The sequence below is a fragment of the Mesorhizobium sp. B264B1B genome, from assembly GCF_020165765.1.
GTDB lineage: Bacteria > Pseudomonadota > Alphaproteobacteria > Rhizobiales > Rhizobiaceae > Mesorhizobium.
In genome coordinates this window covers 223,716-278,352 of the sequence record NZ_JAIUIS010000008.1, presented here as the reverse complement: position 1 = coordinate 278,352, position 54,637 = coordinate 223,716, and the positions used below count along the sequence as shown (strand labels likewise).

The 54,637-nt window shown below is 63.7% G+C and carries 63 protein-coding genes, 1 other RNA gene and 1 pseudogene (2 of these 65 only partly in view); 37 read left to right on the top strand and 28 right to left on the bottom strand.

Annotated features, from left to right (window positions below; translation table 11 throughout):
* From LB547_RS18820 to LB547_RS18785, 8 genes are all read left to right on the top strand, one after another.
* Positions 1-233, top strand: partial view of a murein hydrolase activator EnvC family protein gene (locus LB547_RS18820; protein WP_140662830.1) — the 3' portion only. It extends 1,147 nt beyond the left edge of the window; 233 of the gene's 1,380 nt are visible here — the last part of the coding sequence; the start codon falls outside the window, past its left edge; its stop codon occupies positions 231-233.
* A gap of 1 nt (position 234) precedes the next feature.
* Positions 235-1,566: a S41 family peptidase gene (locus tag LB547_RS18815; protein ID WP_181165202.1), complete on the top strand. Its 1,332-nt coding sequence runs from the start codon at positions 235-237 to the stop codon at positions 1,564-1,566.
* 198 nt (positions 1,567-1,764) lie between these two features.
* Positions 1,765-2,940, top strand: coding sequence for a divergent polysaccharide deacetylase family protein (locus tag LB547_RS18810; protein WP_140525019.1), 1,176 nt, complete (start codon positions 1,765-1,767; stop codon positions 2,938-2,940).
* Positions 2,941-2,970: 30 nt separating this feature from the next.
* A complete protein-coding gene (locus LB547_RS18805; RefSeq protein ID WP_140517610.1) occupies positions 2,971-3,492 on the top strand; it encodes an RNA pyrophosphohydrolase in 522 nt (173 codons plus the stop codon).
* A 92-nt stretch (positions 3,493-3,584) separates the two neighbouring features.
* Positions 3,585-4,724 (top strand): alanine racemase, encoded by a 1,140-nt coding sequence (gene alr, locus LB547_RS18800; RefSeq protein ID WP_140628077.1) that lies wholly within the window; start codon positions 3,585-3,587, stop codon positions 4,722-4,724.
* 275 nt (positions 4,725-4,999) lie between these two features.
* On the top strand, positions 5,000-5,422 hold the full coding sequence (gene rnk / locus LB547_RS18795) for a nucleoside diphosphate kinase regulator (RefSeq protein WP_140729410.1): 423 nt from the start codon (positions 5,000-5,002) through the stop codon (positions 5,420-5,422).
* 14 nt (positions 5,423-5,436) lie between these two features.
* Positions 5,437-5,979: a nucleoside-diphosphate kinase gene (locus LB547_RS18790; RefSeq protein ID WP_140759228.1), complete on the top strand. Its 543-nt coding sequence runs from the start codon at positions 5,437-5,439 to the stop codon at positions 5,977-5,979.
* Positions 5,980-6,102: 123 nt separating this feature from the next.
* Complete coding sequence (locus tag LB547_RS18785) at positions 6,103-7,359, top strand: D-amino acid dehydrogenase (RefSeq protein ID WP_140493047.1); 1,257 nt, start codon at positions 6,103-6,105, stop codon at positions 7,357-7,359.
* 59 nt (positions 7,360-7,418) lie between these two features.
* Here the strand turns inward: LB547_RS18785 and LB547_RS32365 are convergent, their stop codons facing one another.
* Together LB547_RS32365 and LB547_RS18780 are read right to left on the bottom strand one after the other, a co-directional pair.
* A complete protein-coding gene (locus tag LB547_RS32365; RefSeq protein WP_263483336.1) occupies positions 7,419-7,553 on the bottom strand; it encodes a hypothetical protein in 135 nt (44 codons plus the stop codon).
* 44 nt (positions 7,554-7,597) lie between these two features.
* On the bottom strand, positions 7,598-8,479 hold the full coding sequence (locus LB547_RS18780) for a LysR family transcriptional regulator (protein ID WP_140517524.1): 882 nt from the start codon (positions 8,477-8,479) through the stop codon (positions 7,598-7,600).
* A 221-nt stretch (positions 8,480-8,700) separates the two neighbouring features.
* Between LB547_RS18780 and LB547_RS18775 the strand changes: the two genes are divergently transcribed.
* On the top strand, positions 8,701-10,197 hold the full coding sequence (locus LB547_RS18775; RefSeq protein WP_140560776.1) for a CoA-acylating methylmalonate-semialdehyde dehydrogenase: 1,497 nt from the start codon (positions 8,701-8,703) through the stop codon (positions 10,195-10,197).
* A gap of 242 nt (positions 10,198-10,439) precedes the next feature.
* Positions 10,440-10,739 carry a hypothetical protein gene (locus LB547_RS18770; protein ID WP_140517526.1) on the top strand — a complete coding sequence of 100 codons (300 nt, stop codon included), beginning with the start codon at positions 10,440-10,442 and terminating at the stop codon, positions 10,737-10,739.
* 85 nt (positions 10,740-10,824) lie between these two features.
* Here the strand turns inward: LB547_RS18770 and LB547_RS18765 are convergent, their stop codons facing one another.
* Positions 10,825-11,475, bottom strand: coding sequence for a GntR family transcriptional regulator (locus LB547_RS18765; protein ID WP_224655912.1), 651 nt, complete (start codon positions 11,473-11,475; stop codon positions 10,825-10,827).
* A gap of 110 nt (positions 11,476-11,585) precedes the next feature.
* Here LB547_RS18765 and LB547_RS18760 point away from each other — a divergent pair, with 110 nt between their 5' ends.
* From LB547_RS18760 to LB547_RS18700, 13 genes are all read left to right on the top strand, one after another.
* Positions 11,586-12,479, top strand: a complete 894-nt coding sequence (locus LB547_RS18760) for a dihydrodipicolinate synthase family protein (RefSeq protein ID WP_140517527.1) — start codon at positions 11,586-11,588, stop codon at positions 12,477-12,479.
* A gap of 48 nt (positions 12,480-12,527) precedes the next feature.
* Positions 12,528-13,820, top strand: a complete 1,293-nt coding sequence (locus tag LB547_RS18755; RefSeq protein ID WP_181172085.1) for an NAD(P)/FAD-dependent oxidoreductase — start codon at positions 12,528-12,530, stop codon at positions 13,818-13,820.
* Positions 13,821-13,836: 16 nt separating this feature from the next.
* Complete coding sequence (locus tag LB547_RS18750; RefSeq protein ID WP_140525023.1) at positions 13,837-14,838, top strand: 4-hydroxyproline epimerase; 1,002 nt, start codon at positions 13,837-13,839, stop codon at positions 14,836-14,838.
* A gap of 335 nt (positions 14,839-15,173) precedes the next feature.
* Complete coding sequence (locus LB547_RS18745; RefSeq protein WP_140493067.1) at positions 15,174-16,076, top strand: branched-chain amino acid ABC transporter permease; 903 nt, start codon at positions 15,174-15,176, stop codon at positions 16,074-16,076.
* A gap of 52 nt (positions 16,077-16,128) precedes the next feature.
* Positions 16,129-17,679, top strand: coding sequence for a high-affinity branched-chain amino acid ABC transporter permease LivM (livM, locus tag LB547_RS18740; RefSeq protein WP_404928016.1), 1,551 nt, complete (start codon positions 16,129-16,131; stop codon positions 17,677-17,679).
* Positions 17,679-19,181 carry an ATP-binding cassette domain-containing protein gene (locus tag LB547_RS18735; RefSeq protein WP_140580111.1) on the top strand — a complete coding sequence of 501 codons (1,503 nt, stop codon included), beginning with the start codon at positions 17,679-17,681 and terminating at the stop codon, positions 19,179-19,181. The genes livM and LB547_RS18735 overlap by 1 nt, the downstream gene beginning before the upstream one ends.
* Positions 19,181-19,909: an ABC transporter ATP-binding protein gene (locus LB547_RS18730; RefSeq protein ID WP_140493077.1), complete on the top strand. Its 729-nt coding sequence runs from the start codon at positions 19,181-19,183 to the stop codon at positions 19,907-19,909. The genes LB547_RS18735 and LB547_RS18730 overlap by 1 nt, the downstream gene beginning before the upstream one ends.
* A gap of 17 nt (positions 19,910-19,926) precedes the next feature.
* Positions 19,927-20,274 carry a DUF6867 family protein gene (locus tag LB547_RS18725; RefSeq protein WP_140493080.1) on the top strand — a complete coding sequence of 116 codons (348 nt, stop codon included), beginning with the start codon at positions 19,927-19,929 and terminating at the stop codon, positions 20,272-20,274.
* Positions 20,275-20,411: 137 nt separating this feature from the next.
* A complete protein-coding gene (locus LB547_RS18720) occupies positions 20,412-21,530 on the top strand; it encodes a branched-chain amino acid ABC transporter substrate-binding protein (protein WP_140493083.1) in 1,119 nt (372 codons plus the stop codon).
* A 274-nt stretch (positions 21,531-21,804) separates the two neighbouring features.
* Positions 21,805-25,263 (top strand): pyruvate carboxylase, encoded by a 3,459-nt coding sequence (gene pyc, locus LB547_RS18715; RefSeq protein ID WP_140759230.1) that lies wholly within the window; start codon positions 21,805-21,807, stop codon positions 25,261-25,263.
* A gap of 167 nt (positions 25,264-25,430) precedes the next feature.
* Entirely contained in the window at positions 25,431-25,691 is a 261-nt protein-coding gene (locus tag LB547_RS18710; protein WP_140493089.1) for a DUF2312 domain-containing protein, read from the top strand.
* A 32-nt stretch (positions 25,692-25,723) separates the two neighbouring features.
* Positions 25,724-26,164 carry a hypothetical protein gene (locus LB547_RS18705; protein WP_140493092.1) on the top strand — a complete coding sequence of 147 codons (441 nt, stop codon included), beginning with the start codon at positions 25,724-25,726 and terminating at the stop codon, positions 26,162-26,164.
* 7 nt (positions 26,165-26,171) lie between these two features.
* Positions 26,172-26,483: a hypothetical protein gene (locus LB547_RS18700; protein WP_224655908.1), complete on the top strand. Its 312-nt coding sequence runs from the start codon at positions 26,172-26,174 to the stop codon at positions 26,481-26,483.
* Between the two features lie 63 nt (positions 26,484-26,546).
* Here LB547_RS18700 and msrB read toward each other — a convergent pair whose 3' ends face one another.
* From msrB to LB547_RS18675, 5 genes are all read right to left on the bottom strand, one after another.
* Entirely contained in the window at positions 26,547-26,951 is a 405-nt protein-coding gene (msrB, locus tag LB547_RS18695; RefSeq protein WP_140493098.1) for a peptide-methionine (R)-S-oxide reductase MsrB, read from the bottom strand.
* A 113-nt stretch (positions 26,952-27,064) separates the two neighbouring features.
* A complete protein-coding gene (locus LB547_RS18690) occupies positions 27,065-27,862 on the bottom strand; it encodes an MBL fold metallo-hydrolase (RefSeq protein WP_140649968.1) in 798 nt (265 codons plus the stop codon).
* 24 nt (positions 27,863-27,886) lie between these two features.
* Positions 27,887-29,077, bottom strand: a complete 1,191-nt coding sequence (locus LB547_RS18685; RefSeq protein WP_140676263.1) for a vWA domain-containing protein — start codon at positions 29,075-29,077, stop codon at positions 27,887-27,889.
* Between the two features lie 7 nt (positions 29,078-29,084).
* Positions 29,085-29,531 carry a GNAT family N-acetyltransferase gene (locus LB547_RS18680; RefSeq protein WP_140525030.1) on the bottom strand — a complete coding sequence of 149 codons (447 nt, stop codon included), beginning with the start codon at positions 29,529-29,531 and terminating at the stop codon, positions 29,085-29,087.
* A 65-nt stretch (positions 29,532-29,596) separates the two neighbouring features.
* The gene (locus LB547_RS18675) at positions 29,597-30,460 is read right to left on the bottom strand and encodes a LysR family transcriptional regulator (RefSeq protein ID WP_140554904.1); all 864 of its coding nucleotides are present in this window, start codon (positions 30,458-30,460) and stop codon (positions 29,597-29,599) included.
* A gap of 143 nt (positions 30,461-30,603) precedes the next feature.
* On the opposite strand from LB547_RS18675, the gene LB547_RS18670 reads away from it, so the two are divergent.
* On the top strand, positions 30,604-32,166 hold the full coding sequence (locus LB547_RS18670) for an MFS transporter (RefSeq protein WP_224655907.1): 1,563 nt from the start codon (positions 30,604-30,606) through the stop codon (positions 32,164-32,166).
* Between the two features lie 40 nt (positions 32,167-32,206).
* On the opposite strand, the gene LB547_RS18665 is transcribed toward LB547_RS18670, so the two are convergent.
* Positions 32,207-33,046, bottom strand: coding sequence for an AAA family ATPase (locus LB547_RS18665; RefSeq protein ID WP_140759234.1), 840 nt, complete (start codon positions 33,044-33,046; stop codon positions 32,207-32,209).
* Positions 33,047-33,205: 159 nt separating this feature from the next.
* Here LB547_RS18665 and ssrS point away from each other — a divergent pair.
* From ssrS to LB547_RS18635, 6 genes are all read left to right on the top strand, one after another.
* Positions 33,206-33,361: non-coding RNA, 6S RNA (gene ssrS, locus LB547_RS18660), on the top strand.
* Positions 33,362-33,456: 95 nt separating this feature from the next.
* Positions 33,457-34,044 carry a 5-formyltetrahydrofolate cyclo-ligase gene (locus LB547_RS18655; protein WP_140517540.1) on the top strand — a complete coding sequence of 196 codons (588 nt, stop codon included), beginning with the start codon at positions 33,457-33,459 and terminating at the stop codon, positions 34,042-34,044.
* Positions 34,045-34,105: 61 nt separating this feature from the next.
* A complete protein-coding gene (locus LB547_RS18650; RefSeq protein ID WP_140493122.1) occupies positions 34,106-34,930 on the top strand; it encodes a YmdB family metallophosphoesterase in 825 nt (274 codons plus the stop codon).
* A gap of 70 nt (positions 34,931-35,000) precedes the next feature.
* On the top strand, positions 35,001-35,768 hold the full coding sequence (locus LB547_RS18645; RefSeq protein ID WP_140517541.1) for a TerC family protein: 768 nt from the start codon (positions 35,001-35,003) through the stop codon (positions 35,766-35,768).
* Between the two features lie 80 nt (positions 35,769-35,848).
* Positions 35,849-36,136, top strand: a complete 288-nt coding sequence (locus LB547_RS18640; protein WP_140759236.1) for a BrnT family toxin — start codon at positions 35,849-35,851, stop codon at positions 36,134-36,136.
* Positions 36,117-36,401, top strand: coding sequence for a BrnA antitoxin family protein (locus tag LB547_RS18635; RefSeq protein WP_140759238.1), 285 nt, complete (start codon positions 36,117-36,119; stop codon positions 36,399-36,401). The genes LB547_RS18640 and LB547_RS18635 overlap by 20 nt, the downstream gene beginning before the upstream one ends.
* A gap of 6 nt (positions 36,402-36,407) precedes the next feature.
* Here the strand turns inward: LB547_RS18635 and LB547_RS18630 are convergent, their stop codons facing one another.
* The 4 genes and pseudogenes from LB547_RS18630 to LB547_RS18615 all read right to left on the bottom strand — a co-directional run bounded on the left by LB547_RS18630 (position 36,408) and on the right by LB547_RS18615 (position 37,982).
* A complete protein-coding gene (locus LB547_RS18630) occupies positions 36,408-36,875 on the bottom strand; it encodes an SRPBCC family protein (RefSeq protein ID WP_140759240.1) in 468 nt (155 codons plus the stop codon).
* Positions 36,876-36,901: 26 nt separating this feature from the next.
* Positions 36,902-37,081, bottom strand: a pseudogene (locus LB547_RS18625) (hypothetical protein); the annotation flags it as partial.
* 11 nt (positions 37,082-37,092) lie between these two features.
* Positions 37,093-37,482, bottom strand: a complete 390-nt coding sequence (locus tag LB547_RS18620; protein ID WP_318013585.1) for a VOC family protein — start codon at positions 37,480-37,482, stop codon at positions 37,093-37,095.
* A 17-nt stretch (positions 37,483-37,499) separates the two neighbouring features.
* Positions 37,500-37,982 (bottom strand): SRPBCC domain-containing protein, encoded by a 483-nt coding sequence (locus LB547_RS18615; RefSeq protein WP_140493137.1) that lies wholly within the window; start codon positions 37,980-37,982, stop codon positions 37,500-37,502.
* A 51-nt stretch (positions 37,983-38,033) separates the two neighbouring features.
* Between LB547_RS18615 and LB547_RS18610 the strand changes: the two genes are divergently transcribed.
* From LB547_RS18610 to LB547_RS18600, 3 genes are all read left to right on the top strand, one after another.
* Complete coding sequence (locus LB547_RS18610; protein WP_140566820.1) at positions 38,034-38,357, top strand: ArsR/SmtB family transcription factor; 324 nt, start codon at positions 38,034-38,036, stop codon at positions 38,355-38,357.
* Between the two features lie 211 nt (positions 38,358-38,568).
* The gene (locus LB547_RS18605; RefSeq protein ID WP_140493143.1) at positions 38,569-39,318 is read left to right on the top strand and encodes a YebC/PmpR family DNA-binding transcriptional regulator; all 750 of its coding nucleotides are present in this window, start codon (positions 38,569-38,571) and stop codon (positions 39,316-39,318) included.
* Positions 39,319-39,330: 12 nt separating this feature from the next.
* Positions 39,331-39,627 (top strand): SelT/SelW/SelH family protein, encoded by a 297-nt coding sequence (locus tag LB547_RS18600; protein ID WP_140493146.1) that lies wholly within the window; start codon positions 39,331-39,333, stop codon positions 39,625-39,627.
* A 21-nt stretch (positions 39,628-39,648) separates the two neighbouring features.
* Here the strand turns inward: LB547_RS18600 and LB547_RS18595 are convergent, their stop codons facing one another.
* Both LB547_RS18595 and LB547_RS18590 read right to left on the bottom strand, forming a co-directional pair.
* Positions 39,649-39,810, bottom strand: coding sequence for a hypothetical protein (locus LB547_RS18595; RefSeq protein WP_181168316.1), 162 nt, complete (start codon positions 39,808-39,810; stop codon positions 39,649-39,651).
* 63 nt (positions 39,811-39,873) lie between these two features.
* The gene (locus tag LB547_RS18590) at positions 39,874-40,353 is read right to left on the bottom strand and encodes a DUF1772 domain-containing protein (protein ID WP_181167604.1); all 480 of its coding nucleotides are present in this window, start codon (positions 40,351-40,353) and stop codon (positions 39,874-39,876) included.
* A 221-nt stretch (positions 40,354-40,574) separates the two neighbouring features.
* Here LB547_RS18590 and LB547_RS18585 point away from each other — a divergent pair, with 221 nt between their 5' ends.
* A complete protein-coding gene (locus LB547_RS18585; protein WP_140759242.1) occupies positions 40,575-41,210 on the top strand; it encodes a TetR/AcrR family transcriptional regulator in 636 nt (211 codons plus the stop codon).
* 207 nt (positions 41,211-41,417) lie between these two features.
* Here the strand turns inward: LB547_RS18585 and rpmE are convergent, their stop codons facing one another.
* Positions 41,418-41,639, bottom strand: a complete 222-nt coding sequence (gene rpmE, locus LB547_RS18580) for a 50S ribosomal protein L31 (protein ID WP_006327661.1) — start codon at positions 41,637-41,639, stop codon at positions 41,418-41,420.
* A 208-nt stretch (positions 41,640-41,847) separates the two neighbouring features.
* On the opposite strand from rpmE, the gene LB547_RS18575 reads away from it, so the two are divergent.
* Complete coding sequence (locus LB547_RS18575; RefSeq protein ID WP_140493152.1) at positions 41,848-43,647, top strand: ABC transporter transmembrane domain-containing protein; 1,800 nt, start codon at positions 41,848-41,850, stop codon at positions 43,645-43,647.
* 18 nt (positions 43,648-43,665) lie between these two features.
* Here the strand turns inward: LB547_RS18575 and LB547_RS18570 are convergent, their stop codons facing one another.
* The gene (locus tag LB547_RS18570) at positions 43,666-45,153 is read right to left on the bottom strand and encodes a carboxypeptidase M32 (protein ID WP_140525040.1); all 1,488 of its coding nucleotides are present in this window, start codon (positions 45,151-45,153) and stop codon (positions 43,666-43,668) included.
* A 142-nt stretch (positions 45,154-45,295) separates the two neighbouring features.
* On the opposite strand from LB547_RS18570, the gene LB547_RS18565 reads away from it, so the two are divergent.
* A complete protein-coding gene (locus tag LB547_RS18565) occupies positions 45,296-45,649 on the top strand; it encodes a DUF1304 domain-containing protein (RefSeq protein ID WP_140759244.1) in 354 nt (117 codons plus the stop codon).
* A 77-nt stretch (positions 45,650-45,726) separates the two neighbouring features.
* Here LB547_RS18565 and LB547_RS18560 read toward each other — a convergent pair whose 3' ends face one another.
* The 11 genes from LB547_RS18560 to LB547_RS18510 all read right to left on the bottom strand — a co-directional run bounded on the left by LB547_RS18560 (position 45,727) and on the right by LB547_RS18510 (position 54,200).
* Complete coding sequence (locus LB547_RS18560; RefSeq protein WP_140493161.1) at positions 45,727-46,152, bottom strand: hypothetical protein; 426 nt, start codon at positions 46,150-46,152, stop codon at positions 45,727-45,729.
* A 250-nt stretch (positions 46,153-46,402) separates the two neighbouring features.
* Entirely contained in the window at positions 46,403-47,434 is a 1,032-nt protein-coding gene (locus LB547_RS18555; protein ID WP_140493164.1) for a peptidoglycan -binding protein, read from the bottom strand.
* A 1-nt stretch (position 47,435) separates the two neighbouring features.
* Positions 47,436-48,461, bottom strand: a complete 1,026-nt coding sequence (locus LB547_RS18550; protein WP_140493167.1) for a MotA/TolQ/ExbB proton channel family protein — start codon at positions 48,459-48,461, stop codon at positions 47,436-47,438.
* 105 nt (positions 48,462-48,566) lie between these two features.
* The gene (gene trhA, locus LB547_RS18545; protein WP_140493526.1) at positions 48,567-49,253 is read right to left on the bottom strand and encodes a PAQR family membrane homeostasis protein TrhA; all 687 of its coding nucleotides are present in this window, start codon (positions 49,251-49,253) and stop codon (positions 48,567-48,569) included.
* Positions 49,254-49,377: 124 nt separating this feature from the next.
* Complete coding sequence (locus tag LB547_RS18540; RefSeq protein ID WP_140493170.1) at positions 49,378-50,178, bottom strand: inositol monophosphatase family protein; 801 nt, start codon at positions 50,176-50,178, stop codon at positions 49,378-49,380.
* Between the two features lie 87 nt (positions 50,179-50,265).
* Positions 50,266-50,832: an elongation factor P gene (efp, locus tag LB547_RS18535; RefSeq protein ID WP_140493174.1), complete on the bottom strand. Its 567-nt coding sequence runs from the start codon at positions 50,830-50,832 to the stop codon at positions 50,266-50,268.
* Positions 50,833-50,944: 112 nt separating this feature from the next.
* Positions 50,945-51,262: a UBP-type zinc finger domain-containing protein gene (locus LB547_RS18530; RefSeq protein WP_140525042.1), complete on the bottom strand. Its 318-nt coding sequence runs from the start codon at positions 51,260-51,262 to the stop codon at positions 50,945-50,947.
* Between the two features lies 1 nt (position 51,263).
* Positions 51,264-51,437, bottom strand: a complete 174-nt coding sequence (locus LB547_RS18525; RefSeq protein WP_181165380.1) for a hypothetical protein — start codon at positions 51,435-51,437, stop codon at positions 51,264-51,266.
* A 36-nt stretch (positions 51,438-51,473) separates the two neighbouring features.
* Complete coding sequence (locus LB547_RS18520) at positions 51,474-52,514, bottom strand: tetratricopeptide repeat protein (protein ID WP_140517548.1); 1,041 nt, start codon at positions 52,512-52,514, stop codon at positions 51,474-51,476.
* Position 52,515: 1 nt separating this feature from the next.
* Positions 52,516-53,163: a thiamine phosphate synthase gene (locus tag LB547_RS18515; RefSeq protein WP_140566831.1), complete on the bottom strand. Its 648-nt coding sequence runs from the start codon at positions 53,161-53,163 to the stop codon at positions 52,516-52,518.
* 131 nt (positions 53,164-53,294) lie between these two features.
* Entirely contained in the window at positions 53,295-54,200 is a 906-nt protein-coding gene (locus LB547_RS18510) for a DMT family transporter (RefSeq protein ID WP_140676675.1), read from the bottom strand.
* Positions 54,201-54,331: 131 nt separating this feature from the next.
* Between LB547_RS18510 and LB547_RS18505 the strand changes: the two genes are divergently transcribed.
* Positions 54,332-54,637: the 5' portion of an Lrp/AsnC family transcriptional regulator gene (locus LB547_RS18505; RefSeq protein WP_140566836.1), read on the top strand. 135 nt of this gene lie beyond the right edge of the window; the window shows 306 of its 441 coding nt (coding positions 1-306); the start codon lies at positions 54,332-54,334; its stop codon lies off the right edge, out of view.

Below are 54,637 nucleotides of genomic sequence, written 5' to 3'. Positions count from 1 at the left end.
CCGGCGACGGTTATCATGTCGTCCTGGCGGGGATGAGCAGAATCAGCGTCGCAACCGGCCAATCAGTGCTCGCAGGAGAGCCGGTCGGTGCGATGGGAGAGGCCCGGGTGGCAAGCACCTCGGCTTCGAAGAATGGAAATGCCACGCCGGAGCTCTATGTCGAGTTCCGCAAGGATGGAAAACCCGTCGATCCGGCCCCATGGTGGGCGGACCGTTTTTCTGGAAGGACGTGAAATGATGCGGAAACTGTCGCTTCTGTTTGCCGGTGCGCTGATGGGCGCGTCCGCCATGAGCCTGGTCTATGGCGCGCCCGGCTCGGCAGCGAACGCTGCGGGGTCGGAGACCTACAAGCAACTGGCGATCTTCGGCGATATCTTCGAGCGGGTGCGGGCGCAGTATGTGACGCCGCCCGACGACAAGTCGCTGGTCGAGAACGCCATCAACGGCATGCTTGCCTCGCTCGACCCCCACTCCTCCTACATGAACGCCGAGCAGGCGCAGGACATGCGCGTACAGACCAAGGGTGAGTTCGGCGGCCTCGGCATCGAGGTCACCATGGAGAACGATCTGGTCAAGGTGATCACGCCGATCGACGATACGCCGGCCGCCAAGGCGGGCGTGCTGGCCGGCGATTACATCGCCAAGATCGACGGTGAGGAGGTTCGTGGCCTGACGCTGAACGACGCGGTCGACAAGATGCGCGGCCTGGTCAACACGCCGATCAAGCTCACCATCCTGCGCCAGGGCGCCGACAAGCCGATCGAGCTGACGGTGGTGCGCGACATCATCAAGGTCAAGGCGGTCAAGTTCCGGGTCGAAAACGACATCGGCTACATGAAGATCACCTCCTTCACCGAAAAGACCTATGACGACCTCGAGAATGCCATCGACACCATCAAGAAGCAGGTGCCGAACGACAAGCTCAAGGGCTATGTGCTCGATCTGCGCCTCAATCCCGGCGGTCTGCTCGATCAGGCGGTAAGCGTATCGGACGCCTTCCTCAACCGTGGCGAGATCGTTTCGACGCGCGGCCGCGATCCCAAGGACGTTACCCGCTTCGACGCCAAGTCCAAGCAGGTCGACGATATCGGCGGCAAGCCGCTGATCGTGCTGGTCAATGGCGGATCGGCCAGTGCGTCCGAAATCGTCGCTGGCGCGCTGCAGGACCTGCGCCGCGCCACGGTGGTCGGAACGCAGTCCTTCGGCAAGGGTTCGGTGCAGACCATCATCCCGCTTGGCGAGAACGGCGCGCTCAGGCTGACGACGGCGCTCTATTACACGCCGTCCGGCAAGTCGATCCAGGGCAAGGGCATCACGCCCGACATCAAGGTCGACCAGCCGCTGCCGCCGGAACTGCAGGGCAGGGACCTGACGCGCGGCGAATCCGACCTCAAGGGCCACATCAAGGGTGCCGACGAGAGCTCGACCGGTTCGGGCTCGGCAGCCTATGTGCCGCCGGATCCGAAGAACGACCTCCAGCTCATCTATGCCGAGCAGCTTCTGCGCGGCCAGAAGACCGATCCGTCCTTCCCGCCCAATCCGCAGAAGGCTGTCCTCAACCAGTAACAGGTGGCGGCCAACAACGGGTCTGGCCGCCCGATGGAAGCAATGCGATGCTGCCGGGACCGAAAGGTTCCGGCAGTTTGATTCGGGGGTAACGCGAATCCCTCGATACAGGGCGCCAGGGGTGCGCCGGGGTTGAAGAATTCGCGCATGTCTCTTCGAAAGGTTCCATGTTCGAAGCCATGCGGACGGGGACAGGGCTTGGCTGATATCGGCAAGGACATCGAACGACCGCTCGGACTGACTGTCCGTCCGCCGCGCGCCGCCGGCAAGGTCAGCGTGGGTGCGCTCGTGGCTGCGTTCGTCGTGCTGGCCGTTGTCGGCGTCTCCGGCGCGATCGCGCTCAGGGACAAGCCGTTTCGCAAGCCGCAGGAAGTCGCGGTTTCGACGCCGAAAGTGGTGCCGGAGCCGACCGCTGCGCCGTCCGCTTTGGCGCCGGTCACGACGCCAAAGGCGGAAATGCCGGCCAAGGCTGGGGGCCCGCAGATCATCCATGTGCAGACAGAGGAAGGCGATGGTCCGCCCAAGGCGGCAATCGTCATCCGCGATCCGTCGACCATCGGCCAAAACCTGAAGATCGCGCATATTCCCGACAGGGCGCTGATCGAGGCCGGCGATGCCGGCCCCTTGCCGGTGCGCGCCGCAGACGGCCGGCGGCCCTTCGATGTCTACGCGCGGCCGTGGTCAGGCGCGCGCGGCGCCCGCGTGGCGATCGTCATCGGCGGGCTCGCGGTCTCACAGACCGGCACCCAGGCGGCCATCGCCAAGCTGCCGGCGGAAGTGACGCTGGCGTTCGCGCCGCAAGGCAACAGCATCGGCCGCTGGATGCAGGCCGCCCGGCAGAGCGGCCACGAGATCGTCATGCAGGTGCCGCTCGAACCGTTCGACTATCCCAATGTCAACCCCGGGCGCAACACGCTGACGGTGGCGGCGAGCGCGGAAGAGAACCTGAAGAACCTGCGCTGGGCACTGTCGCGGACGACGAACTATACCGGTGTCATGAACTATATGGGCGCGCGGTTTTCCGCCGACCCGGCGGCAATGGAACCCTTCATGGCCGAGCTCGGCAAACGCGGGCTCGCCTATATCGACGACGGCTCGTCGGCGCGTAGCCTGGCGCCGGATCTGGCGCTGAAGGACGGCGTGCCCTTCGTCTCCGGCGACACGGCGATCGACGCCGTGCAGGATCGCGGCGCCATCCTGAAGAAACTGGACAGCCTGGAGGCGACCGCCCGTGCCAAGGGAACCGCGGTCGGCATCGGCTCCGCTTTCGACCTGACGGTCGACACGGTGTCGTCATGGGCGGCCGAGGCCAAGAAACGCGGCATCGAGATCGTGCCGATTTCAGCGGTGGCGATCGATCCGCAAAAGGGCTAGCCACCGGGAAACAGCTTAAAAGACTGAATGATGCCGAAGACGAAGAAGGTCGACCGCGAGACGCTGCCCTACCGTCCCTGTGTCGGGCTGATGATCCTCAACGCCGAGGGCCTGGTCTGGGTCGGCCATCGCATAGCCGAGCCGGACAGCGAATTCGCCGGCACCACGCAGCTCTGGCAGATGCCGCAAGGCGGCATCGACAAGGGCGAGGAGCCCCTGCAGGCGGCGGAGCGGGAGCTCTATGAGGAGACCGGCATGCGCAGCGTCTCGCTGCTCGCCGAGGCGCCGGACTGGATCAACTATGATCTGCCGGACAACCTGGTCGGCGTCGCCTTCAAGGGGCGCTATCGGGGTCAGACGCAGCGATGGTTCGCCTTCCGCTTCCATGGCGATACCAGCGAGATCCAGATCAATCCGCCGCCCGGCGGCCACACCGCCGAATTCGACAAATGGTCGTGGCGGCCGATGCAGGAGCTGCCCGACCTGATCGTGCCGTTCAAGCGCAAGGTCTATGAAGACGTGGTGACGGCGTTCCGTCACCTTGTGCCATAGCTGGACGGGCCGAGGCCGCGGTTCAAACGCCAGCGGTTGCCGCGCCGGTTCGACCGTCTTATTGATGTCCATCCGCCACAAGAAGGGCCGCCATGCACGACGCCCCCAAAAGATCGCTGCCCGAGGAAGCCGACGCCACAAGCGAGGCTGCTGCCGGGGCCATCCTCACCATCGACCTTGGCGCGATCCGCGAAAATTACCGGCGGCTGAAGGCGCGGCTGGGCGGCGTGCGCTGCGCGGGCGTGGTCAAGGCCGACGGCTACGGTCTCGGCGCCGCGCAAGTGGCATCGGCGCTGATGAAGGAAGGCTGCGACATCTTCTTCGTCGCGCTGCTGTCCGAAGGCATCGCGCTGCGCAAGGCGGTGGGGGCCGGACCGGACATCTACGTGCTGAACGGGCTGCCGCCGGGTTCCGAGCCGGAAGCGGTGGCGGCTGGCTTGTGCGCTGTCATCAACAGTGGCGCACAGTTGCAAGCCTGGCGCGCAGCGACACACCGCGCCGGGCGTCGGCTCCCGGCTGCCGTCCAGGTCGACAGCGGCATGTCGCGGCTTGGAATGGCGCCAGCCGAGGTCGAGGCGGTGGCCGGGGATGTCGGCGCTTTCGATGGCATCGACGTCAGATATGTGATGAGCCACCTGGCCTGCGCCGATGAACCGCGCCACCCGGCCAATGAACAGCAGAGGCTGGCATTCGCGCGGTTGCGTGCCATGCTACCCGTGGCGCCGGCCTCGCTCGCCAACTCCTCCGGCATCTTTCTAGGCCCGCTTTATCATTGCGATCTCGCCCGGCCCGGTGCCGCCCTCTACGGCATCAACCCGACGCCTGGCCAAGCCAACCCGATGCTGCCCGTGGTCGGGCTGCAGGCCAAGGTGGCGCAGACGCGCAGTGTCCAAAAGGGCACTGGCGTCGGCTATGGCCACAGCTACCATGCGCAGGGCCCGCTCAGCCTGGCGACGATTTCATTCGGCTATGCGGACGGCTGGCTGCGCCGCTCCGCTTCGGCCGCATGGTTCGAGGCGGTGCGCCTGCCTTTCCTCGGGCGCGTGTCGATGGACTCGATCATTCTCGACATTTCCGCCTTGCCGCCCGGCCGGCTCGGAGAGGGCGACCTGGTGGAGTTGCTAGGGCCCTCACAGAGCGTCGACGATGCTGCCGACCATGCCGGCACCATCGGGTATGAAATCCTGGCCAGCCTCGGAACGCGTTTTCACCGGCGCTATCTGGGCGGTTGAGCGGTTTGGCCGCGCTTGACAAGCGGGCGCCATTCGGCAAGCTTTGGCACATGAGCAAGCTCGCTTATATCAAAACATTCTTCAGGGTCTGCCCGATCGCGGGATCGTAGCCCCGGCGCGGCCGCCTTCCGGCGTCCGTCCGTACCGGGGCATCCATCCATCCACAATCGCCATCAAGCCGAACAGCCCTTCGCGGCTGCCGGCCTTTCATCACGCCGCCGCCAGCGCGCCGGCAGGCGCGCATCCGCTCGATGCGCCGGTCCATGAGGTTTGCCATGCAACACGCGAAAGAACTGCGTCCAAACAGCCATCTTCTGATCAGCGACGCCGACCATGACAGGCTGACGGGCCTGGCCAGGGCTTTGCTCGATCGCGCGCCCGAGACGGCCGAGGAGCTGCTTTCGGAAATGGACAGGGCCGTCGTCACGAACGCGGCGGCGATGCCGGCCGGTGTGGTGCGAATGGGTTCGACGGTGATCGTGCGCGGCGAAAGCGGCGACGCCCAGCGCATCATGCTGGTCTACCCGGGTGAGGCCGACATAGCCGAGAACCGGATCTCGGTGCTGACGCCGATGGGAACCGCGCTCATTGGCGCGAGCGTCGGGCAGACGGTTTGCTGGAACGGTCGTGGCGGCCGGGAACTGTCAGTGACCGTCGAGGCCGTCGATGCGCCGGCTTCCGGCCCGCGACGAGCTTGATGGCGGAGGCGGTGATGACGAGCACGAATTGCTGCCTGACGACGAAGGACTTCGCCGTCCTCGAAGTCATGCTGGAGCGCCGGCGGGCATTCGCGGATCCGATCGTGCGCATGCTCGAACACAAGCTTTCAGGCGCCGATGTCGTGCCGATCGATTCGGTCGGCCCCGACATCGTTACCCTGAACAGCAGGGTGGTGTTCGGCGTCGATGCCGGTCCCGCCGAAACGCGAACCCTGGTGCAGCACGAGGTGCGCGGGCCGGTCGGCTCCAGCCTTTCGGTCGCAACGAGGCGCGGGCTCTGCATGCTTGGCATGGCGCAAGGCCAGACGGCAACGGTCGAACACGCCGACGGCAGGCGGGAGGCGATCCTGATCAAGGCCGTGCTCTACCAGCCCGAAGCTGCCCGGCGCACGGTCAGGCAGAAAGACCAAGCTGACGAGCGGAGACCGCACGGGCTCAGGCTCGTCTACAGTGCCGCAGCCGATTGGCGGCCTCTTGGCGAGACGGCCGGAATGCGGCAGACAGAAGAAGACGACCCCGGTCCCTCGGCGGCGTGAATGGGCAACAGCGCGTGGTCTCGAAAATCGACATCGATTTTCGCTCGGGATCATGCGCAAATCGAAAATACGGCCGCATCCACGGGCGTCCTGAGGACGCTCGGCGCGGCAAGGAGTGAATGAATGAAAATCATGGTGCTGGGCAGTGGCGTGATCGGGGTGACCACGGCCTATTATCTCGCCGAGGCTGGCCACGAGGTGACCGTGATCGACCGCCAGAAAGGGCCGGGACTGGAAACCAGCTTCGCCAATGCCGGCGAGATTTCGCCCGGCTATGCCTCGCCTTGGGCCGGGCCCGGTATCCCCCTCAAGGCGATCAAATGGCTGCTGATGAAGCATGGTCCGCTGGTGGTGCGGCCGGCCTTCGATCCACATATGTGGACGTGGCTGGTCAAAATGCTGCGCAACTGCACCGCCGAACGCTACGCGGTCAACAAATCGCGCATGGTGCCGCTGGCCGAATACAGCCGCGACACGCTGAAGGCGCTGCGCGAGGCAACCGGCATAGCCTATGACGAGCGGACGCAGGGCACGCTGCAGCTGTTTCGCACGCAAAAGCAGCTCGACGGCACATCAGGCGATGTCGAGGTGCTGAAGAGATATGGCGTGCCCTACGAAATCCTCGACCAGGACGGCTGCATCGCGGCGGAACCGGCTCTGGCCGCGGTGCGCGAAAAATTCGTCGGCGGCCTGAGGCTGCCGGGCGACGAGACCGGTGACTGCAAGATGTTCACCGACAGGCTGGCCGAGCTTTGCGTGGCACGCGGGGTCAAATTCGAATACGACACGACGATATGGCGCGTCATCCGCAGCCGCAACCGCGTCAACAATATGAGCACCAGCAAGGGCTGGCTGACCGCCGACGCCTATGTGATGGCGCTGGGCAGTTATTCGTCGGACTTCATGCGCCGGATGAAGCGGCCGATCCCGGTCTATCCGGTCAAGGGCTATTCGATCACGGTGCCGATCAAGGATGCCGCCGCCGCGCCGGTGTCGACGGTGATGGACGAAACCTACAAGGTCGCGATCACGAGGCTCGGCGACCGCATCCGCGTCGGCGGCACGGCCGAGATTTCCGGGTTCGACCTCCGGCTGCACGAATCGCGACGGCGCACGCTCGAACACTCGGTCGGCGACCTGTTCCCGGGAGCCGGCGCCATGCGGGAGGCGACGTTCTGGTGCGGCCTGCGGCCGATGACGCCGGACGGGCCGCCGCTGATCGGGCGCACGGAGCTTTCCAACCTCTACCTCAACACCGGCCATGGAACGCTCGGCTGGACCATGGCCTGCGGCTCGGCCAAGGTGCTGGCCGACATCATCTCGAACAAAGTGCCCGATATCGACGCCCGCGCGCTGGCGCAGGAGCGCTATCTGAAATAGACGCCGCCCGCTCGCCATCGGCGGGCGCGGCCGGGGGATATCGCGTCAGAACGCCTGTTTCACCAACCCTCGTCGAACAGCAGCCGGTAGGCCCACGGGATCGTCACATCGGTGGCGACCGGGTTGGAGTGGGCGAGATACTCGTCATAAATCGGCTTCATCCTGGCGTAGAAGGCGGGGTCGAGCACCATCATGCCGTTCTCCGTGTCGTGGAAGAAGCTGCGATGGCCGACATGCGTCAGACGAAAAGATTTCTCTCCCGCTCCACCGCCTTTGTGATGAAGGAGGCAACGATCTGGACGCGGCGCAGCGGCCTGACCGATTCGTGATAGACCAGCCAGTAGGCACGGCGGATGGGCGCCACCACGTCGACGGCCACCAGTTCCGGCATCGAGCGGGCGACGAAAGTGTGCAGGATGCCGATGCCGGCGCCCGACCGCACCGCTTCGGCCTGCCCGAGCGCGGAGGAAATGGCGAAGCTGGTGCGCCAGTCCGCGCTGAATTCGGCGGCGTAGTCGAGCGATGGGCTGACGATGAGGTCCGGCACATAGCCGATCAATGTGTGCCGTCCCAGCTCGGCAGCGGTCTGGGGCAGGCCGTGGGCTTCAGCATAGGCACGTGAGGCAAACAGGCCGAGCGAGTAGTCGACCAGCTTGCCCGCTACCAGCCGGCCCTCGGTCGGGCGCTCGACGGTGATGGCAATGTCGGCCTCGCGGCGAGACAGGGAGAAGGAGCGCGGCACCGGTACGAGCTGAATCGTCAATTCACGGTGCAGGGCGGTCAGTGCGCCGAGGCGCCGGGCGAGGAACGCGACGCCAAACCCGTCCGGCGCGCCGATCCGCACCGTGCCCGAAACGTCGTCGCCTTCGCCTGATATTGTCGAGCGGGCGGCGATCATGTCGCCCTCCATGCGCTCGGCAATGTCGAGGAAGCGCTCGCCGGCGGGCGTCAGCTCGCTGCCGGTGGTCAGCCGGCGAAAGAGTTTCGTGCGCAGCGCGTCTTCAAGTGCGGCGATGCGGCGCGAGACGGTGGCGTGATTGAGTTCCAGGCGCCTCGCCGCGCCAAGGATTTGCCCGGCGCGCGCCACGGCGAGAAAGATGCGGACGTCATCCCAGTTCATGGGGATGGTCCGGATGACAATTTTCAATGTCGCGTTCTGTGGTGAAGGAACTCAACCTGCCAATCCTTGGCGTCGTCTTCGTGATCCTTCCCATTTGCGAGAATTGATGCTCTCCCGTCAACCGTTGTCTATTTTCCGCACAACGGTTGCGTTCTCCCTCGCGTTGCCATCGGCGTGCCAAAGGCGGACAATGCACCATCACAAACCCAGGGAGAGACATCATGATCGAATACGGTCATTTCATCGGCGGCAAGCGTGTCGCCGGCACCAGCGGTCGCAAGCAGGACGTGATGCAGCCGATGGACGGCTCTGTGCGCGGCACGGTGGCGCTGGCCTCGCAGGCGGAACTGCGCGCGGCGGTCGAGAGCGCCAAGGCGGCGCAGCCGAAATGGGCCGCGACCAACCCGCAGCGCCGCGTGCGCGTCCTTATGAAGTTCCTTGAACTGGTCGCCCGCGACTATGACGAACTGGCCGACATCCTGGCGCGCGAGCACGGCAAGACGATCGCCGATGCCAGGGGCGACATCCAGCGCGGCCTCGAAGTGGTCGAGGTCTGCATCGGCGCGCCGCACATGATGAAGGGTGAATTCACCGACGGTGCCGGCCCCGGCATCGACGTCTATTCGATGCGCCAGCCGCTCGGCGTCGTCGCCGGCATCACGCCGTTTAACTTTCCGGCGATGATCCCGCTGTGGAAGATCGCGCCGGCGATCGCCTGCGGCAACGCCTTCATCCTGAAGCCTTCCGAGCGCGACCCGGGCGTGCCGATCCGCATCGCCGAGCTGTTCATCGAGGCGGGCCTGCCTGCCGGTATCCTCAACGTCGTCAACGGCGACAAGGAAGTCGTCGACGCCATCCTTGACGACCCCGATATCAAGGCTATCGGCTTCGTCGGCTCGACGCCGATCGCTCATTACATCTATTCGCGCGGCACTGCGTCGGGAAAACGCGTGCAGTGCTTCGGCGGCGCTAAGAACCACATGATCATCATGCCCGACGCCGACATGGACCAGACCGTCGATGCACTGATCGGCGCGGGCTACGGATCGGCCGGCGAGCGCTGCATGGCGATCTCGGTGGCGGTCCCTGTCGGCAACGACACCGCCAACCGGCTGATGGAAAAACTGGTGCCGCGCGTCGAAAGCCTGAAGGTCGGCCCCTCGACGGATTCCGCCGCCGATTTTGGCCCGCTGGTCACCGCTCAGGCGCTGGAGCGGGTGAAGGGCTATGTCGATATCGGCGTCAAGGAAGGCGCCAAGCTGGTCGTCGACGGTCGCGGCTTCAAGATGCAGGGCTACGAGAACGGCTACTATATGGGCGGCTGCCTGTTCGACAACGTCACGTCGGACATGCGCATCTACAAGGAAGAGATCTTCGGGCCGGTGCTGTCGGTGGTGCGCGCGCCGACCTACGAGAACGCCATCAAGCTCGCCAATGACCACGAGATGGGCAATGGCGTCGCCATCTACACGCGCGACGGCGACGCCGCGCGAGACTTTGCTTCCAGGGTGCAGGTCGGCATGGTCGGCGTCAACGTGCCGATCCCGGTGCCGATCGCCTACTACACGTTCGGTGGCTGGAAGGCGTCGTCCTTCGGCGATCTCAACCAGCACGGTCCGGACGCGTTCCGCTTCTACACCAAGACCAAGACGGTCACCTCGCGCTGGCCGTCCGGCATCAAGGACGGGGCCGAGTTCGTCATCCCGACGATGAACTAGCCGGACGCTTGTCCGCTTGCGCGTCCTTCGGCTGCGGCCGCGCGGGCCGGCAGGACCACCCAAAAATCTACGGCCCGAGTCCCCTGGCTCGGGCCGTTTATTTTGCAAACGCTAATGTGATGGAACCGGCGAGGGCGCCAGGACTTAGAGCTACGATCCTGCCCTGGAGGAGGCATGGCAGGCAACCAGAGCGCCGACGGCTGACCGTTAGCATCGCATCGTCGGGCGCAAGGAGGTGTCCGATGGCACAACGTCTTATGTCCATGCTGCTATGCGCCGCGGCGGCGCTATCGATAGGGCCGGCGAATGCAGCCGGGCAATGTGCGGCACGCGCCGACATCGTCAAGGCGCTCGGCGAGAATTTCCACGAAAGCGAGGCCGGGCGTGGCCTGATCAATCCCAACGTGGTGCTTGAGGTATTCGTTTCCGAACAGGGCAGTTGGACCGTCCTCGCCTCCGACACCAAGGGCCAGAGTTGCATCCTGTCCGTGGGCGAGGGCTGGGACAGCCCGACGATCAAGGCGGCCTTGCCAGGAGCCTGAGGCGCATCGCGTCTAAGCGGTTCAGGCGACGCGTAGGCTTGGGCATGCACTGTCCTGAACCGGGGTCGGTGTCTGGCGGTATGCTTCAACGTGTGGCGGCCGCCTCGGCATGGGCGCGCAGCAATGCCATCAGCCGCTTGGCATCCTTCGCGGCGGCTTCCTCGTCACCGTGGACAATCGAGCGGATCAGCGCGACGTGATGCTCGGCCGATTCCGCCAGGCCGGTATCGGCCTTGTAGCGGAACCAGAAGCGGCGGCTGTGGGTCTGCAGCGGGGCAGCCAGCCTGGCCGCGAACGGGTTGTCGGCAGCCCGCGCCAGCGCCTCGTCCAGCGTCTTGTCGGCCTGGATGAAGGCAAGCACGTTGCCGGAGATGACAGCCTTCTGCATGGCAAGCGCGGCATCGTGGAAGAGGTCGGCTGCGTCGCGGGTGACGAAGCGCGCCGCGGAGCGGGCCAGCACCACCTCGACGCCGCGGCGCGCGTCGAGGACGCGCAGCCAGTCGCCGGGGTGCAGCGGCGCGATGGCGATGCCTGCGCGCGGCCGCACGTCGAGCAGTCCTTCCCAGGCCAGCCTCTGGATCGCCTCGCGCACCGGCGTACGGCCGAGCGCCAGCTTCTCGATCAGGCCGCCTTCAGTGACGAAACTCGCCGGCGCCAGTTCGAGCGTGACAATCATATGCTCGAGCATGCGGTAGGCCTTGGTCGCAGCTGGCTCGAACGCAGCGCTCCTCTGCATGGATATCAAAGGCGGTCTCCTGATATATTTTGCATATATCATAGGAGAATCCGTGTTGACAGCGGCTTTCTTAATAGATATACGGCTGATATATCAGAGGAGCGATGACCATGTGGACCGGAGTTTTCCCAGCCGTCACGACTAAATTCACCACGGACGACCGCCTCGACCATGCCGAGATGGAGCGCTGCTTCGGCTTGCAGATGGAGGCCGGCTGCGACGGCATCATCGTCTGCGGATCGCTCGGCGAAGGGCCGATGCTGTCCCATGACGAAAAGATTGAAGTGCTGAAAACCGCGCAGAAGGTGGCTGGCAAGAAACCGGTGCTGCTGACGGTGAACGAGGCCGGGACACGCGAGGCCGCCAGCATCGCCCGCCGCGCCGCCAAGGAAGGCGCCAACGGCCTGATGGTGGTGCCCAGCCCGATCTACCATACCAATGCGGAAGAGACGGTGGCGGCGCTGCGCGCCGTCGCGGAGGCCGGCGACTTGCCGGTCATGATCTATTCCAACCGGCTCGCCTACCGCGTGGATGTCACCGTCGACCAGATGGAGGAGCTGGCGTCGGACGAGCGCTTCGTCGCCATCAAGGAATCCTCCGACGACATCAGGCGCTCGACCGAGATCATCAATCGCCTGGGCAGCCGCTACGACCTGTTTACCGGCGTCGACAATCTCGCTTTCGAGGCGCTGTCGGTGGGCGCCATCGGCTGGGTGGCCGGTCTCGTCACCGCCTTCCCGCGCGAGACGGTGGCGATCTACCAGCTGATGCAGCGGGGCCGCCGCGAAGAGGCGCTCGCCATCTATCGCTGGTTCCGGCCGCTGCTTGATCTCGACGTCTCGACCTATCTGGTGCAGAACATCAAGCTTGCCGAGGTGTTCGCCATTCAAACCAACGACCGCGTCCGCATGCCGCGCCAGCCGCTGTCGGGCGAGCGCCGCAAGGCGGTCGAGAAGATCGTCAAGGACGCACTGGCGGTGCGGCCGACACTACCGGCGTTCTGAGGCTTTCTTCCGAGAGGCGGCGCCGAGGTGACAGGAAGTTCCAAATCGATGGAAGCGCGGCGGCGCCCCGCCCTGCGGGCGTCTTCTCCCCGTGAACAGGGAGAAGAAATAGATATCGCCATCGTCGGCGGCGGCATCATCGGCATCTGCGCGGCGGCGTTTCTTGCCGAGGCGGGGCGAAACGTCACGGTCTACGACCGCACCGGCATCTGCGAGGAGACGAGCTCCGGCAATGCCGCCGCCTTCGCCTTTTCCGACGTGCTGCCACTGGCGCACAAGGGCATGCTCCGGCAATTGCCGAAATGGCTGGCCGATCCGCTCGGCCCACTCGCCATCCCGCCCGCCTACCTGCCGAAGCTGCTGCCCTGGCTGATCCGCTTCTGGCGTGCCGGCTCGGCGAAGCACTACGAGGCTGGCCTGGCGGCGCAGGCCGCAATGATGGCGCTCGCCGAGGCCGAATGGATGGGCCTGCTCGACCGCTCCGGCACGAGGCGGATGCTGCGCGAGGATGGCTCGCTTGAACTCTACGAAAGCGAAGCCGAATTCCAGGCCTCGCTGTCCGGCTGGGCGGCGCGCCAGCGCTTCGGTATCGGCTTCCGCCATGTCGGCGGCGAGGAGCTGGCGGAGCTGCAGCCCGGCCTGTCGCCGCGTTTCGGCAAGGGCACGTTCGTGCCGGGCTGGAAGACGGTCGCCGATCCAAAACTGCTCGGCAAGGCGATCTGGGACTATGCGCAATCCAAGGGCGCGCGGTTCGAGAAGGCCCGCATCGCCGGCGTCGCCGCGGACGGGAACGGCGCGACGTTGACGCTGGCCGACGGCACGACGCGGCAAGCCCGGCAACTGGTCGTCACCGCCGGCGCCTGGTCGCATCTGCTGGCGCGGCAGCTCGGCGACCGCATTCCGCTCGAAACCGAGCGCGGCTACAACACGACGTTGCCAAAGACCGCCTTCGAGGTGAAGCGGATGCTGATCTTCTCCGGCCAAGGCTTCGTGATCACGCCGCTCGACACGGGCCTGCGCATCGGCGGCGCGGTCGAGCTCGGCGGCATCGAGCGGCCGCCCAACTACGCGCGCTCGAAGGCGCTGCTGCGCAAGGCGCAAGACTTCCTGCCGGGCCTCGATCCTTCGGGCGGACGCGAATGGATGGGGTTTCGTCCCTCGCTGCCGGATTCATTGCCTGTCGTGGGCCGCGCATCGGGAAGCCGGCCGGTGGTCTACGCTTTCGGCCACGGCCATCTTGGCCTGACTCAGGCTGCTGCGACGGGACGGTTGATCCGCGAGCTTGTCCTGGGGCAGACTCCGCCGATCGACGTGGCCCCCTTCAGTCCACAACGGTTTTGATTTTTCGAGGAGCGTCATGGCCAGGAAATCCTTCTTCTGCATCGACGGCCACACCTGCGGCAACCCGGTGCGACTGGTCGCCGGCGGCGGCCCGCTGCTCCAGGGTTCGACGATGATGGAGCGGCGCGCGCATTTCCTGGCCGAATATGACTGGATCCGCACCGGCCTGATGTTCGAGCCGCGCGGCCACGATGTCATGTCCGGCTCGATCCTCTACCCGCCGACGCGCGAGGATTGCGACATCGCCATCCTGTTCATCGAGACCTCGGGCTGCCTGCCAATGTGCGGCCACGGCACCATCGGCACGGTGACGATGGCCATCGAGCACGGGCTGATCAAGCCGAAGACGCCCGGCGTGCTCAGGCTCGACACACCGGCCGGCCTGGTCATCGCCGAATACAAACAGGTCGGCGAATATGTCGAGGAGGTGCGCATCACCAACGTGCCCTCCTTCCTCCATGCCGAGGGGTTGACGGTCGAATGCCCCGGGCTCGGCGAGATCGTCGTCGACGTCGCCTATGGCGGCAATTTCTACGCCATCGTCGAGCCGCAGAAAAACTATCGCGACATGGCTGATCATTCCGCGGGCGACCTCATCGCCTGGAGCCCGGTGGTGCGGCAGCGGCTCAACGAGAAATACTCATTCGTGCATCCGGAGAATCCGGGCATCAACCGGCTGTCGCACATGCTGTGGACCGGCGAGCCGACGGTGGCGGGTGCGGACGCGCGCAATGCGGTCTTCTACGGCGACAAGGCGATCGACCGCTCACCGTGCGGCACGGGCACCTCGGCGCGCATGGCGCAGCTCCATGCCAAGGGCAAGCTCAAGGCCGGCGATGCGTTCGTCCATGAATCGATCATCGGCTCGCTGTTCAAGGGCAAGGTTGAAAAAGACGTCACGGTCGCAGGCAAGCCGGCGATCATTCCCTCGATCGGCGGCTGGGCGCGCATGACCGGGCTCAACACGATCTTCATCGATGACCGCGATCCGTTCGCGCACGGCTTCGTCGTCAAATAGGCGATTCATCACGCTGCGGAAGGTCGGGAAGGACAAAAAGGATTGCTGTCACGAGCGCAACGAATCGTCTCATCAACTTATTTTGACGGCGATTTCTTCGAAATGGAGCGCATGATGACGCTTAATCGTCAAAGACATTGCGTTATGCCAATGATAGGGTCCGCGATAGTCCAGGGGGCGGGTGCGAAAAAACGGGCAATCGAACGGCGTGCAGTCGGAAACACGCATGACGATCAAAAAATGACGTTGCAATCCCGTCTCGAAACCTTACGACTAGGGGAAATACGAAAAGGAATGCGTCTGCATGGGCGACATTCCAGGGGAGCCATGTACACATGCAGTATTTTGTCCAGCAGCTTATCAATGGGCTGACGCTGGGATCGATCTATGGGCTGATCGCGATCGGCTACACGATGGTCTACGGCATCATCGGCATGATCAACTTTGCTCATGGCGATATCTTCATGGTGGGCGCTTTCACGGCGCTGATCGTTTTCCTCATCCTGGGCGCCCTGTTCTATTCGGTTCCCGTGGTCATCGCGCTGTTGGTGATGATGATCGTGGCGATGCTGCTGACCAGCCTCTACAACTGGACGATCGAGAAGGTGGCCTACCGGCCGCTGCGCGGCTCGTTCCGGCTGGCGCCGCTGATCACCGCCATCGGCATGTCGATCGCGCTGTCGAATTTCGTGCAGGTGACGCAAGGCCCGCGCAACAAGCCGATCCCGCCGATGGTGTCGAAGGTCTACAACATCGAGGGTATCAGCGTGTCGCTGAAGCAGATCATCATCGTCGTCGTCACCGCGTTGCTCTTGGTGTTGTTCTGGTACCTGGTCAACAAGACCTCGCTTGGCCGGGCGCAGCGCGCCTGCGAGCAGGACCGCAAGATGGCGGCGCTGCTCGGCATCGATGTCGACCGCACCATCTCGATCACCTTCATCATGGGCGCGGCACTTGCCGCCGTCGCCGGCACGCTGTTCCTGATGTATTACGGCGTCATCGCCTTCTCGGACGGCTTCGTGCCCGGCGTGAAGGCATTCACCGCAGCGGTGCTGGGCGGCATCGGTTCGTTGCCGGGCGCGGTGCTGGGCGGTCTTTTGATCGGCTTCATCGAGAGCATGTGGTCGGCCTATTTCTCGATCGACTACAAGGATGTCGCCGCCTTCTCGATCCTGGCTATCGTGCTGATCTTCCTGCCTTCCGGCATTCTCGGCCGGCCAGAAGTCGAAAAGGTCTGAGATCATGGCCGTCACCGTATCTCCCGAGCGCGACACCGTCGCAGCCACGCCCATGCAGCGCGCCTTGCGCGAGGCCTTCTATGCCGGTGCCATCGCGCTCGGCCTGTTCGTGCTGTTCATCGGGCTCAAGACCGACCAGAACATCTCAAACGAGCTGATCCTGGTGCAGCGCTGGGGCCTGCTCGCCGCAGTGGTTATCGCCACGGCCGTCGGCCGCTTCCTCTATGTCGCCTACGGCCAGCCCTTTTTGGCCAACCAGAAGATCGCCGACGTCGCCACCGGTTTGCTGCCGGCCAGTGTGGCGTCGCGCTTCTTCCTCTTTCCAGCCTTCATCGTGGCCGTCATCGTCGCGGCGCTGCTGTTCGTCTTCAGCAGGTCTCTCGCCGGCTGGGTAGGGGCGGAGCCGGCCGGCTATCTGCAATTCCTGCGCGCCCTTGCGGTCATCTACGCGCTGGCCTGCGTGATCTACTATTTCCGCGGCTTCATCCATGCCAACTTCACAAAACTCGGCATCGCCGCACTGGTGCTCTATCCGATCATTGTCGTGGGCATGCTGTCGCTGATGTCGTGGTCGCTCGTCGGCGGGCTGCAAGGGTCGCTGAAATGGGTCGATAATTTCGGCATCCAGATCCTGATCTATGTCATGCTGGCCTGGGGGCTGAACATCGTCGTCGGTCTGGCCGGCCTGCTCGACCTCGGCTATGTCGCCTTCTATGCCGTCGGCGCCTATGCCTATGCGCTGCTCGGCACGCATTACGGCCTCTCCTTCTGGATCCTCCTGCCGGCCGCAGGCGCCATGGCCGCCTTCTGGGGCGTGCTGCTCGGCTTTCCGGTGCTGCGCCTGCGCGGCGACTACCTGGCCATCGTGACGCTTGCCTTCGGCGAGATCATCCGGCTGGTGATCATCAACTGGCGCGAGGTGACCAATGGCTCGGCCGGCATTTCCGGCATCCCGAAGGTCACCTTCTTCGGCCTGATGAGCTTCAACGTCTCGGATCCGAACTACATCGGCAAGGTGCTGAACATCGCCACATCGAGCGCCTATTACAAGATCTTCCTCTATTACCTCATCCTGGGGCTGGCGCTGCTCACCGCCTTCGTCACGGTCAGGCTGAGGCGCATGCCAGTCGGCCGCGCCTGGGAAGCCTTGCGCGAGGACGAGATCGCCTGCCGCTCACTCGGCATCAACACCACGACCACCAAGCTGACCGCCTTTGCCACCGGCGCCATGTTCGGCGGTTTTGCCGGCTCGTTCTTCGCCGCCCGGCAAGGCTTCGTCAGCCCCGAATCCTTCGTCTTCCTGGAATCGGCCATCATCCTGGCCATCGTCGTGCTTGGCGGCATGGGATCACTGGTCGGCATTGCCGTCGCGGCTCTGGTCATGATCGGCGGCACGGAGGTGTTGCGCGAACTCGACTTCCTCAAGCAGGTCTTCGGACCCGACTTCACGCCGGAACTCTACCGTATGCTGCTGTTCGGCATGGCCATGGTGATCGTCATGCTGTGGAAGCCGCGCGGCTTTGTCGGCAGCCGTGAGCCGACCGCCTTCCTCAAGGTGCGAAGGGCTGTCTCCAGTTCCTTCACCAAGGAGGGGCACGGCTGATGAACGCGAACCCCTCCATGAACGACGCCATCCTGAACGTCGAACACCTGTCGATGAAGTTCGGCGGCCTGGTCGCGATCGGCGACCTGTCCTTCACCGCCAGGCGCGGCGAGATCACCGCGCTGATCGGGCCCAACGGCGCCGGCAAGACCACCGTGTTCAACTGCATCACCGGCTTCTACAAGCCGTCGGAAGGCATGATCACTCTCACCCGGCAGGACGGCTCGATCTACCTGCTCGAACGGCTGCCCAACCATGAGATCCCGGCGCGCGCCAAGGTGGCGCGCACCTTCCAGAACATCCGCCTGTTCTCGGGCATGACGGTGCTCGAGAACCTGCTCGTTGCCCAGCACAACAAGCTGATGAAGGCTTCGGGCTATACGGTGCTCGGCCTGTTCGGCTTCAGCGGTTACCGCAAGGCCTCGGCCGAATCCGTCGAACTTGCCAAGCACTGGCTTGAGAAAGCCGATCTGGTCGACCGCGCCGACGATCCGGCCGGCGACCTGCCCTATGGCGCGCAGCGGCGCCTCGAGATCGCGCGCGCCATGTGCACCGGCCCGGAGCTTTTGTGCCTCGACGAGCCCGCCGCCGGTCTCAATCCAAAGGAATCGGCCGCGCTCAACGACCTGCTGATGGACATCAAGAACAACACCGGCACCTCGATCCTGCTGATCGAGCACGACATGTCGGTGGTCATGCAGATCTCCGATCACGTCGTGGTGCTGGAATACGGCCGCAAGATCTCCGACGGCAATCCGCAGTCGGTGCGCACCGATCCGCGCGTCATCGCCGCCTATCTCGGCGTCGACGATGAGGAGGTCGAGACCGTGCTGACCGAAGTCGGCGACGAGGACGTCATCGAGCAACTCGATACCGGTCCCGATGCCGCGCATGGTCCGGGAACATCGTCGTCCTATCTCGCCGGCCCGGTGAGCGACACGGTCGGCCACAGCGAAGGCGAGCGCATCACGGTGTCGAAGGGCGCCTCGAAGGCGGCGCAGGTCGATGCGCGGGCGGCGAGCGTTGCGGCCAAGGCTGTCGCGCCAGCACCTGCTTCGCGGACCAAGCCGGTGGCGAAGCCGGCCACCAAGGCGAGTGTCAAGACAGGGGCCAAGACGCCGGCCGCGAAGGCCGCGGGCATCTCGAACCGCCTGGCGGCGCCCCGCGGCGGCAAAGCCGACAATCTCACCCGCATCAAGGGGATCGGCGCGGTCAACGAGAAGAAGCTCAACGAACACGGCATCTTCCACTTCGACCAGATCGGCGCTTGGAAGAAGGCCGATGTCGAGGCCGTCGAAGCGTATCTCGCCTTTGACGGACGCATCGCCCGCGAAGAATGGGTCAAGCAGGCCAGGCTGCTTAGCCAGGGCAAGGACACGGAATTCTCGCGCCGCGTCGACGCCGGCAAGGTGGCGACGAGCCATGCTTCCGGTAAGCAGGCAGCAAAGCCCGCGACAGGAGCGGGCAAGCCCGTTCGGGCCAAGCGCGGAGGGGGCAAGTGATGGCCGGGAAGACGCTGCTCGATATCAAGGGCGTGCAGACCTATTACGGCAACATCCGTGCGCTGAACGGCGTCGACGTCACCGTCAACGAGGGCGAGATCGTGGCGCTGATCGGCGCCAACGGCGCCGGCAAATCGACGCTGATGATGACCATTTTTGGAGCGCCGCGCGCCCGCGCGGGCACCATCACCTTCGCCGGCGCCGACATCACCCAATTGCCAACGCACGAGATCGCGCGCTTGCGCATTGCCCAGTCGCCGGAAGGCCGGCGCATCTTCCCGCGCATGACGGTGATGGAAAATCTGCAGATGGGCGCCAGCCTCGACAACCTCAAGCACTATGACGAGGACGTCGAGAAGGTGTTCGCACTGTTCCCGCGCCTGAAGGAGCGCATCGCCCAGCGCGGCGGCACGCTGTCGGGCGGCGAGCAGCAGATGCTGTCGATCGGGCGCGCGCTGATGGCGCGGCCGAAGCTGCTTCTGCTCGACGAGCCGTCGCTCGGTCTTGCGCCGCTGATCGTCAAACAGATCTTCGATGCCATTCGCGAGCTGAACCGCACGCAGGGGCTGACCGTGTTCCTGGTCGAGCAGAACGCCTTCGGCGCGCTGAAGCTGGCGACGCGCGGCTATGTCATGGTCAACGGCAATGTGACCATGAGCGGCACCGGCAAGGAACTGCTCGCCAACCCGGAAGTGCGCGCCGCCTATCTCGAAGGCGGCCATCACTGAGTTCAGGAGTCCTTACCATGCAAGGCATTCTCTACGAGGAACCGTCCATCTGGCAGTTCTTCTTCGTCACCTGCCTGCTCGGCGGCTGGGCGGCATGGATGACCGGCAAGGCCAGTGCCCAGACCTGGCGCAGCTTCGTCCAGCTGTTCGCTTATCTGCTGGGTCTCGGCATCGGCATCCGCTTCATCCATCACGCGCTGTTCAACGGCACGATGTTCTCGCTGCATTACTATGTCGTCGACACCATCGTACTGATGATCCTCGGCTTCGTCGGCTATCAATACACACGAACCAACCAGATGGTGACGCAGTATAATTGGCTATACGAAAGAGCTTCAATCTTGAGCTGGAAACCGAAAGGTTGACGTTCATCATTAACGCCGTTTCGGGGATGAATCGGCGTGACAAGTGCCTGAAAATCGGCAAACTATGCTTTCTGCGATAAGGGTGGGCATCGCATGAAAGCTTCATCCACGCCCACTCCGTTAATGGGAGCGTTTAAATGAAAAAATCACTTTTGTCCGCCGTCGCCCTGACCGCGCTGATCGCGTTCAGCGGCAATGCGTGGGCTGATCTAATGGTCGGCGTTGCTGGCCCGATCACGGGTCCGAATGCCGCCTTCGGCGCACAGTTGCAGAAGGGCGCGGAGCAGGCGGTCGCCGACATCAATGCGGCGGGCGGCATCAACGGCGAGCAGATCAAGCTCGAAGTCGGCGACGACGTCTCCGATCCGAAGCAAGGCATCTCGGTCGCCAACAAGTTCGTCGGCGACGGCGTCAAGTTCGTGGTCGGCCACTTCAACTCGGGCGTCTCCATTCCGGCGTCGGAAGTCTACGCGGAAAACGGCATCGTCGAGATCACGCCTGCCGCGACCAACCCCCAGTTCACCGAGCGCGGCCTGTGGAACGTGTTCCGCACCTGCGGACGCGATGACCAGCAGGGCGGCATCGCCGGCGGTTATCTGGCGGCTAATTTCAAGGACGCCAAGATCGCCGTCGTGCACGACAAGACCACCTACGGCCAGGGCCTTGCCGACGAGACCAAGAAGGCTATGAACGCCAAGGGCGTGAAGGAAGTCATGTATGAAGGCGTCAATGTCGGCGACAAGGACTTCTCGGCGCTGATCGCCAAGATGAAGGAAGCCGGCGTCTCCATCATCTACTGGGGCGGCCTGCACACTGAAGCCGGCCTGATCATCCGCCAGGCGGCCGACCAGGGCCTCAAGGCGACGCTGGTTTCCGGCGACGGCATCGTGTCGAACGAACTGGCTTCGATCGCTGGCGACGCGGTCGCGGGCACACTCAACACGTTCGGCCCGGACCCTCGCCTGATCCCGGCCAACAAGGAACTGGTCGAGAAGTTCCGCGCGCAGGGCTTCGAGCCGGAGGCCTACACGCTCTACGCCTACGCGGCCATGCAGGCGATCGCCGAGGCAGCCACCTCTGCCAAGTCCAACGACCCGCAGGAAGTTGCCAAGGCGCTGCATGAGAAGGGTCCGTTCAAGACCGTGCTCGGCGACCTCTCCTACGACGCCAAGGGTGACCCGACGCTGCCCGGCTACGTCATGTACGAGTGGAAGAAGGGCGACGACGGCAAGTACACCTACGTCCAGAAGATGTAAGCCTGTCCGAATTGACTTCACGGAATGCCCGGCGCCTCGCGCCGGGCATTTTCTTTTGCGGAAGCAGCGATCGCGCGTTTATTGTCTGGCAAAGATCCTCGTTTTGAGGACAGCGGCGGCTTTCCACTGATGTTCAGCCGTTTGGGGCCACGCTCAAGGCGAAGACTCGGGTTTAAATCGGTTTAAACGCGCGTCAAATTTTGTTTGCACTGCAGCATTTTCACGCTAATCATGGCGCCGCTTGCTCTTCCCTTCCGCTGCTGGAGCCCAGTCCTTGGCCATCACGAAGATCCTCGTCGCCAACCGGTCCGAAATCGCCATCCGCGTGTTTCGCGCGGCCAATGAACTCGGCCTCAAAACGGTGGCGATCTGGGCCGAGGAGGACAAATATTCGTTGCATCGCTTCAAGGCCGACGAGAGCTACCAGGTCGGGCGCGGGCCGCACCTCAACAAGGACATGGGGCCGATCGAAAGCTATCTCTCGATCGAGGAGGTGATCCGCGTCGCCAGGCTGTCGGGCGCCGATGCGATCCACCCCGGCTATGGACTGCTTTCGGAAAGCCCCGAATTCGCCGAGGCCTGTGCCGAAGCCGGGATCACCTTCATCGGACCCAAGCCGGAGACGATGCGCCGGCTTGGCAACAAGGTCGCGGCGCGCAATCTGGCCATCGAGGTCGGCGTGCCTGTCATTCCCGCCACCGATCCGTTGCCGGACGACATGGAGGCGGTCAAGAAACTTGCCGCGGAGATCGGCTATCCCCTGATGCTGAAGGCTTCGTGGGGCGGCGGCGGCCGCGGCATGCGCGCCATCCGTGCCGAGGCCGATCTCGCCCGCGAGGTCACCGAGGGCAAGCGCGAGGCGAAAGCCGCCTTCGGCAAGGACGAGGTCTATCTCGAAAAGCTGATCGAGCGCGCCCGCCATGTCGAAGTGCAGATCCTGGGCGATACCAGTGGCAATGCGGTGCATCTGTTCGAGCGCGACTGCTCGATCCAGCGCCGCAACCAGAAGGTCGTCGAGCGGGCGCCCGCGCCCTATCTCAGCGAGGAGCTGCGCCAGGAGCTGTGCGGCCATGCGCTGAAGATCGCGCGCGAAACCAGCTATATCGGCGCCGGCACGGTCGAGTTCCTGCAGGACGCCGACACCGGCAAGTTCTATTTCATCGAGGTCAATCCGCGCATCCAGGTCGAGCACACCGTCACCGAACAGGTGACGGGCATCGACATCGTCAAGGCGCAGATCCACATTCTCGACGGCTTCGCCATCGGCGCGCCGGAATCGGGCGTTCCGGCACAAAAGGACATCAGGCTGAACGGCCACGCGCTGCAGTGCCGCATCACCACCGAGGATCCCGAGCACAATTTCATCCCGGACTATGGCCGCATCACTGCCTATCGCGGCGCCACCGGCTTCGGTATCCGCCTCGATGGCGGCACCGCCTATTCGGGCGCGGTTATTACCCGCTTCTATGACCCGTTGCTGGAAAAGGTGACCGCATGGGCGCCGACGCCGGCCGAGACCATCGCACGCATGAACCGGGCGCTGCGCGAATTCCGCATCCGCGGCGTGGCCACAAACCTGACTTTCCTCGAAGCGATCATCAATCACCCGAACTTCGCCGACAATTCCTACACGACCAAGTTCATCGACACGACGCCGGAGCTGTTCGAGCAGGTCAAGCGCCAGGACCGCGCCACGAAGCTGCTCAACTATCTTGCCGACGTCAGCGTCAACGGCCATCCCGAGACGCGCGGCCGGCCGCAGCCGAAAGCCGATGCCGCCGCACCCGTGGTGCCCTACCTCAACGGCAATGTGCCCGGCGGCAGCAAGCAGAAGCTTGACGTGCTCGGTCCGGAAAAATTCGCCGCCTGGATGCGCACGCAAAAAGAGGTGCTGGTCACCGACACGACGATGCGCGACGGCCATCAATCCCTGCTGGCGACGCGTGTGCGCACGCACGACATCGCCGGCATAGCGGGCACCTATGCGCGTGCCCTGCCGCAGTTGCTTTCGCTTGAATGCTGGGGCGGCGCCACTTTCGACGTCGCCATGCGCTTTCTCACCGAGGATCCCTGGGAGCGGCTCTCGCTGGTACGCGAGGCGGCGCCCAACCTCCTGCTGCAGATGCTTCTGCGGGGCGCCAACGGCGTCGGCTACACCAACTATCCCGACAATGTCGTGCAGCATTTCGTCAAACAGGCGGCATCAGGCGGCATCGACCTGTTCCGGGTGTTCGACTGCCTGAACTGGGTCGAGAACATGCGCGTCGCCATGGACGCGGTCGGCGCCGAGGGCAAGCTGATCGAGGCCGCGATCTGCTACACCGGCGATATTCTCGATCCCACGCGGGCGAAGTACGACCTGAAATATTATGTCGGGCTGGCGAAAGAGCTCGAGGCGGCCGGCGCCCATATCATAGCGGTCAAGGACATGGCCGGGCTGTTGAAGCCGAGCGCCGCGCGCGTGCTGTTCAAGGCGCTGCGCGAAGCGACAGACCTGCCCATCCATTTCCACACACACGATACATCGGGGCTCTCAGCGGCAACGGTTCTGGCGGCGGTAGAGAGCGGCGTCGACGCCATCGACGCGGCGATGGATGCGTTCTCCGGCAATACCTCGCAGCCCTGCCTCGGCTCTATCGTCGAGGCGCTGAAGGGCACCGAGCGCGATCCCGGGCTCGACCCGCAATGGATCCGGAGGATCTCCTTCTATTGGGAAGCGGTGCGCAACCAGTATGCCGCCTTCGAAAGCGACCTCAAGGGGCCGGCGTCCGAAGTTTACCTGCACGAGATGCCGGGCGGACAGTTCACGAACCTCAAGGAACAGGCGCGTTCGCTTGGGCTGGAGACGCGCTGGCACGAGGTGGCGCAGACCTATCACGACGTCAATCTGATGTTCGGCGACATCGTCAAGGTGACCCCGTCGTCCAAGGTGGTCGGCGACATGGCGCTGATGATGGTCAGCCAGGATCTCACCGTCGCCGACGTCGAGAACCCGGCGAGGGACATCGCCTTCCCGGACTCGGTCGTCTCGATGCTGCGCGGCGATCTCGGCCAGTCGCCTGGCGGCTGGCCGCAGGCGCTGCAGAAGAAAGTGCTGAAGGGCGACAGGCCGATCACGGCGCGGCCGGGCTCGCTGCTGAAGCCGGCAGACCTCAAGGCCAGCCGCAAGGAGATCGAACGGAAGCTCGAGCGCAAGCTCAGCGAATACGAGTTCGCTTCCTGGCTGATGTATCCGAAGGTCTTCTCGGACTTCGCGGCCGCGCAGGAAACCTACGGTCCCGTCAGCGTGCTGCCGACGCCGACCTATTTCTACGGCATGAAGCCCGAAGACGAGGTGTTCGTCGACATCGAGAAGGGCAAGACGCTGGTCGTGCGCTGCCAGGCGATCGGCGACGTGGACGACAAGGGCATGGTCACCGTGTTCTTCGAACTCAACGGCCAGCCGCGCCGCGTCAAGGTGCCCGACCGGGCGCATGGCGCGTCCGCCGCCAAGGCAAGGCGCAAGGCCGAACCCGGCAACGAGGCGCATGTCGGAGCGCCGATGCCGGGCGTCGTCTCGGCGCTCGCGGTGGCCGCCGGCCAGGCCGTCAAGGCCGGCGACGTGCTGCTCTCCATCGAAGCGATGAAGATGGAAACGGCGCTGCATGCCGAGCGTGACGGCACGGTCGCCGAGGTGCTGGTCAAGGCCGGCGACCAGATCGATGCCAAGGACCTGCTGATCGCCTTCAATTGAGAGCTCGCAAGAGAGAGGCACAGACTGTCGGCTTCTGTCGGCAGCCCTGACGGCCTGTTCGATAACCGCTTGACCCGCGGTCCCTGGTCGGGCATCGAACCGCAGAAATTTGCGGCGGCACGGTTCCCCCGAGTCGCGGCGAAGCACCGATTTTTTTGGAGAAAAACATGGCCGACGATATCACAGAGACCAGCCAGACTGTTGCCGCCGGCCAGTTGCGTGCCTTCATCGAGCGCATCGAGCGGCTCGAGGAGGAAAAGAAGACCATTTCCGACGACATCAAGGAAGTGTTCGCCGAGGCCAAGGGCACCGGCTTCGACACCAAGGCGATGCGCGCGATCATCCGGCTGCGCAAGAAGGACCAGGCCGAGCGCCAGGAGGAGGAGTCCATCCTGGACCTCTACAAGGCCGCCCTCGGCATGGTGTAAGGCGAGGCATCTCGTGACGTCCGGGGTCGGCGATGAGTGAGTTCGACTTCGGTGGCCGAAGGGCCTCGGAGTTCCGCCAACGCGGCTTCTGGACGCTGTTTGCCGAGCGTCACCCGGAAGAAAGAACCCGGCTGGCGAGGCGAGGGCCCTGGTTCTGGCAGCGCGGGCTGCCGGAATTCGCGCTGGTGCTCTCCATGTATGTGGCGCCCAGCGAGAATGTGGTCGGCGTCTTCTTCGGCCGTAACGAGAAGCTTGGCGCAACCGACGTCTGGGTGCGCCTCAAGCCGTTTCAGCCGGCGATCGAGGAACGGCTGAAGCTCAGGCCGGAGCAGAGCGCACAAAACCTCGGCATCAATTCACAGTGGCGGGTCAACTGCTTTGCCGAGGACAATTGGCCGGCCATGACCGACTGGCTGGTGACCGAATGCTCGCGTTTCGAGCGCGCCGTCATCGATGTTCTGGGGCAGGGATAGGTATCCGGTGTTGCCGGGAGTCGCCAGATCCTTCTTTCGCTCACGCTGGCTCGGCCAGGTGCGGCTCGACCGGCTGTTCTGGCGCGATATGGTGCTCGTCGGCACGGCGATCAACGTTGCATCGTCCGTGGCGGCGCTCATTTTGCTGGGATTGAAGATGCCGCTCGGTCTTGTGCTGGCGGTGCATTTCGCGCCGGTGCCCTACAACATCTTCCTGACTTCGGCCGTCTGGCGGACGGCGGAGCGAACCGGTGGCGCCAAGGCCTCCCTTGCTATGCTGGGTTCGGCGCTCTGGCTGATCGCAACAGTCGTCGTCTGACAATGCTGCACGAAAAAGGGCGGCCGAGGCCGCCCTTCGCAGGAAGCGTTGGCGAGGCCGCGCTCAGGCCGCCGGCTCGAATCTCAGCGCCACACCGTTGATGCAGTAGCGCAGCCCGGTCGGCGGCGGGCCGTCCTCGAAGACGTGGCCGAGATGGCTGCCGCAGCGAGCGCAATGGCATTCCGTGCGGACCATGCCGTAGCTGCGGTCGGTCGTGGTCTCGATGGAACCGGGAACGGGGTCGTTGAAGCTCGGCCAGCCGGTGCCGCTCTCGAACTTCAGCTTGGATTCGAACAGCGGCTGGTCGCAGCCGACGCAAAAGAAGGTGCCGGCGCGCTTTTCGTGAAGCAGCGCACAGCTGCCCGGGCGTTCGGTGCCATGGTTGCGCATGACGGCATATTGCTCAGGCGTCAGCCGGGCGCGCCATTCGGCGTCGGTGCGGGTGACGGGATAGGCGTGGGTGTCCATGCAGAAAACTCCTCGGCCTTGACGGCTCATTGTTGATTGCAATCTCTATTCGCAACAAGATAGGCGTTTGTTACGAGATTTGCCCGCATTTTCGAGCGTGCCGTCTGCAATCCTCACGCGATCGCCGTGAGATAGCGCGCAACGGAGGCCGCCAGCGCCTGTTTCGCGCCACCGATAACGTTCTGATTCCACCACGCGCCGTAGATGTCATCGAATGTGAAAGGCTCCAGCGCGGCCGCGATGCGGCGCACGGCGGCCGCATTGAGCGGGATGTAGTTGGGATAGCTGTACATGAAGCTGACGTGGCGGCGGGTCGGCGTCACCTGCAAGATATCGCCGGCCAGGAGAGCATTGCCGCCTTCGCGCTTCCAGTGCAGCACCTGGCCGCCAGCAAAGTGGCCGCCGCAGCGGATGAGCGTTAACGCCGGGTTCAGGTCCAGTGTCTCGCCTTGCCAGCTGACGATCGAGGGGTGCGGCCGCATGATCCACTGCCGGTCGTCGTCATGGAGATAGATCGGCACGCCGCCAAACGCCTCGCTCCATTCGACCATCACCGAATAGTAGTGGCAGTGCGAGATGGCGATCGCGGCGAGACCGCCCCGGCGCTTGATCTCGGCCACCGCCTCGTCGGTCACAAGCGAGATGCAGTCCCACAGCACATTGCCGTGCGGCGTCTGCGCCAGCAGCGCTCGCTGACCGATGGCGAAGCGCGGCTCGATGCCGAAGGCGAGCACGCCGGCATCATCCTTCATCACGATCCGATGCCCGGCGGCGAGCTCTTCCGGTGTGATCCAGGCCTGGCCTTCCCAGCGCACATATTGCCGCTCGTCCTCGCAGATCGGACAATGCCGAGGCGGCGCTTCGCTCTGCGCGAACTGGACGCCGCATTGCAGGCACAGGAAACAGGTCATGGAACCTCCCGTCATTGTCCCGGCTTAGTGCTTGCGCGACAATTGCCTGGTGGCGCCTTCCAACCCGGCCAGCGTCAGCGGAAACATGCGGCCGCCGAACATGTCGCGGATCATAGCGATCGAATGGGTGAAACCCCAGTTCTTCTGGCTCTCGGGGTTCAGCCATACCGCATTCGGCCACTGCCGCAGCAGACGGCCGAGCCAGACGGCGCCCGCCTCCGGGTTCCAGTGCTCGACCGAGCCACCGGGATGCGCGATCTCGTAAGGGCTCATCGAGGCATCGCCGACCACGATCACCTTGTAGTCAGGCCCATATTTGTGGAGGAGGTCGAAGGTCGGGATCGTCTCGGCATGGCGACGGCGATTGTCCTTCCACACGCCCTCGTAGAGGCAGTTGTGGAAATAAAAATATTCGAGCTGGCGGAATTCGGCGCGGGCGGCCGAGAACAATTCCTCGACGCTTCTGATGTGATCGTCCATCGAGCCGCCGACATCGAAGAACATCAAAAGCTTCACCGCGTTGCGCCGCTCTGGCCGCGTCTTGACGTCGAGATAACCGTGCTCGGCGGTGGCGTGGATGGTGCCGGGCAGGTCGAACTCCTCCTCGGCGCCTTCACGCACCCAGCGGCGCAGCCGCTTCAGCGCGATCTTGATGTTGCGGGTGCCGAGCTCGACGGCGTCGTCGAAATTCCTGAACTCGCGCCTGTCCCAGACCTTCACGGCCCGGCGGTTGCGGCTCTCATGCTGGCCGATGCGCACGCCTTCGGGATTGTAGCCATAGGCACCGAAAGGCGAGGTGCCGCCAGTGCCGATCCATTTCGAGCCGCCTTGGTGGCGGCCTTTCTGCTCCTCGAGCCGCTGCTTCAGCGTCTCCATCAGCTTCTCGAAACCGCCGAGCGCCGCGACCAGCTTTTTCTCTTCCTCGGTCAGGTGCTTTTCGGCCAGCCGGCGCAGCCATTCCTCGGGGATATCAGCGACGTTGACGGCATTCGGACCGCTGAGCGCCTCCACACCCTTGAAGACATGCGCGAACACCTGGTCGAAGCGGTCGATATGGCACTCGTCCTTCACCAGCGCGGCGCGAGCGAGGTAGTAAAAACCTTCGACGTCATAGTCGACCAGCCCGGCTTCCAACCCCTCCAGCAGCAACAGGTATTCCCGCAAAGAGACGGGAACGCGTGCAGCCTTCAGTTCGAGGAAGAAGGGGATGAACATTTTCTGTCTATAAGAGGTCGTACTCGATGAAGCCGGTGCGGCGCGCGACATGGTCATAGAGCTTGCGCGCCGTGGCGTTGGTTTCGTGCGTCATCCAGTAGACATTCCTGACGCCGATCTTGCCGGCTTCCTGCTTCACGGCTTCGATCAGCGCAGCGCCAATCCCCTTGCCGCGCACTTCGGGGTCGGCGAACAGATCTTGCAAGTAGCAGTTGTTTTTCTCGGACCAGCAAGAGCGATGGTACAGGTAATGGGTGAGGCCGACAGCCTTGCCGTCGAGGACGGCGATAAAGCCCTTAGGTTCGAACTCGCCTTGCGTGAACAGGCGCTTCCAGGTGACCTCGTAGACCTCTTGCGGCAGCTTCGTCTCGTAGAAAGCAAGGTAAGCGGTCCAAAGCCTGCGCCAGTCGGCGTGGTCGGATTCTGCGAGCGGGCGGATAGTGATCTCGGCCATTTCGTTCCCTCTGAGGTCTGGAACCCAATCCATACCAACAGAATCGGGATCAGGAACACCCTTCCCTATCCCGCCGGCGAACTATACTCGCGAAAAGCGGTCGCGAGCATGTGCAGCGCCTCTCGTGCCCTTGGCGCCAAGCTGTGCGAATGCAAAACGATCTCGGAAGGGGGAATTGGCGGCAGGCCGAGTTTGCGGCCCACCTCGACCAGGCCGGGCGGCGCGACACGGTAGGCGAGCGCAGCGACGGCGAAGCCGGCCGACACCGCGATATTGACGGCTGCGCCGCCGCCGCCCACGAAAGCCTCGTTCCAGGCAATGCCTGCCTTATCCAGTGCCTCGACAGCTCTCACGCGGTCAGGGCAATTGCATACGGTGCTTAGCAGCGCCAGGCGCAATGGCGTTCCCGGCCGCCATTCGAAGGCCGGGGCGGCGAACCAGCCATATTGAGTGCGCGACAAGGCTTCGCCGCGGCGGCTGTCGTCTTCCTGATGGACAATCACCGCATCGAGCTCACCGCGATCGAAAGCCTCCTCCAGCATGGAGCTCGTATCGATCCTGATGTTGAGCGCGAGCGACGGATCATGGGCATGCAACTGGGCTATCAATATGGACAGCTCAGGCCCGGCGACGTGATCGACAAAGCCGAGAGCAAGCCGACACGGCGCGTCGGAAAATTCCGTAACGGCTCGTTCGTGGGCGGCAAGGAATTCACGCGCCGCCGGGAGAAAAGCCGCTCCCCTTGCCGAGAGGGCCACGCGGCGCGGCGTTCGTTCGATCAGACGCGCGCCGAGCTTCTCTTCCAGCCGACGCAGCTTGACGCTGATCGTCGCCTGGGTGCTGCCCAGCGCGGCAGCCGCACGCGTGAAGCTCTGCAGGTCGGCCACCATGACGAAGGTCCGCACGGCATCGACGTCAAGACTGGGCATCTCTAATCATTCCGTTTTGTCATTTCTGAAATAGAAACGCATAGTCTTTTTTCATGATGGGGGGTCATTTAAGTCATGTCGACCGCTGTGTGAAGAGCGACGCTCGCAGCCACTTCCGAATGCTCCGACTGAAAGTGACCGACATGACGTTTCCAATCGACCGAAACACCGTTGCTCTTGCGGGGGTCTGCCTCGCCTCGCTGCTGTTCGGCCTCGAAATCTCCAGCGTCCCGGTGATCCTGCCGAAACTGGAAACCGTGCTTGGCGCTGATTTCAAGGATCTGCAATGGATCATGAATGCCTACACCATTGCCTGCACCACGGTGTTGATGGCGACGGGGACATTGGCCGACCGTCTCGGCCGCAAACGCGTGATGGTGGGCACCACCGTCGCCTTTGGCCTCGCCTCCCTGCTATGCGGTCTCGCAACGAGCGCTTCGCTCCTTATCATCGCGCGTTTTCTGCAAGGCCTGGCGGGCGGAGCGATGTTTACCTGCAGCGTGGCGGTGTTGTCTCACCAGTTTCAAGACGGCAGTGAACGCGGCAAGGCCTTCGTCGCCTGGAGCGTCGTCTCGGGCATCGGGCTTGGCTTCGGCCCCGCCATTGGCGGATTGATTGTGACGCTGTCGAGTTGGCAATGGGTGTTCCTCATCCATGTGCCGCTTGCCGTTCTTGCCCTGGCCTTCATCGGCGCCGGTGTCACCGAATCGCGCGATCGCAACGCGCAGAAGCTTGACCGGGCCGGCATACTGACACTGTCGTTCGCGGTGTTCGGCTTCTCCTATCTGATCACGCAAGGGGCCGATCTGGGCGCTGGCGCGCGCACCGGCGTGGCAAGCGCGGCCGTGCTGGCCTTCGTCGCGTTCCTCGTAGCCGAGAAGATCAATCCCTATCCGATGTTCGATTTCTCCGTTTTCCGCATCCGCCAATTCTCGGGAGCGATCATGGGCGGCATCGGCATGAATTTCAGCTACTGGCCGTTCATCATCTATCTGCCGATCTATTTTTCGGGGGTCCTCGGTTACGACAGCACCACGACCGGGCTGTTGCTGCTCGTCTACACGCTACCCTTCATGCTGATGCCGTCGATCGCCGAGCGCCTTCGGGCACGCTATCAGGCGCGGGTGGCGATCCCGCTCGGCTTGTTGACATTGGGGGTCGGTTTCATCGCCATGTGGATAGGGTCCGGGCTCGAGGGCAACTGGCTGACCATGCTGCCCGGCACGCTGATCGCCGGCATCGGCATCGGCCTGACCAATTCGCCGACCACCAACACCACGACCGGCTCGGTGCCACCCGATCGTGCCGGCATGGCGTCCGGCATCGATATCAGTGCGCGGCTGATCACGCTTGCCATCAACATCGCGGTGCTGGGACTGCTGCTGACGCAGGGGATCGTTTCTTATCTGCGCAACGCATTCGGCACGGCTGTCGACCCGAACGAACTGCGCGCCCTGGCGGAGAAGATCGCAGCCGGCAATCTCGACGGCCTGGCGCAATACTCGCCCAAGCTTGCGACCCTCAACCCGACGGGCGCCATCGTTCATGCCGCCCTGGTCAACGGTTTTGGCTGGGTCATGCTCTATAGCGGGATCGGCGTTCTGGCTCTTGCCGTCATCAGCTTTGCTATCTTCGGTCCAAAACATGTCGCGCCGCAGCAGCGAAGCGGGCGTCCTGCGCAGGGTGCTGGCGAGGTGCGCTCCTAGCAATGCCTTGCGGCTCGGCCTCAGGACGCCGAGCCGCTCGTCACCCTTGCCGTCTCGCCATGAAGGCCAGCCGTTCGAACAGATGCACGTCCTGCTCGTTCTTCAGCAGTGCGCCATGCAGCTTGGGCAGCGCGTTCTTCGGGTCGGCGCGCAGATCCTTGGGCGCGATGTCGTCGGCGACCAGCAGCCTTATCCAGTCGAGCGCCTCGGAGGTCGACGGCTTCTTCTTCAGCCCCGGCACGTCGCGGATTTCGTAGAACTGAGTGAGCGCCGCCCGCACCAGATTCTGCTTGATGCCGGGATAGTGCACATCGACTATCCTGTGCAGCGTCTCGACGTCGGGAAAGCGGATGTAGTGGAAGAAGCAGCGGCGTAGGAAGGCGTCCGGCAGCTCCTTCTCGTTGTTGGAGGTGATGATGACGATCGGCCTCACCGCGGCGCGGATCGTCTCGCCGGTCTCGTAGACGAAGAACTCCATCCGGTCGAGTTCCTGCAAGAGGTCGTTGGGAAATTCGATATCGGCCTTGTCGATCTCGTCGATTAGGAGGACGACTTTCTTGCCGGCGGCGAAGGCTTCCCACAATTTGCCGCGCTTGATGTAGTTCTTGATATCGTTGAACCTGGTATCGCCAAGCTGACTGTCGCGCAGCCGCGACACGGCATCGTACTCGTAGAGGCCTTGCTGCGCCCGCGTCGTCGATTTGACGTGCCATTCGATGAGTTCCAGCCCGAGTGCCGCCGCCACTTGCCTGGCAAGCTCCGTCTTGCCGGTGCCGGGCTCACCTTTGACCAGCAAGGGCCGTTCCAGCGCGATCGCCGCGTTGACCGCCACCATCAGATCCTTGTCGGCGACGTAGGCCGCAGTGCCTTCGAAACGCATTTTTGCTCCTTGGTTCAGTACGGACGACCGTAAGGAGACGGCTTGGCCCATGCAAGGGTGGGTTGGCGGCGGCGAAATGTGAAGCCGGCAGGGAAAGAGCGCCAACTCTCTGGCGCCAAGTCTCTGGCGCTTGGGAGGGCATCGGCCTATATTGGGGCTGACGGTCTGCGCTTCCCGGCAGGAGACACTTTTCCCCGGGGCCTTAACGATCCTTAGGGAGCTGTCCCTGGGAAGACCCGTGGGTTTTCTCACACGGCGCCCACCTACTTTGTAGGCACCCGGGATCGACTTCTCCACCGGTCGTGTGGATCGTCACTTATTCGCCACATCCACGTATTTCGTGGATCATGCGATGGAAAACGTCGCTCCCAAAACGTCCATTCAGGTCTGGCTTTTTCTAGCGTCTGCGCATGGCATCCTCAAAAGACCTGAAAAAACAGCTTCGCAAGGAAGCGCTTGGCCGCCGCGACGCGCTCGATGAATTCTGGCGGGTGGAAGTCGCGCTCGATATGGCCGAAACCGCGCGCGACCAGCTTGCCATCGAGCCAGGTCAAATCGTGTCCGGCTTCTGGCCAATGCGCTCGGAAGTCGATGTCCGGCCGCTGATGTTCGCCTTGCGCGAAAAGGGCGCACGGCTCTGCCTTCCGGCGATCCTCGACAAGACGACCATCGTCTTTCGCGAATTGGTACGCGGCGCGCCGATGATCGATATGGGATTTGGCACCGTCGGGCCGCATGAGGAGGCCGAAGTTCTTGACCCCTCCGTCATGCTGGTGCCGCTCGCCGGCTTCGACGCGCGCGGCCACCGCATCGGTTACGGCGCGGGCTATTATGACCGTGCGATCGCCAAGCTTGTCGACAAGGGGCATGCGCCCCGGCTGATCGGCATTGCTTTCGACTGCCAGGAAGTGACGATGGTTCCCAATGAGGACCATGACGTCATCATCCCGGAAATACTGACCGAGAGCGGGTTGCGCCGGTTCGAGCCAGAATTGTAGATAGTTCTTTGGAACGCATGATCTTTGCCGAAAGTCATGCCACTTTTCGGGGTCAAGCGTGATGAGACTTCTCTTCCTCGGCGACATGGTCGGCAAGACAGGCCGCACGGCGGTGTGGGAGCAATTGCCGGGCCTGATCTCGGACTTCAAGCTCGATTTCGTCATCGTCAACGGCGAAAACGCGGCCGGCGGCTTCGGCATCACCGAGGAGATTTTTCGCGAGACCATCGCGGCCGGCGCCGATGTCGTCACCACCGGCAACCATGTCTGGGACCAGCGCGATGCGCTCGCCTTCGCGCCGCGCGAAGAGCGCTTCCTGCGCCCCTCCAATTTTCCCAAGGGTACGCCAGGGCGCGGCTCGGGCGTCTACATCGCCAGGAGCGGCGCGCGCGTGCTGGTCGCCAACATCATGGGCCGGGTGTTCATGCATCCCGAGCTCGACGATCCCTTCCAGGCTGGCGAGCGCGAGCTTGCCGCCTGTCCGCTCGGCGAGCAGGCGGATGCCGTGGTCATCGACTTCCACGCCGAGGCGACCTCCGAAAAAATGTGCTTCGCGCATTTCGTCGACGGTCGCGCCAGCCTCGTGGTCGGCACTCACACCCACCAGCCGACCGCCGATCACCATATCCTCAATGGCGGCACCGGCTATATTTCCGACGCGGGCATGTGCGGCGATTATGATTCGTCGCTCGGCATGGACAAGGAGGAGCCGCTCAACCGGTTCCTGTCGAAAGTGCCGAAGGGGCGTTTCGAGGCGGCGACCGGACCCGCGACCTTGTGCGGCGTCGGCGTTGATATTTCCGACCGCACGGGGCTGACCGAGAAGATCGCGCCGTTTCGCCGCGGGCCGCGGCTCGAGGAAACGGCGCCGTCCTTCTGGACGTGACATTGATATAGGGGCTCTCAATACCTAACTGCCGGCGACACTGCTCTAGATCGTAGAGGGGACGACCTCCATGCAGCTTATCGAGTTCCTGGCGCCGCACTTCGCCTTCGTGTCCGATCCCACCGCCTGGGTCGCGCTGTTGACCCTGGTGGTGCTCGAGATCGTGCTCGGCATCGACAACCTGATCTTTATCTCGATCCTGACCAACAAGCTGCCGGAAGCACAGCGAGCCCGCGCCCGCCGGCTCGGCATCTCGGCGGCGCTCGTCATGCGGCTGGTGCTGCTCGCCACCATCTCGATCATCGTCCAACTGACGGCGCCGGTCTTCACCGCCCTTGGCCACGGCTTTTCCTGGCGCGACCTGATCCTGATCGCCGGTGGCCTGTTCCTGGTGTGGAAGGCGACCAAGGAGATCCATCACACGGTCGACCCCGACGACCACCAGGACACGATGCTGGGCGAGACCGTGCAGATGAGCCTTGCCGGCGCCATCTTCCAGATACTGCTTCTCGACCTTGTCTTCTCCATCGATTCCATCATTACCGCCGTCGGCATGACCGACGAGATCGCCATCATGTACATCGCTGTGATCGTGGCGGTTACGGTGATGATGCTGGCGGCTACGCCGTTGGCGAACTTCATAGCCAGGAACCCGAGCATCGTCATGCTGGCGCTGGGCTTCCTGTTGATGATCGGCATGACGCTGATCGCCGACGGCATGGGCTACCATGTGCCCAAGGGTTATATCTACGCGGCGATGGGTTTTTCGGCGCTCGTCGAAGGCCTCAACATGCTGGCGCGGAACCGCAAGAAGGCGAAGTCCGGCGGCGGGCATTGAGCCTGACGACATGGCCAATGCCGAGTTCAGGCTGACTCTTACGAAATTGTACGTACAATATCGTAATCGATGGTGCTGCTTTGCGGTTCGAATGGGATGCTGAAAGAGCCAGGTGCAAACTTGCCAAGCTCGGCATCGGATTCGATCTCGCGCAGAAGGTGTTCGATGATCCGCTTTATCTCATCGTGCCCGACCGGTTTGAAGATGGTGAGCAGCGTTGGCACGCTATCGGGACGATCGATGCCGTAGTGGTCATGCTGGTTGTCCACACATATCCTGATCGCGAAGATGAAGGACGAGTTAGGATTGTTGGTGCCCGGAAAGCGACAGCGCATGAAAGGAGGCGCTATGAGCAAGAAGGACCTTAGTCAGGATCAGCGCAACCAGCTCGCCAAGCTGGCTGGTTTGCCTGACAGCGAAATTAATACTTCCGACATCCCAGAAGTTCCGGCGGAGAATTGGATTCGTGCTCGTCGTGGACATCTTTACAGACCACTCAAGCAGCCAGTGACAATCAGACTCGATGCCGACGTGCTATCGTGGTTCAAGGAACACGTCGGGGGTGGTTACCAGACCGAAATCAATCGTGTGCTCCGCCATCACGTGATCGAGCAGGAAAAGCGTAGAACCTGAGCCGGTTCAACTCCCCGGCGCGCCCTTCGGGTGACGGTCGCCGATCAGGCCTAGTGTCAGGCCTTGTTCGAGCCAGGCCTTGGCGCCGGCCAGAACGAGCGTGAAGCCGCCGGTTGAATCGACCGCCTGTTTCGCCTGTTCGTCGCCATTGCCGGCAAAGCCGAAATTGCGGACCTCCAGGAAGGTCGCGTCACCTGGCATTTCGGTGAAGGTCCAGATCACCGTGGTCGGCGGATTGCCCCATTGCATGGAGATCTTTTCGTTGGCGACGATCTCGCTGACGACCACGGTCGTCGAGACGCCATACATGCGCCACTCCCATTGAACCGGCTTGCGGCCGTCCAACCTGCCGCTGGAATGGGTGAACCAGAATTTCGTGGTGATCTCCGGGTTGACGATGGCCTCAAAAACGTCGGAGACCGGCCGCCGGATCATCATGGCGGCTTCGGCCGTCGGTGTCTCGCGGATTTCCATAGCGTTCTCCTCTGCCGAATACGCCTTCACCAGGCGTCGGGCTCCCGCACCATGTGAACGATGTTGGCGGGGCTGGTGATCCAGAAACCGCGGAAGCCTTCTCCCCGCGGCTCGATGGCGTCGCATCGCTCGACGCCGACCTTGGCGAGATGATCGGCGGCGCCCGGGAAATCCCCGGTGAACAGTCCCAGCCAGATCTCGGCCTGGCCCGGTCCTGCTATGGCAGATTGATCTGCCAGGAAACGCCGAACCTGTCGTTCAGCCAGGCGAAACGGCGGCTGAAACCGTAATTGCCGGTCGGCATCAGAAACGTGCCGTCTTTGGACAAGGTCTCGACGATGCGCTCCAGCTCTTCTTCGGTGGAACAGTCGACGAAGAGCGAGACCGACGGCGTGAAGGTGAAGGCGTGCTGTACCGGGCTGTTGAAGATCATGACCTCCGTGCCGCCGATGGATGCGCGAGCCAGCTTGACTGCCCCTTCGGGTCCGTCCTCGCCTGCACCGTAGCGCGTGAGGTCGAGGACGCGGCTATCCGGAATGGTCTCGCAATAGAAGGCCATGGCTTGCTCGGCCTTGCCTTCGAACATCAGGAACGGGGTTACTCTCACGGCAGGCCTCCCTTCGCTCAAATGTTGGTCTCGTTGGCAGGCTCGCCCTTCATCTCGCTGCGGTAGTAGCCTTCGCGCAAATTGATGCCGTGTTCGACATAGGCCTTCATGCAGGCCAGCATCTGCGACCAGCCCTCGCAATTGAGATAGGACTTCTTCAGGCCGACCGCGTCCTCGTGCCAGCCGGCCTCGGCGATGGTGACGAAGGTGCCGCCGTCGTCGAGCGGCTCGAAATTCATCTCGATGCGGGTCTTGTAGGCCGGCTTTCCCTCTTCATCGGTGGCATCCCAGCGCAGCACGATGCGGCTGTCCCTGACGATTTCGTCTACTTCGACCGGCACCTTGCCCCACCACACGACATTGGCGCCCGGCACCAAGGGCGCGCTGGCACCGCCGATGGTGGTGAAATAGGAGCTGAGCTTCTTCGGATTGACGACCGCGTCGAAGACGTCGGCGACCGGTTTGCCGATGCGTCCTGAAACCCTGAAACCAAGAGACATATCCACAGTTCCTTCCTTGATTGATAGGAGCTTATGTTATAAAAAAATAACATGTCAAGCCGATCGCAAGACGACAATGTTTTCAAGGCGCTGGCGCATCCGCGTCGGCGCGAGATGCTGGATCTGCTGAAGGACGCGCCAAAGACGACCGGCATGCTGTGCGAGGCGTTTTCCGACATCGACCGCTGCACCGTCATGCTGCATCTCAAAGTGCTGGAAGAGGCCGATCTCATCGTGGCGCGGCGCGAGGGGCGCGAGCGCTGGAACCATCTCAATGCGCTGCCGATCAAGCAGATACACGACCGCTGGATCAGCCAGTACGCAGGCCATGCGCTTAGTATCATAGACCGGCTGAAGTCGGATCTGGAGGGGTGAACAGCCGTCACGGCTTTTGCCGTGCGTGGTAAAGCGCGGCGCGGCTGGACGAATTGAGCCGATTTATCTATAAGCCGGCCATTCCGACAAAGAGCGCCATACGTCCATTCGGACGCAGCAGGGACGTTCTGACATTTTGAATTCGAGCATTGCGGAAGGCGGGTCATGCATCTCGCCGCGCGATGCTCTAGCCGAACACGACAGGGGTGCCATGGCTGGCCATTCACAGTTCAAGAACATCATGCACCGTAAGGGCCGTCAGGACGCGGTGCGGTCGAAAATGTTTTCCAAGCTGGCGCGCGAAATCACCGTCGCGGCCAAGAGCGGGACCCCCGATCCGTCGATGAATCCGCGCCTGCGCCTTGCCGTGCAGAACGCCAAGGCGGTGTCGATGCCGAAGGACAACATCCAGCGCGCCATCAACAAGGCGTCGATGGGCGACGCCGAAAATTACGAAGCCGTGCGCTACGAGGGCTACGGTCCCGGCGGCGTCGCCGTGATCGTCGAGGCGCTGACCGACAATCGCAACCGCTCGGCTTCGAATGTGCGCGCCGCCTTCACCAAGGCCGGTGGGGCGATGGGCGAAACCGGCTCGGTGTCGTTCATGTGGGATCGGGTCGGCGAAATCTATTATCCGGCATCGGCCGGCAGCGCCGACAAGGTCATGGACGCGGCAATCGAAGCCGGCGCCGATGACGTGGAGTCGGACGAGGAAGGCCACACCATCTATTGCGCCTTCGAAAACCTCGGCGAGGTGTCGAAGGCACTCGAAGCCTCTCTCGGCGAGGCGGAATCGGTGAAGCCGATCTGGAAACCGCAGAACAATGTTCCGGTCGATGAAGAACGCGCCCAGTCGCTGATGAAGCTGGTCGCCACGCTCGAGGACGACGATGACGTTCAAAGCGTCTACGCCAATTTCGAGGTCGACGAGGAGACCATGGCCAAGCTCAGCGCTGCGTGAGCAAAGCCTGACATGATCGAAAAACCGCTGCCCACCATCCGCATCACCTATTGCACGCAGTGCCAGTGGCTGCTGCGTGCCGGCTGGATGGCGCAGGAACTGCTATCGACATTCGGCACCGATCTGGGCGAGGTGACGCTGGTGCCCGGCACCGGCGGCGTCTTCACCATATCGTGCAACGAGGTGCTGGTCTGGGACCGCAAGCGCGACGGCGGCTTTCCGGATGCGGCAAAACTCAAGCAACTGGTGCGCGATGTCATCGACCCGGACCGCGATCTCGGTCATTCCGACCGCAAGGCGAAGAGCTGAGACTTCCGCAGAAGCCGGACGTCATTTTCCTCGCCTCTGCCCGAAAATCGCGCCGATCCCCGCGCCGATTGCTATGCCCATGCCGATGCCGACGGCAGGGTCATCCATCGCTGCGCCACAGACAGCGCCGAGGCCGATCCCCGCGGCAATGCCCAAGGCCATGGTGGAATGCGGGTCGTTCACGGCGCTTCTCCCGACAAACACGCCTCGGTCGCCGCGATGCCGAACGCGGCGGACCGAGACATGTCAACGCGCGGCGAACCAGAAGGATGCCAGCGCGGTGATGGCGGTGATCGCGCGCACGTGGTTCCACATCACCCAGTCCCTGAGATAGGTGGTCCATACAGCAGCGCCGTTGCTGCTCGCCGGATCGATGGCGGCCAGCGCGTCGTTGAGCGGCACGTTGAAAACCATCGTCACGATCGGGTTGCCGACGAGATAGATGACTGCGCCGGCCAGCAGCCAGAAGGAGCCTGGCTGCTGCCAGCCGATGATGGCGCCGGCGATCAAGACAAGGCAGATCAGGCCGGTGCCGAACAAGGCGGTCATGAACATCGGCGTGATGACGGTGATGTTGATCGAGTTCATGGCGGCGATACCGCCCGCGGCAGGCAGGCGAGCCATTGCCGGCATGACGAAGTTGGAAAAGGCGAAGAACACGCCGCCAACAACGCCCGAGCCGATAGCGGCGATGAAGATGAGGGTGGGAAGTAATTTCGGGATCATGTCAGTTGCTCCAGATGCCGGTTGCGGCGGTTTCAGTCGCAATGGGCAGAAAAGTTTTGGGGGGTGGCCGGGCACCTGTTCGACGCCTTCAAATCAATTATCCCGTCTGCTTCTTTCAAAACATGAGAAATCCTCATATTTGCAAAACGTGATAAACCCTCGTATTTTGCGAGTCAAGTCATTTCTGGGTGGCATTGCCGCCCGGCATCTGTTGAAGAGCCATGAAAAAAACCGCCACGTCCCCACCGGAACAGGTCGCCACGCCACGCCGCGCGCCGAGCCAGCAGCGCAGCCGTGAACGGGTCGAGCGCATGCTCGCCGCCGCCTCGGCGCTGATTGCGGAGCAAGGCAGCGATGCCATGCGCATGGGCGAGGTGGCGGAGCGGGCTGGGGTGTCGATCGGCTCGCTCTACCAGTTCTTCCCCGACAAGCGGGCGATCGTCTGGGCGCTGGCCGAGCGCTACACCGCCGAAAGCCAGGCCTGCATTTCAGCCGCGCTCAAGGACGTCGGCGACGCCAAGGGCCTTCGGCGGGCGTTCTCGGAACTGGTGGACATTTATTACCACCTGTTCCTGGCGGAGCCGGTGATGCGCGACATCTGGTCGGGCACGCAGGCCGACAAGGCGCTGCGCGAACTGGAGCTTGCCGACAGCCGTGCGAACGCCGAATTTCTCACTGCGGCGCTCAAACGCCTGCGGCCCGATGCCGATGCCGTCGCGCTGGAGACGACGGCGTTTCTCGTCTGGCAGATGGGCGAGGCCGCCATGCGGCTGGCGATCTCGGTCGAGCGGAAGGAGGGCGACAGGCTGGTCGCCGCCTACAAGCGCATGGCGCTCAGGGAATTGCTTGCGGAATAGGATGCTCTCACCCTCCCCTCGTGGGGAGGGTCGCTGCGAAGCAGCGGGGTGGGGGCAGCGCCGACCCACCCGACCTTCGGTCCGACCTCCCACACGGGACCGACAAGGGGGAGGTGGAGGCAAGCGCCAGCGTGAAGGGACGTGCATTGGCCAACAAAAAACCCGCCACGAGGACGGGTTCTCTGGTCAGCGAAAAGCTGATGGGGCCTAGAGGCCGAAACCTTCGAAGCGCTTCTTGAACTTCGACAGGCGGCCGCCGCGGTCGAGCAGGGTCTGCTGGCCGCCGGTCCAGGCCGGGTGCGTGGTCGGGTCGATGTCGAGGTTCATCGTATCGCCTTCCTTGCCCCAGGTCGAACGGGTCATGTACTCGGTGCCGTCGGTCATGACGACCTTGATGGTGTGGTAGTCGGGATGGATATCGGTCTTCATGGCTCGGTTCCTGGTTTGCCGGGTGCGGCTGACGGGCTGAAAGCCTGCGTCGATGCGCCCCTTTTTAAAACTCGAAGCCGCAGCTATTGAGGAGCCACGGCTTCTAAAACGGTCGGCGAGCCTATACATCAGCCGGAATTGAATCACAAGGCCGCGGCAAGCGCATATTGAGGCGCATAGCTGAAGGCGGCCAAGAGGAAAGACCAGGATGGCGCAAACCAGCAGCGCAGACGAGCGCCGGCGCTCGCTCAAGCCGCTCAGGCGCCTGTTTCCCTACATCGGCCGCTACCGCACATTGGTGGCGGGCGCCGTCATCTCGCTGATCGTCGCGGCGGTGACGACGCTGGCGCTGCCGCTGGCGGTACGGCGCATGATCGATCATGGTTTCACGCCGTCCGGTTCCTCCTTCATCGCCGAATATTTCGCCGCGCTGGTGGCGATGGCCGCGCTGCTGGCGGCGGCATCGGCGGGCCGCTACTACTTCGTCATCACGCTCGGCGAGCGCGTCGTCGCCGATATCAGGCGCGATGTCTTTGCCCATGTGACGAAACTGTCGCCGGCCTTCTTCGACACTGCCCAGTCGGGCGAGATCGTGTCGCGGCTCGCCGCCGACACCACGCAGGTCAAATCGGCGGTCGGGGCGACCGCTTCGGTGGCGCTGCGCAATGTCATCCTTGGCCTCGGCGCGGTCGCGATGATGGTTTTCACCAGCCCGAAACTGTCCGGGCTGGTCATCGCAGCCATTCCAATCATCGTGCTGCCGCTGGTCGCCTTCGGCCGCTCGGTGCGGCGCAAGTCAAGACAGGCGCAGGACACGCTGGCCGATGCCACCGCCTATGCCAGCGAGCAGATCGGCGCGGTGCGCACATTGCAGGCCTTCACCAATGAGACGCTGGTCACCGGGCGTTTTTCGGGTGCGGTGGAGGCCGCCTTCGAGGCCGCGCGCGCCTCGATCTTCGCGCGCTCGTTCCTCACCTTCTTCGCCATCTTCACGATTTTCTCCTCGGTCGTGGCGGTGCTGTGGTTCGGCTCGCGCGACGTGCTCGACGGCAATCTGTCGCCGGGCACGCTCGGCCAGTTCCTGCTCTATTCGGTATTCGCCGCCGGTGCGCTCGGCGCGCTATCGGAGGTCTGGGGCGAATTGGCCCAGGCAGCAGGTGCCGCCGAACGGCTGACGGAAATCCTGGCCGAGGAGCCGGCGATCGTGGCGCCTGCCAATCCCAGGCCGCTGCCGGTGGCGAGCAAGGGAGCGATCAGCTTCGAGGCCGTGTCCTTTTCCTACCCGGCCCGGCCCGACCGCGCCGCCGTCCACGGCCTGAGCTTCTCGGTCAAGCCTGGCGAGACGGTGGCGATCGTCGGTCCCTCGGGAGCGGGCAAGAGCACGGTGTTCTCGCTGATCCTGCGCTTCTACGATCCGGAGACCGGCAGGATCCTGATCGACGGCGTCGACATCCGCGAAGCCGACCCCCTTTCGATACGGCAGCGCATCGCCATCGTGCCGCAGGACGTCACCATCTTCGCGGCCAGCGCGCGCGACAATATCGGCTTCGGCCGGCCGGGCGCCAGCGAGTCAGAGATCGAAGCGGCGGCAAAGGACGCGCTGGCCGACGAATTCATCCTCAAGCTCGAGAAGGGCTATGACAGCCAGGTCGGCGAGCGCGGCGTGACGCTGTCGGGCGGGCAACGCCAGCGGGTGGCGATCGCCCGCGCCATCCTGCGCGACGCGCCGATCCTGTTGCTCGACGAGGCGACCTCGGCACTCGACGCCGAAAGCGAGACGCTGGTGCAAATGGCGCTGGAGCGGCTGATGCGGGGCCGCACCACGATCGTCATCGCGCACCGCCTGGCGACGGTGCTGAAGGCCGACCGCATCCTGGTGATGGATGGCGGCCGCATCGTCGAGGAAGGCACGCATCAGAGCCTGGTGACCAAGGGCGGCATCTATGCCCGGCTGGCCAAGCTGCAGTTCGAGACCGGCGCCAGCGCCTTCAGGGGCGCGGCTGAGTAGCGGCGACGCTGGGCGTGCTCACGCGGCTCCATACCGTTTGCGCAGGTGGTCGGTGAAATAGACGGCATTGAGCTTTTCACCGGTGGCGCGTTCGAGCAGGTCGGGCGTCGACCAGCGCGATCCGTGCGACCATATGTTCTTGCGGCGCCAATCGTTGATGGCACCGAAATTCCCCATGGCAAGATCGTCATCGGCCGACGGATGCTCCCGCGTCAGCGCCGCCCATTGCTGCGCCGCCATTATCGCGCCCAGCGTGTAGGAGGGAAAGTAGCCAAAGGCGGCAGCAGGCCAATGCACGTCCTGCATCGGCCCGTCCGCGGGGTTGTCGATGGTTGAGAGGCCGAGATAGTCGCGCATCCTGGCGTCCCAGGCCTCGGGCAGTTCGGCCACCTCGAGCCTGCCGGAGACGAGCTCCTGCTCCAGTTCATAGCGCAGGATGACATGCAGCGGATACGTCACCTCGTCGGCATCGACACGGATCAGGCCGCGCTCGACATGGTGGACATGCGGCAGGATGTCGTCGAGCGACCAGATTTCGCCGAGATGCTTTTCCACGACCGGCAATGCCCAACGCCAGAAGGCGGGATTGCGCCCGATCTGCTTTTCAACGAACAGGCTCTGGCTTTCATGCACGGCCATGCCGCGCGCCTTGCCGAGCGGCCAGTGCGACCAAGCCTTCGGCAGGTTCTGCTCGTAGAGTGCGTGGCCGGTCTCGTGCAGCACGCCCATCAGCGCCGACAAGAAATCGGAAGTCTTGTAGCGGGTGGTGATGCGCACGTCGCTCGGCACACCGCCACAGAACGGATGGTGCGACACCGACAGCGAGCCGTGCGTCAGGTCGAAGCCGACCGCCGCCATCATGGCAAGGCCGAGTTCACGCTGCCTGTCGATCGCGTAGCTGCCCGCAAGCGGCTTCAGCGGATGCTTGCGCAGCCGCGCTTCCTGCGCCGCCAGCGCTTCCGGCACGAACCCCTTGAGGAAAGCCTTCAAGTCGGCGAACACCGGGGTGATGTCGGCGGTGCGGTTGCCGGGGTCGTATTGCTCCATCAGCGCGTCGTAGGGGGCGAGGCCGAGGATGTCGGCGCGCAGGGCCGCCTCTTCGCGCACCAGCGCCACCACGCCTTCAAGCGCCGGCAGGAAGCCCGCCCAGTCGTTCTTGGCCCGCAGGTCGCGCCACAGCTGCTCGCAGCGCATGCGGGCGGTCGTCTGGCGTTCGACGAATTCGACCGGCAGGCAGGTCAGGTTGGTGTATTGCCGCCGCAGTTCGGCCAGCGCCGCCCGCTGTTCATCGTCAAGCGCCTCGCCTTCGGCGGCGGCGATCCAGTCCGCTATTTCCGGCGCGGTCGCCCTGGTGTGGTACATGCCGGCAAGTGCCGCCATGGCCTCGGCGCGCTTCTCGCCGCCACCGACGGCCATGTGGGTCGCTTCATCGGCGCCGAGGATGGCCAGCGCGTGCTCCAGGGCTTCGAGCTTGTGGCCGAGGTCATCGAGTTTTTGAAAGGACATGGCGGCTTCCGTGATTGGGAAGGGCGAAAAAGATACCAACGCCGGCGCGTTTGCAACCCTCACGCGCCGTCCGGCAGATGCGCCTTGCGCTGGCGAGCCGACGCGTGAAATGCTGCCCGACGATACATCACGAGGGAATACGATGATCGGCAACATCCTGGCCGGGCTGGTGGCTTTGATCCATGTCTATATCGTCTATCTGGAGATGGTGCTCTGGGATACGCCGCGCGGGCACAAGGCATTCCGGCTGACGCCGGAATTCGCCAGCGCCTCGAAGGTGCTTGCCGCCAATCAGGGTCTCTATAACGGCTTTCTCGCCGCCGGCCTGATCTGGGCCCTCTACCTCGGCACGGCCGGTTTCCAGGTCAAGGTTTTCTTCCTGCTCTGCGTGGCCGTTGCCGGGCTCTACGGGGCGGCAACGGTCGGTCGCAAGATCCTGTTCGTGCAGGCCGCGCCGGCAGCGGCTGCCTTGGTAGCGGTCTGGCTCGGCTGGTGAGGAAAAGAGGCGCCTGCGGGATTGGGTCCCGTAGACGCCAGGTGGTCCCTTCCTTTTGGGCCGCGATCAGAATGGCCTCAGCCGTTCGGATAGTTCCCGCCGTCGGCGCCGTCGCCCATCAGGAAACCGCTACCGATGTCGACCCTCAGCCGCTGGTCGACATTGTCGAGACGGCGCAGCAGGTCATGATATTGTGCGGCCGGTATCCTGCCGTGATCCGACGAGGCTATCTTCTCCGCCGCCTGACCTATGCGAGCGGTGCGCATCTCCAGGCGCTCCGCCGCGGCCGGGGTGATGTTGTTGGCCTGTCTGGCGGTGATTATGCCCTGATGCACGCCTTGAACCTGTTCAATGAGAGCCTCGACACGCGGGCCGGTCATGTCGGTTGGGTCGGTCGCGTCGAGCGCGCCCTTGTGGTGACCCGCGGCGTAGGCGCCGGCAAGCGGGGCGGCGACAAGAATCGCGGCAAGGGTTGCAGTCTTGAGAGATGCTGAAGAGCGCATGACGGCGCCTCCTTTTGCTGCGGAAAAGAACGGCTCTGCCGTTCCGCTTCCGGACGATGCGGGCCGTCCAGTTCCGTCGCGTCGCGATGGGAGGCATCGCCGGCGGTTCTCGGCCCTGCGCAGCACGCTAGGAGCGCTTTGCGGCGAAGTGTAATTAAAAAAAGATAATCTTTTCAGGCCTTGCCGGTGCACAACTGCGCCCTAGAGTTGAGCCGGCGAACAAATTCGCGTGAGATCGCGTGATGATGGATCACCGTTCGGTGAGCTTCAGTTCGATCCGGCGGTTCTTGTTGCGCGCCTCTTCGGTGTCGGCGGGATCGAGCGGCTGGAACTCGCCGAAGCCGGCGGCGACCAGCCGGTTGGCCGGCACGCCGTTCTCGATCAGGAACTTCACCACGGAAGTGGAGCGCGCCGTCGACAGCTCCCAATTGTCGCGATACCGACCGGTGCCGGACAGCGGCTTGTTGTCGGTATGGCCGTCGACGCGCAGCACCCAGTTGATCTCCGGGGGAATCTCCTTCTGCAACTCGATGATGGCGTCGGCAAGTTTCTTCATCTCGACCTTGCCGGCATCGTTGATCACCTCCGAGCCGGTCGGAAACAACACTTCCGACTGGAAGACGAAGCGGTCGCCGACTATGCGGATGTTCTCGCGGTCGGCGAGGATTTCGCGCAGGCGGCCGAAGAAGTCGGAGCGGTAGCGGTTGAGTTCCTGCACGCGCTGCGCCAGCGCCACGTTGAGGCGGCGGCCAAGGTCGGCGATCTTGGTGTTGGAATCCCGGTCGCGGGCCTCGGAGACGTTGAGCGCGTCCTCGAGCGCGCCGATCTGCTTGCGCAAGGCCGCGATCTGCTGATTGAGGATCTCGACCTGGCTCAGCGCCTGCTGGCTGATCTGGCGCTGGCTGTCGAGCTCGCCCGTCAGCGCCGCCGCGCGCTGGTTGGCCGCATCACCGGCGCCCGCACCTTGCGCCAGCAGCTGCTGGAGCCGGCTCTTCTCCGCTTCGGCCGCCGACAGCGATGCCTGCAGATTGGCGAGCGAATCCTCCTTGTCCTGTGTCGTGGAACGCTCCAGCGCCAGAAGCTGCGTCAGTTCGTTGATCTGCGAATTGAGACGCGACAGCACGGCGTCCTTGCCGGAGATTTCGCGGCCGAGCAGGAACTGCGCCAGCACGAAGACGGTGAGCAGGAACATGATGGCCAGAAGCAGCGTCGACAACGCGTCGACGAAGCCCGGCCAATAGTCGATGCGGCGGTCGGCGCGCCGGCTCCTGGCGAGCGCCATGCTAGTGCACCCCGGTCTTCTTCAGGGCGTCGGCGATCTTTTCCAGCGTGTTGCGCATCGCCTTTTGTTCATCCGACTGTGCTTCGACCCAGTCGCGCATGATCTGCTGCTCGGAGCGCATGTTCTTGACCAGGCCGGAAATGCCGTCGGCGAGATTGGCCATGGCGGTGGCGACGCGCGGATTGGAGCCGCCGCCATTCTCCTGCATGCTGCGCAGCCGCTCCGACAGCAGGCGGATTTCATCGGAAGGCTCGGTCCGGACCGCGTCGGAGACGACGATGTCGGACGACAGGTCGGTGACCGAGGACAGCCAGTTCTCCAGTTCGGTGTAGAAGCGCGTCTGCGCGCGGCCGGCCTGCAGGTCGAGGAAACCGAGAACGAGCGAGCCGGACAGGCCGAACAGCGAGGACGAGAAGGCCGTGCCCATGCCGGCGAGCGGCGCCGACAGCCCTTGCTTCAGCGAATCCAGCACAGCGGCGGCATCGCCCGTGCCGGGATCGAGCGACTCGATGGTCTCGCGGATGGAGCCGATCGTGTTCAGCAGGCCCCAGAAGGTGCCGAGCAGGCCAAGGAACACCAGGAGGCCGACGAGGTAGCGCGAGGTGTCGCGGCTTTCATCGAGCCGCGTGGCGATGGAGTCGAGCATGGTGCGCATCGAGCTGGTCGAAAACGCCATGCTCGACGAGCGGCCGATCATCGCCTTCATCGGCGCCAGCAGCACCGGTTCGGTGATCTCGGAACCGGCGCGGAAGGAGTTGACCCAGCGCACTTCGCGAAACAGCCGCCCGACCTGGACGAAGGCCAAAAGGATGCCGACGGCAAGCACGCCGATGATCAGGCCGTTGAGCCCGGGATTGGTGACGAAGGCGGTCGAGATCTGCCGTGTCAGGATCGCTGCGATGAAGGCGACGATGGCCAGGAAGATGACCATGGTCAGGAGAAAGACCTGCGGGCTCGACAATTTGTGTGGATCGTAGATCAGCACGTCGGAGCGCCTGCCCATGCCGAAGGATCTGAGAAAAGCCATTCGTGCCCCGTTTCCGATGCCGCTGCCGCCGATCACGTCGTCGGCGACTCTAAACGGAATTGTGACCAAATTGAATGGTGCTTGGCAATATTGCCGCCAGCAGTTTCAGAGACGGTTGATGACCAGGCAATCGACCATCGCCGCCAGATGCAGGCCTGCGCCGGTGACCACGAAACCATGCCACAGCGCGTTGTGGAAGCGCAGCCCCTTCCAGGCGAAGAAGATCACGCCGCAGGAATAGACGACGCCGCCGGCGACGATGAGCACGATCGCCGTCGTCGGCAAGGTAGCGACGAGCGGCTCGACCAGGACGATGCCGCTCCAGCCGATGGCGAGATAGAAGACGATCGCCAGCCGGTCGAAGCGGCCGGGGAAAAACACCTTTATGGCGATGCCGATAATGGCCGCGGTCCAGACCAGGACGATCATCCAGCCGGCCAGCGCCGAGCCGTCGAGCTGCGCGAGAAAGGGCGTGTAGGTGGCGGCGATGAGCAGATAGATCGCAGCGTGGTCGAAACGCCGCAAAATCCATTTCACCGGCGAAGTCACCGGCCATAGATTGTAGGTCAGCGACACCGAGAGCACGGTGAGCAGCGACACGACATAGAAGGCGGCGGCGATGTATTCGCCCGGTCCGACCCGAAAGGCGGCCAGCGCCAGCAGCGCCGAACCGGCCGCGATCGCCAGCACGATGCCGACGGCATGGACGATGCCGTCGGCGATCATCTCGGCACGCGAATAGTGCCATCGTCCGACAAAGGGGATCTCGATCTGCGGCGGCGTCTTGATCATCATCGTCCTGCGTCAACCCTATCTGGGCAAGCGCCGGACAGTATTTCAAGCTTTGTTTGCCGTTTTGCGACTGCGGCGCTTCAGCGCGGCGGGGATTTGATATTACTCCGCGCTTATTCCTGCTTCAGCGGGCAGCGAGCGGCTTTTTCACGGCCTTCAGGAGGGCGCGCTGGATGATCTCGTTGCCGGCGACGACCGAACCGTTGTCGAGCATGTCCTGGCCGCCGTCCATGTCGGAGGCGAACCCTCCTGCTTCACGGATCAGCAACAGGCCGGCTGCGATGTCCCAGGGCGACAGGCCGACTTCCCAGAATCCGTCCATGCGGCCGGCGGCGACGTAAGCGAGATCGAGCGAGGCCGAACCCAGGCGCCGGACGCCGGAAACCTCGGCCATGACATTGCGTAACTCGATCAGGAAATTGCCATGCTGGCCACGCCCCAGATGCGGCACCCCGCAGCCGATGACGGTGTCGATGAGCTTGGTGCGGCCGGCGACACGCAGGCGGCGGTCGTTCATGAAGGCGCCGCCGCCGCGCTCGGTCGTATAGAGCTCGTCCATGGCCGGATTGTAGATCACGCCGGCCACGATCTGGCCCTGGCGCTCGAGCGCGATCGAGACAGCGAAAAGCGGAATGCCGTGCAGGAAATTGGTGGTGCCGTCGAGCGGATCGACGATCCAGCGGTGCTGGCTGTCATCGCCGGCGATCGTGCCGCGCTCTTCCATCAGGAAGCCGTAACCGGGCCGCGCCTTCGACAGTTCGGCAAAGACAATATCCTCGGCCTTGCGGTCGGCCTGGCTGACATAGTCGCCCGGTCCCTTCATCGAGACCTGCAGGTTCTGGACCTCGCCGAAATCGCGCGACAGCGAGCGGCCGGCCTTCATTGCGGCCTGGACCATGACGTTGAGAAGGGCTGAGCGTGCCATCGTAACTCTTCCTGCTGCCCGCGCTTTAACCTTTGTCCTGATGCATGTCGGTGACCCGAAACCTGGGCCACCTCTGGGCGACATGCATCAGTCGGCGCGGCGCATATAAGTGATTTCATTGGTGTCGACGACGATGCGTTCCCCCGCGCCGATGAAGGGCGGCACCAGCACGCGAATGCCGTTTTCCAGCACCGCCGGCTTGTAGGAAGAGGCCGCCGTCTGGCCCCTTACCACCGGGTCCGCTTCGGTGATGGTCAGCGTTACCTGGTCGGGAAGCGAAATGCCGATAGGCCTTTCCTCGTAGAGCTGGACCGTCACCATCATGCCGTCCTGCAGGAAAGCGGCGCGGTCTCCGACGAAGTCCTTCGCCAGCTCGAGCTGCTCGTAGCTCTCGGTGTCCATGAACACCAGGGCGTCGCCCTGCTCGTAGAGGAAGGAAAAATCCTTGAGATCGAGCCGGATCTGCTCGACCGTCTCTGCCGAACGGAAGCGCTCGTTCAGCTTTGTGCCGTTGATGAGGTTCTTCAATTCGACCTGGTTATAGGCGCCGCCCTTGCCCGGCTTGACCGTGTTGGTCTTGACGGCCACCCACAGGCCGCCATCGTGCTCGATGACGTAGCCGGGACGGATTTCGTTGCCGTTGATCTTGGCCATGATGATGTGATCCGGGAATGAGATGTTCGCAAGACAGCGATTTCGGGCCTCCAAGACCACAAATCGCCGGAAGAGGCAAGCTGGCGCTGATCGGGTGTCCCATGGCGGCGGCTCAATCGAAGCGCACGATGGTGCCGCGTTGCGGCGTCTTGTCCTGCGAGAAATCGAGCATGACCTCGTCGACATAGCACCAGCCCCAGGTCTCGGGCGGGTCGTAGGCCTCGATGACCGGATGGCCGGTCGCCCGGTAGTGGCCGGTGGCGTGACGGTTCGGAGAACTGTCACAGCAGCCGACATGGCCACAGGTGCGGCACAGCCGCAGATGCACCCACCAGGAACCCGTCTTCAGGCACTCCTCGCAACCTTCGGCGCTTGGCGTTACCTCGAGGATGAAGCTGCCATGCGTGCATCGTTTGTCGGGCGAAGCCATTTCATTGCCTCCTTGGAGAAGCGATGCCGCGATATAAACCCTCAACCGCTCTCATCGAAACCGCGGCGACCGCTTCGGTAATGATATCGAAGACTTTTGCCAGCCGACGGATCTGCGACGACCGCATGATAGCCATCTGCATGGAAAGATCGAGGTCACTTGCCTCGACGAGCATCGCGCGATGACTTCCGCTGGATTTCCGCTGATCGCGTCAGGGCAGGCGGTTTGCCTTCTGCAGTGCCTGCTTGGTCTGGTCGTCGCTCAATCCTTGCAGGAAATCGTCCATCTCGGGGTCGATGAGGCCGGCGCGGCGGGCGACGATGTACCAGGCGCCGGCAAGCACGAGGTCCGGCTCGGTGCCGATGCCTTGCATATAGAGTTTCGCCAGGCGGTTCTGGGCGGCGACATTGCCGCCTTCGGCGGCCTGCTTCATCCAGCCGAAGGCGGATTTCAAATCACGCCCGCCGCCGCGGCCCTCGATCATCCAGGTGGCGAGGTCGAGTTGCGCGGTGTCATAGTTTTGCCGCGCGGCCTGAGCCAGCAGGCGCCGGGCCTGGGCGTCGTCGCGCGATTTGCCGCCGACGCCGTTGGCATAGATCTGTGACATCGCATACTGGGCGTCGGCGAGGCCGGTCGCCGCGGCGCGCTCGTAATAGGTCACGGCCTTGGCGATGCCGGCGTCGCCGGGGTCCTGCTGGACCAGCATCTGCGCGAAATTGAATTGTGCCAGCCGGTTGCCCGCTTCGGCGGCGGCCTGCATCAGCGCATAGGCTTCCTTTTCGTCCTTTTTGACGTAGCGGCCGTCGAGCAGCATCAGCGCATATTGGAACTGCGATTCCGGCACCCCTTGCTCGGCGGCGGCTGCGTACCATTTCGCCGCTTCGGCCGCATTGAGGGGCACGCCCAGTCCGCGCGACAGGATCTCGGCCACCAGCGTCTGCGCCGCCGGGTCGCCGTTTTGCGCCCGCACCAGCGCGAGGTTGTAGGCGGTCTTGTAGAGTCCGCGCTGGAAAGCCCCGTAGGCCGCATCCGCCGGCTTGGCGCCGAAGCGGTCGGGATTGATCGCGTCGGCCGAAGGCAATGGCGCTGGCTCGGCGGTGGTGGCGGGCTGCGGCAACTGCTTTTCGATCGGCTTGTCGGTATGCACGCCGGCATCCGGCTTAGGGTGCGGCGAAGGAATCGTTTCGGCGGCAGCGGCCTGGATCATGACCGCAGCAAGCAGGGCCTGAAGGGGAAGCCTTGCCGAAGACACGTCAGTCCTCGAAACGCGGTGCGGTTTCGTCGAGCAGCGCATTGGCCCGCGCGATCGCCGCCTTGGGATCGACGCCGTCGGCGAACACCGCACTCGACAGGGCGACGAACTCGGCGCCCGTATCTGCGACGGTTTCGATCGAAGCGAGCTCCGATCCGGCCATGACAATGCAGGGGATCTGAATCATCTGCGCCCACCATTGTCCCAGCGCCAGGTTGCGCGGATGCGGATCGGGCTTGTTGTCGTAGCCGAAGCGGCCGAAGAAAATATAGTCGGGCCTGACTTCGCCGAGTTCGAGCGCGTCATCACGTGTCTTGGCGCCGCCGGCGCCGACCATCATTTTTGCCTGGAAATGCTCGACCGTCTCGGCGAGCTCGGCCTTGGAGACCTCGACATGAATGCCGTCGGCCTGGACACGCCCGGCGATGCGCGTATCGCCGGCAATGACGACCGCGATGCCGGCCGCCTGTGCCGCCGGTACGATTTCGGCGGCGAAGGCCTGGAAGGAAGCTTCGTCCATGTCGTTCTGCGGCAGGATGAGCGAGGCGACGTCGCCGCCCTCGAAGGCCGAGACGATACGGGCGGCCGGCACGCCAGATGGCGCGATCAGCACGATGCGGCAGCGATTGGGGGGCGTTGCGTCGTTCATGGTCTTCGATCCCGGGTTTCGCCTATGCCGGGCGAAGATGGTTGGATTGCGGCATAGAGCAAAGTGCCCGCTTTGAACAGGCGGGCAGGCGGGATCACTATTTTTGAGCGCCGAAGCGCCGGCGATTGGCGTTACTCGATCGGTTGCGCACCTGCCGCGGCAGGCCTTGGCTTCCACAATGTCCAGCCGAGATTCATGCCGGCGGCCGCGATCAGGATGGCGGCGGCGCCGACGAGTTGGCTGAGATGCAGGCGATGGCCGAATGCCGTGACGTCGACCAGGATCGCAACGATCGGGTAGATGAAGGACAGCGACCCCTGCAGGTGCGTCGGCAGCTTCTGGATGGCGCCGTACATCAGGATGTACATCAGACCGGTGTGGACGATGCCGAGCGTCGCCAGCATGGCCCAGCTCCTTGCGTCGGTCGGAAGATGCGAGAGATTAGCGAAGGGCGCCAGCATCAACACGCCGACGCAGACCTGGACGAGCGCGATGAGATGCGGCGGTGTGCCCTTGAGCTTCTTGGTGACGATGGCGGCGACGGCCCAGAAGAAGGCAGCGGCCAGCGCCATGACGATGCCGGCGAAATAGTTGGTGCCGATATCGCCGGCGTCAGGGGCGGCCTGGACGATCAGCACCATGCCGGCGAAGGCGATTGCCAGCCAAGTCGATTTCGTCAGGGTCAGCCGCTCGCCGAAGAAGAGCGCGCCGAAGCCGACCAGCATGAAAGGCTGGGTATTGTAGACAGCGGTGGCGATCGAGATCGACGCGCGCGAGAATGCACTAAACAGCAGCAGCCAGTTGACGACGATAGCGGCGCCACCGAGGGCCGCGATGGCGAAAACGCGAAGCGACAGCCTGTTGCGCAACAGGCCGAGGCCGGCGCAGATGAAGAGCAGCGTCACCGCGCCGAAAGCGCAGCGCCAGAACACCACATCCATGATAGGCTGGCCGGACAGGACGACGAACCATCCGATCGTTCCCAGGATCGCCATTGCGGCGGACATTTCGATCGTCCCACGTGCTGTATCGCTCACGACAAATCTCCAGATCATTGAGCGTGCATAATCTCATGCTGATCCTGGGCTTTCCATCCAATGAGAAAGGTGACATGCTAGTTTCGCCTATTTAAACATGGGCAAAGATCCGGAAATCCTGAGAATGTGAAATGCTTGACGATCTCGACCGACGTCTCCTCGAAATCCTGGTGAGGGATGCGCGGACTTCATTGAAGGAGCTGGCCGGCCAGGTCGGGCTGTCATCGCCGAGCGTTTCGGAGCGGCTGAGGCGGCTCGAGGAGCGCGGGGTTATCAGGGCTTTCACCGTCGAGATCGACCCGCTGGCGCTCGGCTATACATTGCAGGCGATCGTGCGCATCAAGCCGCTGCCGGGCAAGCTGCACATCGTCCAGAAGCTGATCGAGGAGATCGCCGAATTCGGCGAATGCGACAAGGTGACGGGGGACGACTGCTTC

Bases quoted from the DNA above. Each gene is read 5' to 3' on its own strand.
- LB547_RS18815 (WP_181165202.1), top strand. From the start codon at position 235: ATGATGCGGAAACTGTCGCTTCTGTTTGCCGGTGCGCTGATGGGCGCG.
- LB547_RS18805 (WP_140517610.1), top strand. From the start codon at position 2,971: ATGCCGAAGACGAAGAAGGTCGACCGCGAGACGCTGCCCTACCGTCCC.
- alr (WP_140628077.1), top strand. From the start codon at position 3,585: ATGCACGACGCCCCCAAAAGATCGCTGCCCGAGGAAGCCGACGCCACA.
- rnk (WP_140729410.1), top strand. From the start codon at position 5,000: ATGCAACACGCGAAAGAACTGCGTCCAAACAGCCATCTTCTGATCAGC.
- LB547_RS18790 (WP_140759228.1), top strand. From the start codon at position 5,437: ATGACGAGCACGAATTGCTGCCTGACGACGAAGGACTTCGCCGTCCTC.
- LB547_RS18785 (WP_140493047.1), top strand. From the start codon at position 6,103: ATGAAAATCATGGTGCTGGGCAGTGGCGTGATCGGGGTGACCACGGCC.
- LB547_RS32365 (WP_263483336.1), bottom strand. From the start codon at position 7,553: ATGATGGTGCTCGACCCCGCCTTCTACGCCAGGATGAAGCCGATTTAT.
- LB547_RS18780 (WP_140517524.1), bottom strand. From the start codon at position 8,479: ATGAACTGGGATGACGTCCGCATCTTTCTCGCCGTGGCGCGCGCCGGG.
- LB547_RS18775 (WP_140560776.1), top strand. From the start codon at position 8,701: ATGATCGAATACGGTCATTTCATCGGCGGCAAGCGTGTCGCCGGCACC.
- LB547_RS18770 (WP_140517526.1), top strand. From the start codon at position 10,440: ATGGCACAACGTCTTATGTCCATGCTGCTATGCGCCGCGGCGGCGCTA.
- LB547_RS18765 (WP_224655912.1), bottom strand. From the start codon at position 11,475: ATGCAGAGGAGCGCTGCGTTCGAGCCAGCTGCGACCAAGGCCTACCGC.
- LB547_RS18760 (WP_140517527.1), top strand. From the start codon at position 11,586: ATGTGGACCGGAGTTTTCCCAGCCGTCACGACTAAATTCACCACGGAC.
- LB547_RS18755 (WP_181172085.1), top strand. From the start codon at position 12,528: ATGGAAGCGCGGCGGCGCCCCGCCCTGCGGGCGTCTTCTCCCCGTGAA.
- LB547_RS18750 (WP_140525023.1), top strand. From the start codon at position 13,837: ATGGCCAGGAAATCCTTCTTCTGCATCGACGGCCACACCTGCGGCAAC.
- LB547_RS18745 (WP_140493067.1), top strand. From the start codon at position 15,174: ATGCAGTATTTTGTCCAGCAGCTTATCAATGGGCTGACGCTGGGATCG.
- livM (WP_404928016.1), top strand. From the start codon at position 16,129: ATGCAGCGCGCCTTGCGCGAGGCCTTCTATGCCGGTGCCATCGCGCTC.
- LB547_RS18735 (WP_140580111.1), top strand. From the start codon at position 17,679: ATGAACGCGAACCCCTCCATGAACGACGCCATCCTGAACGTCGAACAC.
- LB547_RS18730 (WP_140493077.1), top strand. From the start codon at position 19,181: ATGGCCGGGAAGACGCTGCTCGATATCAAGGGCGTGCAGACCTATTAC.
- LB547_RS18725 (WP_140493080.1), top strand. From the start codon at position 19,927: ATGCAAGGCATTCTCTACGAGGAACCGTCCATCTGGCAGTTCTTCTTC.
- LB547_RS18720 (WP_140493083.1), top strand. From the start codon at position 20,412: ATGAAAAAATCACTTTTGTCCGCCGTCGCCCTGACCGCGCTGATCGCG.
- LB547_RS18710 (WP_140493089.1), top strand. From the start codon at position 25,431: ATGGCCGACGATATCACAGAGACCAGCCAGACTGTTGCCGCCGGCCAG.
- LB547_RS18705 (WP_140493092.1), top strand. From the start codon at position 25,724: ATGAGTGAGTTCGACTTCGGTGGCCGAAGGGCCTCGGAGTTCCGCCAA.
- msrB (WP_140493098.1), bottom strand. From the start codon at position 26,951: ATGGACACCCACGCCTATCCCGTCACCCGCACCGACGCCGAATGGCGC.
- LB547_RS18690 (WP_140649968.1), bottom strand. From the start codon at position 27,862: ATGACCTGTTTCCTGTGCCTGCAATGCGGCGTCCAGTTCGCGCAGAGC.
- LB547_RS18685 (WP_140676263.1), bottom strand. From the start codon at position 29,077: ATGTTCATCCCCTTCTTCCTCGAACTGAAGGCTGCACGCGTTCCCGTC.
- LB547_RS18680 (WP_140525030.1), bottom strand. From the start codon at position 29,531: ATGGCCGAGATCACTATCCGCCCGCTCGCAGAATCCGACCACGCCGAC.
- LB547_RS18675 (WP_140554904.1), bottom strand. From the start codon at position 30,460: ATGCCCAGTCTTGACGTCGATGCCGTGCGGACCTTCGTCATGGTGGCC.
- LB547_RS18670 (WP_224655907.1), top strand. From the start codon at position 30,604: ATGACGTTTCCAATCGACCGAAACACCGTTGCTCTTGCGGGGGTCTGC.
- LB547_RS18665 (WP_140759234.1), bottom strand. From the start codon at position 33,046: ATGCGTTTCGAAGGCACTGCGGCCTACGTCGCCGACAAGGATCTGATG.
- LB547_RS18655 (WP_140517540.1), top strand. From the start codon at position 33,457: ATGGCATCCTCAAAAGACCTGAAAAAACAGCTTCGCAAGGAAGCGCTT.
- LB547_RS18650 (WP_140493122.1), top strand. From the start codon at position 34,106: ATGAGACTTCTCTTCCTCGGCGACATGGTCGGCAAGACAGGCCGCACG.
- LB547_RS18645 (WP_140517541.1), top strand. From the start codon at position 35,001: ATGCAGCTTATCGAGTTCCTGGCGCCGCACTTCGCCTTCGTGTCCGAT.
- LB547_RS18635 (WP_140759238.1), top strand. From the start codon at position 36,117: ATGAGCAAGAAGGACCTTAGTCAGGATCAGCGCAACCAGCTCGCCAAG.
- LB547_RS18630 (WP_140759240.1), bottom strand. From the start codon at position 36,875: ATGGAAATCCGCGAGACACCGACGGCCGAAGCCGCCATGATGATCCGG.
- LB547_RS18615 (WP_140493137.1), bottom strand. From the start codon at position 37,982: ATGTCTCTTGGTTTCAGGGTTTCAGGACGCATCGGCAAACCGGTCGCC.
- LB547_RS18610 (WP_140566820.1), top strand. From the start codon at position 38,034: ATGTCAAGCCGATCGCAAGACGACAATGTTTTCAAGGCGCTGGCGCAT.
- LB547_RS18605 (WP_140493143.1), top strand. From the start codon at position 38,569: ATGGCTGGCCATTCACAGTTCAAGAACATCATGCACCGTAAGGGCCGT.
- LB547_RS18600 (WP_140493146.1), top strand. From the start codon at position 39,331: ATGATCGAAAAACCGCTGCCCACCATCCGCATCACCTATTGCACGCAG.
- LB547_RS18590 (WP_181167604.1), bottom strand. From the start codon at position 40,353: ATGATCCCGAAATTACTTCCCACCCTCATCTTCATCGCCGCTATCGGC.
- LB547_RS18585 (WP_140759242.1), top strand. From the start codon at position 40,575: ATGAAAAAAACCGCCACGTCCCCACCGGAACAGGTCGCCACGCCACGC.
- rpmE (WP_006327661.1), bottom strand. From the start codon at position 41,639: ATGAAGACCGATATCCATCCCGACTACCACACCATCAAGGTCGTCATG.
- LB547_RS18575 (WP_140493152.1), top strand. From the start codon at position 41,848: ATGGCGCAAACCAGCAGCGCAGACGAGCGCCGGCGCTCGCTCAAGCCG.
- LB547_RS18570 (WP_140525040.1), bottom strand. From the start codon at position 45,153: ATGTCCTTTCAAAAACTCGATGACCTCGGCCACAAGCTCGAAGCCCTG.
- LB547_RS18565 (WP_140759244.1), top strand. From the start codon at position 45,296: ATGATCGGCAACATCCTGGCCGGGCTGGTGGCTTTGATCCATGTCTAT.
- LB547_RS18560 (WP_140493161.1), bottom strand. From the start codon at position 46,152: ATGCGCTCTTCAGCATCTCTCAAGACTGCAACCCTTGCCGCGATTCTT.
- LB547_RS18555 (WP_140493164.1), bottom strand. From the start codon at position 47,434: ATGGCGCTCGCCAGGAGCCGGCGCGCCGACCGCCGCATCGACTATTGG.
- LB547_RS18550 (WP_140493167.1), bottom strand. From the start codon at position 48,461: ATGGCTTTTCTCAGATCCTTCGGCATGGGCAGGCGCTCCGACGTGCTG.
- trhA (WP_140493526.1), bottom strand. From the start codon at position 49,253: ATGATCAAGACGCCGCCGCAGATCGAGATCCCCTTTGTCGGACGATGG.
- LB547_RS18540 (WP_140493170.1), bottom strand. From the start codon at position 50,178: ATGGCACGCTCAGCCCTTCTCAACGTCATGGTCCAGGCCGCAATGAAG.
- efp (WP_140493174.1), bottom strand. From the start codon at position 50,832: ATGGCCAAGATCAACGGCAACGAAATCCGTCCCGGCTACGTCATCGAG.
- LB547_RS18530 (WP_140525042.1), bottom strand. From the start codon at position 51,262: ATGGCTTCGCCCGACAAACGATGCACGCATGGCAGCTTCATCCTCGAG.
- LB547_RS18525 (WP_181165380.1), bottom strand. From the start codon at position 51,437: ATGCTCGTCGAGGCAAGTGACCTCGATCTTTCCATGCAGATGGCTATC.
- LB547_RS18515 (WP_140566831.1), bottom strand. From the start codon at position 53,163: ATGAACGACGCAACGCCCCCCAATCGCTGCCGCATCGTGCTGATCGCG.